Below are 57,671 nucleotides of genomic sequence, written 5' to 3' on the forward strand. Positions count from 1 at the left end.
GGAATTTCTCTCTGAATGATGAAAGGAGGGTTTGCCGGATCAGGAATAGAGTCGATTTTTGGCAAAACAATACTGTTCACTTTTGCATCATACGCTGATTTTCCCTCTGTTAACATGATGGAAGTCATCTCTGCATAATCTTCTCCAGGAGCTGCCTGAGCATATTGACTGATATATCCAGCCGCATTTGCATTGGCTAAAGTCGTGTTATTCCAATCTGCGGTATAACCTGCTGGGGTAATTTTCTCAAACTCTTTCGCATAGCTGATGGTTTGGTTTAAGATGTGTGTAAACTCATGGTGAATAGTTTTCAATACTGGTTTAATGATATTTCTATCGGTTTTCACAAAGTTGTTGATATTGAACAAAGTCACCCTGTTACCACCTTCAGCTTCACCAAGTGTTACCGTACCTCCTGCATTGTATTGCAGACTACCTACCAAAAGGTATTGGCGGGGTGCAAATTGCTTGATAAAAGCCAATCCAGCTTCTGCAGTATACACATCAATCCATCCTGCTTTTACAACTTCCATTACGGGCTGAACTTTCTCTGCTCTTGGTGGCACTAATGTTTTAGATAAATCCAGTTCTGATCCATCCCAACGGTATTTTACATCAATATTGAAAGGCTTGGTAAAGTTATCTGCAAGCCAGTTATCTAATGGGCCATATGCCCAGGTATCTCCACCTAAGCCGACAATTTCCCGGTCCAGGTTCTCTGATTTCTTACAAGAGGCCAGGGCTAGCATCATCCCGGCGGTCAATAATATATTTAATTTTTTCATTACAAGCGGGTTAATAGATTAACGTGGATTCAATTCCACACCGGACAAGGTTACTTCTGGAGGCAACTGGCAAAGTCTTCTAGGATCATTTGCCGGTAATACCCTAACGGTACCATCCAGGTCAATGTGAGTTACCGGAATATTTAAGCGTTTAATATCCAGCCATCTCATTCCTTCATGCACAAATTCAGCTGCTTTAAGGTCCAATACTGCTTTTAAATAAGCTTGCTGCGGATCAGAGATCGTTGCAGCGTAATAGTCTTTAATTTTCTTATCCGTTAAGTCGTGCGTTGCAGGAACATATCCGTTTACTCTTACACTGATCAGCGTATTCATATCAGCTAAGGCAGCGGTATAATTACCTTTCATTACATTGGCTTCTGCTCTGTTCATTAAAACTTCTTCAGTAGTCAATAGTGGCACCATTGCATAGTAAGTCCCTGTAGTTGCATTAATGGTAGTCCTCACAAAATGTGCGTAGAACTTGTTTACAAAGTAAAAAGTACTGCTGGTTGAGTATTTTCTTAGTGCAGAGAAATTAACGCCTAATGGTGCAGTGAGGTTATTTAATTTTACCTGAGGCATTGAATAGCGGGTATTGTAATAATTATTAGCGATTCTTGAAACCGTTTCTCCAAGTAATAAATTCCCTGGATTGGTTGCAGCAGTAAACTGAATTCTCGTTTCTGTCGCATCTAAACTCGCATAAGCAAACCAAGGTCTTACATTAGAAGCAAATTCATTAGATGGGAAAGTTTCAGTTGCTTCAGAAATCACTTTATCATATTCTCTCTTGTTCAAATAGAAGCGTGTTGCAAATGCATGTGCTGCCTTTTTGGTGAAATGGTAAGCAGGAGCGGTATAATTGTCCACGATCAATGGAAGACCTTCAGTTAAGTCCTTCTCGATCTGCTCATACACATAAGCTACAGTTTTACGCTCATAATTCTTCAATACTACAGTTTCTGGCTCGGTTACGTAAGGAATACCAGGATCATTAGCTGAGGTTGCCGGATCATAAGCTTTGGAATAATAAGTCACCAGCATAAAATGCGCATAAGCTCTGGCTACCAAGGCTTCTCCTTTTTGGGCACTGTAGGCTTCAGGATTTGGTGCTTTATTACAAGCATCTAAAGCCTGGTTTGCGGCTGCAATGGCGGTATAACAAGCTCCCCAATAGTAGTTTGGTGAATCCTGAGAGATGTCTTCCGGATCCTTCCAGAAATAACCGCCAATATTGATATTATTTACCGCTCCGGAGATACTATTGTCGATTACATTATCAGACATAGACTCGCTCCAAAGGAACAGATTGGCTCTTGGGTAAGCGGTAACCAATAGTTCTGAAACTTTTCCTGGCGTATTTAACTTGGTACGTTGATCTGGTACTTGCTCCAGGTATTTTTTACATCCGGTGAAAAGGAAGATCACCGCAAGAATAAAGTATATATTATATTTTTTCATTAGAATATAATTTAAATTTTTAGGTTATGAAATGATCCGGTTAAATGCCAACTTTTAGGGAAAGCGTGATCTGTTTAGGAATCGGCATTGCCACCCCACCAGAACTAAAGAACTCAGGATCCTGACCTTTCAATTTCTTATCTGCATAAATCAACCACAGGTTATTTCCTACTAATGACAGCGACAAGTTGTTGCCACCAATCGACTTAATCCACTTTGCAGGAAGGTTGTAGGCTAATGAAACGGTTTTTAAACGTACAAATGAACCATCAGCAACGCGATCTGAAGAGTAATTATAAGCAGTGTATGGATATTTTCCACTTAAAGTATTTTGCAGTAGATAATCAGCAATAGAAGGCACATTTGTGGCATTTTGATCCAATGGCAATGTCCATCTGTTTAGGAATTCTTTTGGCAAGGCATCATCATCAGAATACTTCGACTGGAATACATTGTTCAAACGGATTTTATTTCCAGCCTGATAAGAAATGAATACGTTTAAAGTGAAGTTCTTGTAATTGAAATTGTTCATTAATCCACCGGTAATCGTTGGATCTACAGAGCCTTCATACTTTAGATAATTACTATTTGCACTTTGCAGGTAAACACTATTACTCACTTCTCCTTCTTCATTTACAAACGTTGGCACCCCAACTTTGTCTAAGGCCTGGAAGTCGATAGAATACAAGCCTCTAACTGCTCCACCTAGCTTAGGACCACCTTCAGGAACGATCAGATCATAGATACGTGGTGTACTTTTCAGGTTTACAATTTTGTTGGTGTTGTAACCGAAAGTAAAGTTCGTTTTCCAGCTGAATTCATTTCTTTTCAAAATTGGGCCACCTAAAGTCACCTCAAAACCAGAAGAATTCATGTCTGCATAGTTGGCTAGCTTAGTGGTTTGTCCGCCAATACCAGAAGTTCTGATGGCAGAAATCAGGTCAAATCCTTTACGGTTATAGTAATCTACGCTCAGGTTAATTTTACTGTCAAATAAGCCAATATCAAACCCAATGTTGGCTTCATATTGCTTCTCCCAGGTTAATTCTGAGTTCTCCAGGTCGTCGATCACGATCCTTGGTTCTACTTCAGAGAGCACTGGACGACGGGCAGAGCTGTTTTGGAACACGACAGATGAGTTTGTCGCACTTCCCATACTTGCTGTTAGTCCGTAACCACCTCTAACTTTCAGATAAGAGATCTGACTCACATTTTTCATGAAGTCTTCCTGATCCACATTCCATGCCGCACTGGTAGTCCAGGTTGGCAGCCATCTTGCTACAGCCGATTCTCCCAATCTGTTAGAACCGTCATAACGGCCAGTCGCACTCACTACATATTTTCCCTTGTAAGAATAAGTTCCATTCACAAAGAAGGAAGCATATCTATCATACAACTCATTCATACCGTAGTAGTTGAAGTTTCCTTCCAGGGTTTGTTTGATGATGCGGTAATCAATAAATGGCACACCGCCTTTATCATATTGATAACCGTAACCATTGCTAAAGCTATTTTTACGGTCAGTAAATTTAATCTCTTGTCCGGCTAATGCGGTAAACAAGTGCTTGTGGTTGAATTCTTTTTTCCAATCCAACTGATTTCTAACATAAAAATTTAGCAGATTGTCGTCATTTCTATTGTAAAAACCTCCCTGCGGCAATACGATTTGTTTATCGATATCTTCCGGGTGACTTGGGTCTTTATACAAGAAATCATTTTTATTTCTGATAGTATTTGTAGGCGCATAGCGGTAAGCATTCGCCATGTTTGAATATTCTGTCACGCGGTGTTCTCTGGTTGTTTTCACATAACGAAGGGCACCTAAAGACTTAAAGTTCAGGTCATCTGTGATTTTTATACCCAGTTCAGCCTGCAATTTCATGTCTAACATATCCAGTTTAATCTTGTTATTTTCCTGCTCCTGAATGATGTTAAAGGGCGCATAGTTTTTTGGGAAAAAGTCTAACTCCCCATTTTCATCATAAGCAGTTAAAGCTCTACTCGTGTTTAAAGCATAACTGAAAGGGTTGATGTCAAATGAACGGGTATATTTTCCTTCTACTACATTACTCGTACGACCCAATGTTCCTGGTGCATCTTGCTGTCTTAATGCTCCTGCAGCGATTACGCCAAGGGAAATGCGATCTGAAAGTTTATAATCGTTACGAACATTCAGTGTATAGCGCTTTGCTTTATCAGCAATAGACCATCCATTATCATTGTAAAAACCGGTAGAGAAATAATTTCTTGCTTTTTCTGTACCCGAAGAAATACTTACTGTATGTTCCTGAACCAATGAGTTTTTGAATAATAGGTCAAACCAATCTGTGTTGGTATTGACAAATCTACCCAAGTAGTTGGCACGGTCTTCAGTTGTATTATTTAAGCCAAACTGACCGGATGTTTTGTCATATCCTTTAATCAGTTTCCACATTTTAGTATAAACCCCACCATCTGCATTATTAGCGATACTGATGCCCAGACCTCCCTTACGGGCAATTTCTGAGTATACGGACATCTGATCTGCCGAATTCATGATGTTATAAGTATCGTAAGTAGGCTTCAGGAAAGTAGAGAAGTTTCCAGTATAAGAAACCACTGTTTTTCCAACACGTCCTTTTTTAGTCGTGATGACCACCACACCGTTCATTGCTCTTGCACCGTATAAAGCCGTTGCAGAAGCATCTTTCAGGATGTTAAAGCTTTCAATATCATCCGCATTAATTCCTGCAAGAGAGGATCCGATTAAAGTAGAAGCGTCACCGCTCGACAGCTGGTCGTTGGAGATATTGACTACATCTTCCAATACCACTCCATCCACTACAAATAGTGGTTTATTCTCTCCAGAGATGGATGTTGCTCCACGAACACGGATTTTTGGTGCTGCCCCAAATGTTCCAGAAACGTTCTGAACGGATACACCGGCCACTTTACCTTCCAACATTCTGGTCACATCAATTACCCCGTCTTGTTTCACATCAGTTCCACTGATACTTGTTGCCGAACCTGTAAATAATTTCTTATTAATAGTCTGATATCCAGTAACTACTACCTCATTTAATTTGTTCTGATCTTCTTCCAGAATGATGTTAAACTGAGTTTTTGCAGCAGTTACCTGTGCTTCGATTGATTTATAACCGATATAAGAGAAAACCAGGGTAGCTCCTTCCGGGACACTGATGGTAAATTCGCCGTTTGCATTGGTAGAAACACCGTTTTTCGTCCCTTTTTCCTGCACATTAATTCCTGCAACCGCATCAGCAGCGCCAGAACTTAATTTAAGTTTCACACTTCCTTTTGCTGTAATGTTTTTATTCTTAGTGTTGCTGATTGCTGGTCTGATCAGTTTACTCAGGATCACTTTTTTACCAGTGATCACATAAGCGATACCGCTAGGTTCTAATTGTTTTAAAACCTGGTCAATAGATTTAGATTCAGTATTCACCTCCACACTGGTATTCTTGTTTACTTCTGAGGCATCATAAACAAAGTTCACTTTGTACTGTTTTTCCAGTCTTTTGAGTAGGAATTCCAATGTTTCCATCTTCATCTGCATCTCTCTAAAGGCAAAACCAGCTGAGGAATTGAGTAAAATCAACATGGCTAACAGCCAGGTGATTCCATTCCGTCCCCCTCTTCTTTTGTAGAAGTTTTTAATCATAATTGAAAGTTTAGGTTGGTTAATTTTAGTTACTGTTTTATTATTATCTGATTATCGTGGTGGTCAATCGTAATTTTGTAGGTCATTTTCAAGACATCAAGTACATCGGTTAAGGGATCATTTTTAAAGTTTGCATTTAGCTTCTTGATGTTGGAAATGTTCCCTTCAATGGTAATCTTAACGCCATACTGCTGTTCTATTAAGGCGCATACTTCGGGTAAAGTCGCGTCTACGAAGTTCAGTTCTTTATACAGCCAGTTGGAATTTGTTTGTGTATTGAGTCCCAGGTATTTTTGAATTTTGCCGGTTTTCTGGTTAAATCGGATCGCCATTCCTTTTTCCAGGATATGACCAGGATCACGGTCCGTACTTTCGAACATGACCTTCCCTGATTTAACTTCCAGGGCAATGGTGCTGTCGATATTTTGAATGTTGAAGGTGGTTCCCAGCACCTGAACGGCAGATTTATTGATCAGCACGGTAAAAGGATGCGCCGGATCTTTGGCAATATCAAAGAAAGCTTCTCCTTTTAAAAGGAAGAATTTTCGCTGTGATTTACTGAAAGTAGTCGCGTATTTAATCTGAGTATGCTTGTTTAAGAATACTTTAGAGCCATCTACAAGCAGAATGGAATCCTGCTGATCATTAGTGCTTCTAACTATAAAAGCTTCGGATTTAAGCTCCCTGTAACCCCATAGACCTGCCATACCGAATACCAGTACGGCGGCGGCGGCTCTCCACCATAATTTATAGGTTTTTGCAGGGGATGTATATTGGATTTTTTCTTCTAATCGGGCAGTAAAAGCGGCAACTGCCTGATCCAGATCTCTACCTGTATAGCGCTCTTCTACATTGGCAGATTGCTCCCAAATGCGCTTAATACTGGTATATTCTGATTCATTTGCTGCATTCAAGCCTCTCCAGGCCAATAACTGTGCTTGTAAAGCTTTATCTTCCGGATGGTTTAATGCATTTATAATCAGAGAATAGTGATCTTGGTGTTCCATGCCTTTTTTTAGAGATAGACACGGCCAAAATAAAATACCCTTGCTCGGGCTGATTATTTTTTCAATTATTTAACTATTTGTCCAACAAAAACCAACCCAGGTAACTCAGCAAGAGGAGTATACCCAACAAGTTCGCCCTTAGAATTTTTAAGGCTTTAGTGATATGTCCTTCCACAGTTTTCTCTGAAATTTGCAGTTCTTCAGCTATCTGACGGTATTTTAACCCTTCAAAACGGTTCATTTTAAAGACCGTTTTACATTGAGGAGGCAAGCTTTCTATGGCCCTGCCTATCTTTCTTTTCAGTTCTTCCTCTTCCAGCAAAGTATTCACAAATTCCGGACTGGCAGCTTTGGAAAGCTGATCATAATGTTTGCTTTGTGTTTTCTGATTGCGGAGTTTATTCAGGGATTCATTGCCCACAGAACGATACAGGTATCTTTCAAATTCTGCAATCTGATCAAACCTGTTTTCATTTTCCCAAAGTCTTAAAAAAACATCCTGAATCACTTCTTCCGCCAGGTAATCATCCCTAACAATCTTTAAGGCGGTCATAAACAAGCTTTTAAAGTAATGACGGTATAATCTGGTAAAGACCGCGACGCTATTCTCCCTGTTTTCTCCTAAAAATTCTTCTTCTATCAATAATGAGATAGTTCCCTCGCCGTCCATAATGCAATTATAACAGAATTCTGCATATAATTACATTATTTTTCGCGTCAAATACTTAGTACAAAATTAGATACAGGTACACATAAACCACCGGTGCAGACATTAATAGACCATCGAAACGATCCAAAAGGCCTCCATGACCGGGTAAAATATCTCCAGAATCCTTCACATTCAAGCTTCTTTTCAGCATAGATTCGACCAGATCTCCTAAAGTTCCAAAACTGGATATTAAAACTGCCATTCCGCCAAGGGTTAAGAAAGAAAGTTCTGTGAAATAAATCGAAAGGATATAAGCAACTAGTACACTGGTAAATACGCCGCCAAAGAAGCCTTCCCATGATTTCTTAGGAGAATGACGTTCAAATAACCTTGTTTTACCAAATTTAGAACCGAAAAGGTAAGCACCAGTGTCATTTGCCCATAACATCAACATGAAAGCCAATGGCAGATGAAAACTATAATCAGGGATATGTCCGATGAAACCTAGCGCATAAAAGAAACAAAAAGGAACCGTCACATACATAAAACCTACAAAAGTGTAAGAGATATTGGCAAAAGGTATTTTATCTTTTTTATAGAGCTCTGAGATAAATACAGCGAAGATCAAAGGAACCAGCAGCAGTAAAAACTTGGTTTCAAACTGCAGGAAATGATAGCCGGCAATCATGAAAAAGATCAGCGCTGCGGCAACCATGGCGATATTGCGGTGTGGCCTGATGCCTGTCGTTTTGATCAGTTTAAAAAACTCCCATAAGGCGGCCAGACTTAGCAATAAGTAAAAAGCAGAATAGACATAAGGTCCTAAAAACATGGATCCTAACATCACTATGGTAAAAAAGAAAGCTGTAATCGCTCTTGTTTTCATGCGTAAAAGTGTAATTGAGGTAATTTATGCGATCTCGTTATCTTTGATATAAGCGTTTGCTTTTTCAACATTATCCGGGTGTACCAGGATGTGAATCGTTCCGAAAACTTTATAAGAAGAGTCTTGCTGGTTCATCACCACTGCAGGAATATCATTTTCCAATAGTCCTTGTTTTAAGATTTCTGCGGTAAAGGGATCTTCGGTACTAAATACTTTTGTCCAATTGTTTTCCATCTGCTTTTAATGATTTATTTTTAAAATATTTGAATACCAGAAATGTTAAAATCACACTGATCAGCACACCATACCATTGAAAATTGGTGGTTTTATTTGCTTCCGACAAAGGTATATTGTTTTTTTGCATATACCATGCCCCGGTTACTGCATAAGCATTATTTACAAAATGCGCGAACATGGAGTACCACAAACTTTGGGTCCAGAAGTAAATATAACCAAAGGCTGCGCCCAGGAGTAAACGCGGTAAAAACCCATAAAACTGGATGTGGATCGCACTAAAAATGAAGGCCGTGAACCAGATTACAAAATGCGGATTTTTAAACATTCTCCCTAGAGACCGCTGAATAGCCCCTCTAAATATCATCTCTTCGGCAATGGCAGGCAAAATTGCAATCAACAAAATACTGATTAGATAATCCCCAATATTGTTAATCTTTAGGAGATTTACCATGGTTTCCGTATTCTTATCCTCCTGCGCCCTCATCCATTCTTCCACTGGTTTTAAAAATCCTGGCAGCACCATTTTCATGTTCATCATCGTGACCCATTCTAGTATTGGCATAGAAAATACCATCATCAGGATCACTAGAAACAGTAATTCTACCCTTACTTTCCTGAAACCATAAAACTCAGGAATGCGCTGCTTTTCTCCCCAGGCCAGCACGAGAGCTGGCAATAGAAAAAGTCCGATTTGCTGCATTCCTATAAATATTCTCATAGTCACGATATTTTTAGCATTCCCTGGATTCAGCCAATCAGGGTTAAACAATTCTCCATACCAAAAATATAAGCTCAGAATTGACGCCAAGCTAGCCAGTATGATCCCTGCAATGGCGTATAAACCCAGGGTAAGTAATTGTACATAAGGACTTTTTTCAAGTCTTTCGTGATCAATAAAATTCATTATTTGTAATATTTGTACCTTTGTCCTTTGATTTAAGGTTTGAAGATAGAGAAATGTCTGTAAAGATAGGAAATATAGATCTGGGAGAGTTCCCACTTTTGCTTGCACCGATGGAAGATGTAAGTGACCCTCCGTTCCGTTTTGTGTGTAAACAAAGTGGCGTGGATATGATGTACACGGAGTTTATCTCTTCTGAGGGCCTCATTAGAGATGCCGCAAAGAGCAGGGCAAAACTGGATATTTTCGAATATGAACGTCCGATCGGCATCCAGATTTTTGGCAGCGAAATCGACCATATGCGCGAAGCAACAGAGATTGCAACCCTAGCAGGACCAGACCTGATGGACATTAATTATGGCTGTCCGGTTAAAAATGTGGCCTGTCGCGGAGCCGGATCTGCTTTATTACAAGATATTGACAAAATGGTAAAAATGACGGAGGCAGTAGTTAAAGCCACGCATTTACCGGTTACTGTTAAAACCCGCTTGGGCTGGGATGATACGACCAAAAATGTGGAAGAAGTTGCCGAACGTTTACAAGATATTGGCATTCAAGCTTTAACTATCCATGGTAGAACACGTGCACAATTGTACAAAGGTGCTGCCGACTGGACTTTAATCCGTGAAATCAAGAGAAATCCAAGGATAAAGATTCCAATTTTTGGAAATGGTGATGTAGACAGCATTCAAAAAGCAGCAGATTGGCGATTGGAATATGAAGTAGATGGCATCATGATCGGCAGAGCCGCCATTGGATATCCATGGATTTTCAGGGAAATCAGACATTTTTTCAAAACTGGGGAAATTCTTGCCGGACCAACCGTTGAAGAACGTGTCAATGTATGCAGAACACATTTTGAAAAATCTATCGATTGGAAAGGTCCAAGAGTAGGTGTATTTGAAATGAGACGCCATTATGCCAATTATTTTAAAGGTTTACCAGATTTCAAACCTTACAGAATGTTACTGGTCAAAGAAGAAAACATAGAAATTATTCATAGCATTTTAGACGAAGTGGCAGATAAATACCATAACATTTCCCCGATAGGAGAAATGGCGTGATTTTTGAAACCACACTCTAATTTAATTAATTAAAATGGTTACAGCAATCACTCAGGGCGTTAAAATATCAGTAGAAACCATGTACCAGGATGAATATTCTAATCCTGGAAATGAGCATTTTATGTTTGCTTATCAGATCACTATTGAAAATTTATCTGATTATGCCGTTCAATTGATGAGGAGACAGTGGTTTATTTTTGATTCTAATGGCACCGAGCGTGAAGTGGAAGGCGAAGGTGTGGTTGGTCTTCAACCCGTAATTGAGCCTGGTACGAGCTATACATACGTTTCTGGAAGCCATTTAAATACGGACATGGGCTCAATGAAAGGAAATTACCTCATGCACCGCCTCGTTGATCAAACTGATTTCACCGTAGATATTCCAGAATTTAACCTGATTGTGCCTTATCGTCTGAATTAATCAGAACGATAATTAATATTTGTTGCGTCCGAATAACATGGAAGCATAATAGATTAAATTGGCTAATGCTCCCAATGCTGCTACTACATAGGTCATTGCTGCCCACCAAAGCGCATCTTTGGCCTGTTTATTTTCTTCCGGCGTATTCATGACCCCATTGTTATTTTTCAGCCAGATCAATGCCCTATGACTCGCATCAAATTCTACAGGTAGGGTGATGATACTAAAAATTGTCAATAACGCTAACCCGATCACGCCAATAGTCAATACAAAAGGATTTCCCGTAAAGCCAATTAATAATACACCCAGGATGAGTACCCATTGTAATAAGGTAGAAGATATGCTCACTAAAGGCACCATACTCGTCCTCAGCTGCAACCAATGGTAAGCTTTAGCATGCTGTACCGCATGGCCGCATTCATGAGCTGCAACCGCTGCAGCAGCCACACTTCTACCATGGTATACATCTGTACTCAAGTTCACTGTTTTATCTGCAGGATTGTAATGGTCCGTTAATTGTCCATCCGCATTCATTACCCTCACATCGTATATTCCGTAGTCGTGAAGCATCTTTTCCGCCACCTCTTTTCCCGAAAACCCCGAGCTTAAACGCATCTCCGTGTACTTTGAAAACTTACTTCGAAATTTCCATTGTACATACATGCTAATCAATAAGATCGGGATAATTAAAAATAAATAAGTTCCCATTTTCGTAATGTATGTTTTTCAATTATTTCAAATCAAAAAACGAGCCTAAATCCTGATCATTAATAAATAATCTTAAAAAGTGTAAAATGAATAACTTATTATTTACGATGATCACTTGCAGGAACGTTTTAAATTCTTCATTTTTGATAAAAATATTAGTATGGAAACAGCAATCGTCGTCTTATTGATCATAATATTAGTAGCAATTGTAGTGTTATTCTTAAAAAAACCTGCCAGCGGAAATCAGCACATTGCATTGCTGGCACTAAAAGAAGAGGAACATCAGAAATCATTAAACTGGTTAAAAGAAGAAAAATTGAGACTGGAAGATGAGCTGAACGACCTGCGGAATAATTTCCTTTTAGAGCGCAGTAAAGTGATCAAATCCGAGGAGACCCTGGTGGCTCAAAGGGACAAGCAAGCTGAACAGGAAAAATATATCGCCGAATTACAGCAGCGCTTTAAACTAGAGTTTGAAAACATTGCCAATAAGGTACTGGATGAAAAAACAGCCAAATTTACCGAGCAGAACAGGACCAATCTTGACCTCATTCTGAACCCATTTAAAGAGAATATTAAAGCTTTTGAAGAGAAGGTAGATAAGGTATATAAGTCAGAATCAGACGAAAGAAACATCCTGAAAGGCGTAATTTCACAGCTCATGGACCAGAGTAAACAAATCCAGGAAGATGCCAACAACCTGACGAAAGCCCTCAAAGGAGATGCTAAAAAACAAGGAAACTGGGGAGAAGTGATTCTCGAGAGGGTATTGGAGCGTTCCGGTCTGATCAAAGACAGAGAGTATAGGATACAGGCCAGTTTAAGCGCAGCAGAAGGGAGCAGGATGCAGCCGGATGTGATCATTGACCTTCCAGATGATAAACATGTAGTAGTCGATTCTAAGGTCTCGCTGGTGGCTTACGAACGACTGGTTACCGCAGAGAGCGATTTGGAAAAAGAAACTCATTTGAAACAGCATTTACTCTCTATAAAAAACCACATTCAAGGATTATCAGGCAAAAATTACCAGGAGCTGTACCAGATCAATTCTCCCGATTTTGTACTCCTGTTTATCCCTATAGAATCGTCTTTTGGCATTGCAGTTCAGCAAGATGCAGAATTATTTAACTATGCCTGGGACAGAAAAGTAGTCCTGGTGAGTCCTTCTACTTTACTTGCCACTTTGCGTACCATCGCCAGCATCTGGAAACAAGAAAGACAGAATAGAAATGTACTGGAAATTGCCAGATTGAGTGGTAGTATGTACGATAAATTTGTAGGATTTTTAACAGATATGGAGAGCATTGGAAGAAACATCCGACAAAGTCAGGATGCTTATGATAAAGCCTTAAACAAATTGTCTACCGGAACCGGAAACCTATCCAGTACTTCAGAAAAAATCAAAAAATTAGGTGCCAAAGCAACGAAGCAAATTGACACCAAATTTTTAGATCCTTTAGTTGCTGAGGAAGACAGCTTATAATTTAAATGCGTTCCATCCCTGTGCTTTCAATTCATGAACCACATTGGACTTCGAAATCATTTTGCAGCCAGAGTTTTTATCCGTGATGTGACCGATAATGCTGATGTCTACATCATTTTTTAACTTAGTGTAATCGTCTTGTTTAATGGTAAATAGCAATTCGTAATCTTCCCCGCCGTTTAAGGCACAAACGGTTGGGTCTAAGCCCAATTCGCGTGCAGTTTCATAGGTCATCGGATCAATTGGAATCTTTTCTTCGTATAAAGTACAGCCTTTTTCCGACTGCTGACAAATGTGCATGATCTCCGAAGCCAGGCCATCAGAAACGTCAATCATAGAGGTAGGAATAATTTCCATCTGCGCCAATAAATCAACAATATCTCTTCTTCCTTCCGGCTTCAGCTGGCGTTCAATAATATAGTCTTTTCCTTCCAGATCAGGCTGAATATTAGGGTTTTCTAAAAAGATCTGTTTCTCTCTTTCCAGGATTTGTAAGCCTACATAGGCACCGCCTAAATCTCCGGAAACACATAGAAGATCGCCTTCCTGTGCACCGCTTCTGTACACAATATCTTTCTTTTCTGCATAACCAATACTGGTTACACTGATCACCAATCCTTGCTTGCTCGAAGAAGTATCCCCGCCAATTAGGTCAATGTTGAATTTATTACAGGCCAATTCAATGCCTTTATAAATTTCTTCTACCGCTTCTAAAGGAAATTTACTGGAAATCCCAATCGAAACTGTAATCTGAGTCGCAATACCGTTCATGGCATAGATGTCACTCAAATTCACTTGAACAGCTTTAAAACCTAAGTGCATTAAGGGTACATAAGCCAGGTCAAAATGGATGCCTTCCAACAATAAATCCGTTGAAATCAACATCTCCTTATCAGGAAAACTCAAAACTGCTGCATCGTCCCCAACTCCTTTAATACTGCTTTCATGCCTGATCTTAAAGTTCTCAGTCAGGTGTTTTATCAGACCAAATTCTCCAAGTTCTCCAATGTCGGTGCGCTCTTTATTCTCAAACATATATTTTATATCTATTGAATTTTAACTTTTACTAGTTACTGATTTTCCTTATAATTATTACCAATCTGCAGGAGAATCGCGTATTTTTAAATTATAAACCCAAAGCTGCGGATATCTCCAGCATTCTCTCAATTGGTTTACGTGCCTGCACAATAATATCAGCAGGAACTGTTACTTCAGGGCTTCCATTTTTTAAACATAAATAGAGTTTTTCCAAAGTATTTCTTTTCATATAAGGACAATCATTACAGGCACAGTTATTATTTGGTGGTGCCGGAATAAATGTTTTTGTCGGATTTGCTTTCTCCATCTGATGGATAATTCCGCTTTCCGTTGCTACAATAAATTCCTGAGCATCACTTTTTGTACTGTAATTCAATAATCCTGTAGTCGATCCAATGTAATCTGCCAGTTCCAAAACGGCCTCTTCACATTCCGGATGCGCAATAAACTTCGCATTGGGATGACGAGATTTCAATCTGGTGATTTTTTCTCTCGAAAAAATCTCGTGGACCATACACGCACCATTCCAGAGCACTAAATCCCTGCCTGTTTTCTTAGCCACCCAGGCGCCTAAGTTTTTATCCGGACCAAAAATGATCTTCGTATCCTTCGGAAGACTCTCCACAATTTGTACTGCATTCGTAGAGGTACAAACAATATCGCTCATTGCCTTCAATTCTGCCGTACAATTCACATAGGTAATCACCACATGATCAGGGTGTTTCTCCTTGAATTTTTTAAACAGGTGTGGCGGACAGCTATCTGCCAGCGAGCACCCTGCTTTCAAATCCGGCAGCAAAACCGTTTTCTCAGGCGAAAGAATCTTGGCAGTTTCTGCCATAAAATGAACTCCTGCAAACACAATCACCTCAGCATCAGTTCTTGCCGCTTCTTGTGATAGTCCTAAACTGTCCCCAATATAGTCGGCAATATCCTGAATATCAGGCTCTTGGTAATAGTGCGCCAGCACTATCGCATTCTTCTCTTTTTTTAGTTTTTCGATTTCCACGAAAAGATCAAGTGTAGGATCAATCTTTTCTTCGACAAAACCTTTTCTATTTAATTCCTCAAATGTATCCATTTTCAACAGTTCAATAAATTATAATTATTTAATATAGATAGACTTCTATTGTTTATTAGTGTGTTAATAACGTTTGTAAATTATTTTTTTTTAGGCGATTATTTGAGTTATTCATAAGTTATCCACAAATAAGTTGAATTTTTAAACCAAAATTCCGCTGATTCACAGTATTTTATTTTTCTCCCTCAAAACTTATCCATAGTAATATGTGTATTGTTAGTTTGTGTGTAAAAAGTGGATAACCTCTGCAAAGTTGCTCAAAAATAACTGAAAATATTGTGGCAAATTCCCTTTTTAGCTTAGCTTTAAACATTCAAATTTATTTGTTCTATATGTTTAGACAAGAAATTAACAATTATATCAACGTTGTTAACAAAGTAAGGGAAGTAGCTTAATTTCAATGAGAAAAGTAGATTTTTTAGTAATAGGGTCGGGTATAGCGGGTTTAAGCTTTGCATTAAAAGCAGCTCAGCATGGTAAAGTTTTAATTGTTACAAAATCAAATGAAGATGAGTCGAATACAAAATATGCGCAGGGTGGAGTAGCAGTTGTTGTAGATAAAGATGATTCGTTTGAAAAACATATTGAAGATACATTAATTGCTGGAGATGGGCTGTGTGACAGAGAGATAGTGGAAATTGTAGTCAAAGAAGGGCCTCAAAGAATCCAGGAAATTATAGATTACGGAATCAATTTTGATAAAAATCAGACCGGAGTTTATGATTTGGCCAAAGAGGGAGGACACTCAGAAAATCGTGTTTTACACTATAAAGACGTCACGGGATATGAAATTGAAAGCGTTTTATTAAAACAGATTCATCAGAACAAAAACATAGAGATATTAACACATTACTTCTGTTTGGAGTTAATTACTCAGCATCATTTGGGGCTGCATGTGGATAAGAGTTCAGAAGATATCCACTGTTATGGCATATATGCCTTTAACACAGAGCGTAACGATGTGGAAAAGATATTAGCGAGTGTGACTATCATGGCTTCAGGTGGTGCTGGGCATGTGTATAGCAGTACTACAAATCCCGTAATCGCTACAGGTGACGGTATGGCGATGGTATACCGCGCAAAAGGAAAAGTAAGGAATATGGAATTTATTCAGTTTCATCCAACCGCTTTATATCATCCGGGAGAATATCCTGCTTTTCTGATTTCTGAAGCAGTTCGTGGTTATGGCGGTGTGCTCAGAAGAAAAAATGGCGAGGAGTTCATGTATGAATATGATCCGAGAGGATCTTTGGCTTCCAGAGATATTGTAGCTCGTGCAATAGATTCTGAAATGAAAAAATCTGGGGAGGATTTTGTCTACCTTGACATCACCAATCGCAAAAAGAGCGAGATTTTAGCTCATTTCCCGAACATTTACGCGAAGTGTCTATCTATAGGTATAGACATGACAAAGGATTTAATACCGGTTACGCCAGCAGCTCATTATATGTGCGGCGGAATTATGGTAGATGAATATGGTCGTTCTTCTATAAAAAATTTATATGCCTGCGGAGAATGTTCGTCTACAGGTTTACATGGGGCCAATCGTTTGGCCTCAAATTCCTTGCTGGAAGCTCCTGTGTTTGCACACCGCATTTATCAAGATGCTATAGCTACTTTCAAAAATACGGTGATCCCTGACAATATCCCTGAGTGGAATGACGACGGGGTAAAACAGTCCGACGAAGATATTTTAGTCACCCATAATTTACGGGAAACACAGAAATTAATGAGTGATTACGTCGGAATTGTACGCTCTGATTTTAGATTAGACCGGGCAATGAGGCGCTTATTTTTGCTCCATGAAGAAACAGAAGCTTTCTATAAAGCCAATAAAGTGTCTGTAAAACTTTGCGAATTGCGCAATGTAATCCAGGTTGCCTTCATGATTATTAAGTCTGCAAAAGCAAGAAAAGAGAGCAGGGGACTACACTATACGACTGATTATCCAGTGCATTCAGCACAATTAACCGATACAATTTTTTAGAAAATGGCAGTGATATTACCAGTGAAAGATAAGCACCCGAAATGGGCAGAGAATTGTTTTATTGCGCCAAATGCGACGATTGTTGGCGACGTAACCATGGGCAGTAACTGTTCTGTCTGGTTTAACGCAGTGATCCGTGGCGACGTAAATACCATTACTATTGGGAATGATAGTAACATTCAGGATGGCGCAGTGATCCATGCTACTTATTTGAAAGCAGCAACAGTGATTGGAAATAGGGTTTCTGTTGGACACAATGCAATAGTTCATGGCTGTATTTTAAAAGACCATATCCTGATCGGTATGGGGGCCATTGTGATGGACAATGCCATAGTTGAAGATTACTGTATTATTGCCGCAGGAGCTGTTGTATTAGAAAATACGCATTGCGAATCCGGGTATATCTATGCCGGAACACCTGCAAAAAAAATAAAGCCCATTACTGAAGAGCAACGGGCTTTATTGAATAAATTGCCAGACAACTACATTATGTATGCCGACTGGTTTAAATAATGGACCGATCTGCTAAAACAGATCGATCTTTTCTTATTCTTTTGGAATCGTAATGGTTTCATTTCTTTCCCAAAGGGCTCTGATCGAGAGTTCTTTGGGTTCGTTCCAAATCTTTTCAGGCTGCGTGCCTAAGGTCACATTTCCGGTATCCCATTTCTTGTTTTTATTATTGTCGTAGGTAATTCTGGTATAGTACTTACCTGCTTTATAGTTATTAAAAGTAACGGTGGTATCTTTCGTAATCACCATACTATTAACCGGATGTTTATTCGCATCAACCACCTCTACAATATAACTTTTATCTTTTTCCGGAACGATCAGTTTTAGGACTAAAGTACCGTAATCATCTTTACTTCCTAATTTGAAATCTTTCTTGAACTCTTTATTTTTTGTGTTAAAAATGGCTGTAAAGGCGCCCGCTTCAAACTTGAGCTCATAGGTTTTTTTAACTCGCCATGGATACTTAATATAATAAGATAAAAAGTCGGCGCTGTCTTTTTCCAGGGTAAAGTTGGTACGTTTTACCGAATCTTCAAGCAATTCTATTTTATTGACATCGGTGCTTAAAATTGGAAAATTGAAAGTCAGTTTGAACGGTCTGTTCGGATTTAAGGTACGGTCTTCCAGGTTATCCGTTGCGGTTAAAACTCTGGTATACGTTTCCTTTTTCCCACGGTTCAATATAACCGTTTGTTGTAATTTCCCGTTTTCGTTGATATTTACTTTTGCAGAATCGAAACTTAAATCGGTCAGCCAAATTTTTAGCGAGTCATTATTTTTACTAAACTTGGTATATTTTGAGGCATCCAAAGCAGGAGGATCTGTGACTACGATTTCTGGTTTTAGCAATTTCTGGTTGAAAGCAAAACTGATACTTCCATCCGCATTGATCCGTTTATCCAATACCCGGAATACCGATGCGTCTTCTTTGAAGACTTGAATATTTACAGAGTCCAGGTTCTTTTTTAGAACAATGGGGTCTTTAATAAAACCAATTTCGTCTGTACTCTGCTGGTAGATTTTATCTCCGCCTTTTTCCTTTAAGGCGTAAATTTTATAAGTACCTTCTCTTAAATTGTTCAGACTGTAATTACCCGAGCTATCCGTTAGTGAGTAAATTGCAGGTCGGCCTTTTCCGAAAATGGTGTCTCTTTCCAAAGGAAGAATAAATGCGACCGCCTCAAGTTCCGGTTCGCCGGTGATGGAATTGGTGACCTTGCCCTTGATGCTTAATGAATCGAGCTTCGGACCTGTTGAAAATACATAGGAGAAATTCTTTAGGACGTTGTTTTCGTTGATATCCGCGATCAGCTTCCCGAAGTTCAATGTATAGGTAGTATTTTTTTCCAGCGTGTCTGGGAACGAAATTTCCAAAAACTTTTTCTTCACCTTGAGTAGGGGAGGAACTTTGAGTTCCGGCGAAATTGAAAACTCTTTCGATTCATTCTGAAGTTTGAAATACTCATCAAATTCCAGGGTAATTTTTTTGGACTTAAAATTTGTCGTGAAGTTTTTTGGCTCCATACTCAACACCTTCGGAGGCTCTGTATCCCGAGGCCCTCCCTGTGGCTGCTGGATGCTTGCACAACCATATATTAGAGAAATTAACAATAGGAGGGATGCAAAAAGCCTGAAGTTCGGTACAATGCTAATTTTGGCCATTTATATGCGTTGTGTTAAGTTTATTACTCTTTTTAATAGATAACATTAAAAAATTTTAAAAGGCTCTTAAAACTCATTTAAATGAGTCAGTTAACAAGGTTGTAGTTGTCAAGCTAACTGACTCTTTATCAGATGTTTACAAATTACTTACTCATGTGAACCATCAAAACGGAGATATCTGAAGGAGAAACCCCTGAAATTCTTGAAGCCTGACCCAAAGTGCGGGGTTTGATCTTCAATAACTTCTCTCTGGCCTCCTTAGAAAGTGATCCCAATTGAGAATAATCAAAATCAGGATTGATGTCTTTGTCTTCCATCTTCTGCATTTTGTTCACAATCTCCTGTTCTTTCTCAAAATAGCTTTCGTACTTAATTTTAATTTCCGCCTGCTCTATAGTCTCTTTATCAAATGAACTTAGGTACTCTTTAAATGGAGCACTCATTTCTCTAACGTCTTCAATACCCACTTGCGGTCTACCCAGCAGGCTGATGATTTTAACATTTTGATTCAGTGTGCTAGTCCCTAATTCTTCTAATTTTACATTGGCCTCTACCATGTCGATACTTTGTTTTTTTGCAAAGGCAACGATGGCATCGGAGTTGGCTACTTTTTGTTTTACAAGTTCTAAACGTTCGTCACTGATCAAGCCTAACTGATGGCCGATAGGAGAGAGACGGATATCGGCATTGTCCTGGCGAAGTAACAACCTGTGTTCTGCTCTGGAAGTAAACATACGGTAAGGCTCTTCGGTTCCTTTAGTCACCAGGTCGTCTATCAATACTCCAATATAAGATTCAGAACGCTTCATGATCAGTTCATGTAAATCATTCACTTTTTGGTGTGCATTGATTCCTGCAATAAAGCCCTGACTTGCGGCTTCTTCATAACCTGTAGTTCCATTGATCTGACCAGCGAAATATAAATTGCTGATCATTTTTGTTTCTAAGGTTAAAGACAATTGGGTAGGCGGGAAGAAGTCATATTCTATCGCATATCCAGGGCGGAACATTTTAGCGTTTTCAAATCCTGGGATTTTAGTCAGCGCTCTATATTGCACATCTTCTGGTAGAGAAGTCGAGAAACCATTGACGTAGATTTCGCAGGTATGTAATCCTTCTGGCTCTACAAAAATCTGGTGTCTTTCTCTTTCAGCAAAACGATTGATCTTATCTTCAATAGAAGGACAATACCTCGGACCTAATCCTTTAATTCGACCGGTGAACATCGGAGATTTTTCAAATCCTTCTTTCAGTGTTTCATGAACCTCAGAATTGGTATACGTAATCCAGCAGCAGCGTTGTTCCGTTGGACGTTCTACATTGGTATAAGAAAAGCGTCCAGGATTTTCATCTCCCCATTGCTCTTCCATTACCGAGTAATTTAAAGATCTGCCATCCACTCGGGGTGGGGTACCAGTCTTCATTCTGCCAGCTTCAAAACCCAGTTCTACCAATTGTTCAGTTAAGCCAGTTGCAGCTCTTTCTGCTGTTCTGCCTCCACCAAATTTTTTCTCACCGATATGAATTAATCCATTTAGGAAGGTACCATTAGTCAGTACTACAGACTTCCCTTTGATCTCAATTCCTAAAGAAGTTTTAATACCTACTACAGTATTGTTCTTAATCAAAAGGCTGCTCACCATGTCTTGCCAGAAATCGACATTAGGGGTGCGCTCTAAAGCCAGTCTCCATTCCTCAGCAAATCTCTTCCTGTCATTCTGAGCTCTTGGACTCCACATCGCAGGGCCTTTAGAAAGGTTCAGCATCCTAAACTGAAGTGTGGTCTTATCACTGATGATTCCAGAGTATCCACCCATGGCGTCAATCTCTCTTACGATTTGTCCTTTCGCCACACCACCCATGGCTGGGTTGCAGCTCATCTGTGCAATGGTTTCCATATTCATGGTGATCAGCAAGACTGAAGATCCAAGATTGGCAGCAGCAGCGGCGGCTTCACAACCTGCATGTCCGGCGCCGACTACTATAACATCATATTCTTTAAACATTACCTGTTGTTTTTATATCGCTTATAAATTGTTTCACGTGGAACGCATAAAGATGCCCGCTGTTAAGCGCTAATGTTTCACGTGAAACAATAGGTTAAAATTAATCATTTAATAGTGGAGAGGAGCTAATTCATCTCCCTTTTATTCTTTCTTTTTTTTGTACGTCCTCATTTAAGGAGCAGCCTTTGTATTGTTAATAAAGGCAGTTTTGTCTTTTAAATCGTTAGAAAACACTTGATTTTCAAACGACAGCAAAGGTTGTATTAAAGCAGGACTCGATTTAAAGCATCACTTCAAATGAGGTCTGCTTTTTGTTTTTATACCCATCAAAAATAGCTTGTTCCACGGAACGTTTTTGAGGGTTTTAAGGAGGGAATTAATATGGTAAACCATCCTATTTTTCTTTTTTTATCCCCGGAATGCCGAGGCGATCCTCAAGATATCTAAAGGGTACAGCCTGGATTTCCAACTGCTGCTTCGTTGTTATTAGTGGAGAAAGCAATCCAATTTTTCAATTCCATTTGCCTATCCTTTGTGTTTATCCGGGGTTAAGGAGTTTAGATTTGCTTCTGTATCATTTTCGTTTATTATGGCTTCTCCTCCGGATAAATCCGGGAGGGTAATTCCATTTTTAATTGCTACCCATGCCTCATAATTAACACTGAACGTAATGCTAAACTTCCTATTTTAAGCATTTGCGCAAGCCTGTTTTTCTAAAAGCTCCTTAAAAATTCAGATGATTCTTCCTTAGAGAAACCTAATGAATTTTGCTGAGCGTTCTAAAATTTAAACCAAAAACAAAGCCTTTTCGCTTTTATTTCTGGCTACAATAGCGGGGATAAACCACCATTGTTTTTTGATTATTAAAAATGAGAAAGAACTTTTGTTGTTAAGAATTTCTTTTATATCATTCTAAAACTGGATGAAATCGATCATGAATAAATCCTGCCGATAGGGGGAGCGTGATCAATTGTCCCCACCTGAATACGCTTGATCAGGCGGGGATAATTGTTAGGATTTATTGTTCTGATAATGTTAACCAGCGTTCAGTAACTGTTTCCAATTCCTGATTTAAGCCTTCAATTGTTTTAGAAACTTCCTGTATTTTTGTATAGTCAGCACTGTCGATTGTCAGTAGAGAATTGCTCAATTCCTGAATTTTTCCTTCCAATTCAGCAATCTTAGTTTCTGAATCTTCCAGTTCTTTTTGCTCTTTAAAAGACAGCTTTTTTACTGGACTTGCTGCTGCTTGTGGGGCAGGCTGTTCCTTCGTTTTTGCTGGTGCCTTTTCTTTTGGTGTCTCTAAACTGATTCTATATTCAGAATAGTTACCGTTATAAATTCCTACTTCTCCATTGCCTTCCATGATGAACAATTGCTCACTCATCTTATCCAACAAATACCTATCGTGAGATACTAGGATTAACACACCTGGGAAGTTCTCTAAGAACTCTTCTAATACATTCAGCGTATCAATATCGAGGTCGTTAGTTGGCTCATCCAGGATCAGGAAATTAGGGTTCTGCATCAACACCTTCATCAGGTGTAATCTTTTCTTTTCACCACCACTTAGCTTTTCAACCATCCCGTGTTGTTTCTTAGGAGGGAAGAGGAATAAGGTTAGTAATTGCGAAGCAGAGATCGTCTGACCATCGGCCATTTTGATATATTCTGCATCAGATTTTACGATATCAATTACTCTTTCTTTCTCATTGAAGGCCAGACCACCTTGCTTATAGTAACCATAAACAGTAGTTTCACCAGTACTTACTTTTCCTTTTTCAGGTGTTAAGTAACCGGTAATGATGTTCAATAAAGTAGATTTTCCGGTGCCATTTTTACCTGCAAGACCGATACGGTCTGCACGTTTAAAGGTATAACTGAAATCATTAATGATCGGATTGCCATTAAAAGACTGACCAATATGGTCCAGTTCCAGGATTTTATTCCCTTGACGAGCCATTTTAACGTTAAGTGTAACGCTTTGATTGTCAGATCTTTGTTTAGTTTTGCTTTCCAGATCATAAAAAGCATCAATACGTGATTGAGACTTCGTAGTACGGGCAGCAGGCATTCTTCTCATCCATTCCAGCTCCTTTTTCAAGAGGTTCTTATTTTTCTGAAATGTACTTTCATCGGCCATTTCACGCTCAGATTTCTTCTCCAGGAAGTAGGCGTAATTGCCATTATAATTGTAAATCTTTCCTCTGTCTAACTCTACAATGGTATTACAAACGTTATCCAGAAAGTACCTGTCGTGTGTAACTAATAATATAGTTTTATTGCCGGAAGTCAATAGTTTTTCCAGCCATTCTATGGTATCAATGTCCAGATGATTGGTAGGCTCATCCAATACATAGATCTCAGGATCCTCTATCAATAGCTTTGCAAGCGCCAAACGCTTCTTCTGGCCACCAGATAGGGTAGAGATCTGCTGCTGCAGATGAGTGATTCCCATACGGCTTAAAATCGTTTTAATTTCGTGCTCGTATTCCCAGGCATTGTGCTCGCTCAACTCTTCGTATAAGCGGTTTAAAGTTTTTTCATCCGGGTTTGGATCTTCAATCAGTTCCTCATATTCTTTGATCAGTTGCTGCTGTTTGTTTTCTGTAGAGAAAATGAAATCGCTAATCGAGTAACCGTCTGGAAAAGAAGGCTCCTGATCCAGGAATCCTATTTTAACAGATTTATTCTTCACGATTTTACCTTCCAAAGGATTAAACCTTTCGGCAAGTAATTTCAGTAAGGTGCTTTTTCCAGCACCATTTATACCAACCAACGCTACGCGCTGTCCAGGTTGAATCCCCAGGGTCAAATTTTTAAATAGCCATTCATCATGGTAAGCATGGCCTAAGTTTTCGGCTGCAATTAGTGTACTCAAAGTCTGTGTTTAACGATATTTTATGTATGAAATTACTGCAAAAGTAAGCAATAATTCTTAGGTATATAGTTGAGCCTATTGAACATGAAGGGATTTTCCCCATTAAAAATCAGCCAATTGGGTTAAAAATATTCTTTATGGCAGCTGGATTGCGAAAAGTATTTTGCGCATCGGGAGGACGGAAATCTTTAAAAATGACAGAATTGAACAGGCCAGACCATTAAAAGCACGAGGTTTAACGATAGGAGTAGGCGGGTATTACCGACACACTACTTTAGAAAAGGCTTGTTTTTAGCACTGAAAATGCAAGATTACTTTATGGTATGCGTTAAAGAAACACTCTTTTCAACGGACTTGATGCCAAACTTTGTTCCGGTAAGGATGATGACGGCGGTGGCGCCAATCAGTATTTTTTTTATGGTGGTTTTCATGGTTCCCTGGTTTTAGGTTTGCGAAATATCTTTCATGGATAAGACGCAGTCCCGGGAAAAACGTTTCAAAAAATTGACGTTCATTAGACCATCTGTGCTTTAATTTCGACGAACAGACGGATATAACCTATCAACACGAAGGACTTTAAAGCGCAGATTCCATTGATTTAAACAAAGCTAAAGACTCATCTTCTTTTTGTGTCATCAATGTTTTTGCGGCTTTACCTTTGTCTTTATAGCCCAAAAGATGCAAGGTGCCATGTGCCATCACGCGGTACAATTCATCTGCTACGCTATGCTTAAATGTTTTTGCATTTTCCTGAATGCGCTCCAGGCTGATAAATATATCCCCTACAATCATTTTAAGCTCCTCTGAGTTATCAAAAGTGATCACATCAGTATAAGTGTCATGGTTAAGGTATTCCTGGTTTATACGCAGTAAATACTCGTCTGAGCATAAGATAAAGTTCAATTCCTGTAATGAATAACCTTCTTTTTCAATTATAGCCTTGATCCAGGCCTTAAGCAAGGTTTTCTTTTTAAGGGTATAACTAAGGTCTTCGGTGAAAAAATGAACTGCAGGTTTTGCCATCTGGATATAGAATTATTGCGCCAAATTTAGCAATTTAAAATATTCCGCAATTTTATTTTTATAATAGTGGTTCAGGCTGGGCGGCAATTTTTGGATCCATTCCGTTTCATTTTTTTGGTTTTTCCGGAATTTTTCCAGCATCTGCTGGTAGGATGGAGGAAACTCTTTTCCTGCTTTACTTTCTCTTTTTGAATCCTGATCCTGCGCCCTTTGTGCATCATTTGCCTGCAAAAGTTTAGTCAGCAGCTCCTTCTGACGGTTCAACGTTTCCTGCTCCAGTCGCTTATTTACCAAATCAATTTCTGTCGACTTCATGTCCTTGATCATCTGATTCAGGTTGCCTAAACCAGATTTACCATCTTTATTCTCTTCCCGATTGATCTTTTCCAAAGCTTCCCGGATCATTTGCTGCTGCTGGGCCATTTTAGCAAACTCCTCAGACATTTGTCCTTTTGGCACAGTGCCTTTATTTCCCGATTTTTGCAGTTGATCCTTTGCTTTCTGCATGCTGTTATTGAGCTGCTCCTGCATTTGCTGCAGCTGTTTCATGCTCTGTTTCTGTTTTCCTTTACCGCCGCCACTAGCGTTTTTCTTCATTTTCTGCAGCTGTTCCAGAGCCTCATTGAGCATCAATGAAAGGTTATTGATGGAAGTCATGGTATACTGCTGGTTCTTATTTGCAGCTGCAGTATTTCTTTCGCCTAGATTATCCAGACTCTTATCCATGTTAAAATTGATCTTTTGCAGCTCCTCATTAACCGTACTTTCTATCTGTGGAACTCGCTTACTCAATGAAAATAAGCTATCGGCAATGGTCTTCATATTGTCTTTGATGGCCCTTTGCTGCTGCACATTGGCCGTATAAAGCGGATCATTATTACTCAGTTTTCTCAGGTTAAGCATTACCTTTTCCTGATCAAAAGAAGTTTTAAGCAGGTTTTCCAGCAATTGGCGCAATTCCTGAACATTCAGGTTGTTTTCCATTTCCGCAGATTCCTGCTGCATATCGTCCATCTTTTTGGCCAGCTGTTCAAGTTGATCGGCCGCCTTCTGCTGATTTTCAGCCGCTTGCTTGCGGTTGTTCTTTTCCAGGTTTTCTTTACTCTCTTTTTGCTGCTGCTGAATGTCTTTGGCCTCCTTTTCAGGGTTCTGGAAAGGATTTGGCCGTTCCAGCTGTTCATTTTTCTCCTGCAGGCTTTTCAATTCTTTTCGGATTTCCTCAAAAGAAGCACGCTGTTCTTCCTGCTGCTGTTTCAATTCTGAAGCCGTCTTTTTCTGATCTTTACTCTGCTGAGAAAGGGATTTCTGCTCCTTCGCAAGTGCTTTTATGCGGTCAATATTGTTTTGCAGACCCTGTTCAAATTCCAATTGCTTGTAAAGTTCCAGAATGCGGTCCAGCTCATTTTTTAAGGATTTATTGTCCAGCTGCATTTTGGAAAGCTCCTGTTGCGTCTGGTCCTTATTATTTTGATCCATCATGCTTTGCAACTGCTCCAATAAGGCTTTTGTTTTATCATCCAGCACGTTCTTAAACAGCTCGTCGATTTTCTTTTGCTTTTCGAGCAATTCATCTTTTACCGCTGCATTTTCTTCCTTATCAAAGTTATTCTTCTCATTCAGCTCCTGGAGTGATTTAACGGCCTCTTCCAGCTGTTTCTGCTTGTCCAGCAATTGCTGAATCTGCTTCTTATCATCAAAATTCAATGCTTTTTTGTCCAGAAGGGCAGCACCGAGTTTTTTACTTTCTTTCTCTACTGCTGCAGCGAGTTTAATGGCCTGGTCCATTTTCTGTTTAACCGCTAAGCTGCCCTGATTGATTTTTTCAGCAACCTGCTGTGCGGAAGGGAGTTCATAAGTTTTTAGTGCAGATTTGGTCGTTTTTGGACCGTTAACACCATCATTATCCGCAACTTCAAAGTAATATTCTAACTGCTGACCAGGCTTAATACCTGCTTTATTTAAATCCCAGAAGAAGAAGAACGCATTTTCTAATTGTGTCTTTTTAATGGGAATGGACTGGCTGACTTTATTTTTTGCCTTGCCGTTTTCTGAAATCACATAGCTGAATTTCAAGGTGCTAAAACCGTGGTCATCTGAAACATTTCCAGAGAAGTAAAGGGCTTTACTGCTCAATGAATCCGGGGATTCTGTGACGGTAATGTTTGGATATTCATCTGCGATGATCGCAACCTGATGGACTAAAGAGTCTTTACTGCCCGCAAAAAAGCTGTTTTTAGGACTCAAGCGGTATTCCCCGTTTTTCCGTAAAGTGCTTTTAAACGAAAAATTATTGTCTCTGGAAAGCAGCAACTGCTCCTTGTTGTCCCAAATAAAAGCCAGTTGGTCACTGTTTACCGTTTTTAATTTCCAGGTTACATTGGTGCCATCAGGCAATAGTAAATCACCGGCATTGGCAATGGTTTCGTCCTTTTTTCCCAGGTAAGCAGGGTAATGAAGATCGACGGTCATGGCTAGAATTGCCGGACGAGGCTTCACTTCAATGACGTAAGGAAGGGAACTAAAACCGCCTGCATTAAAGCGGATCTCTTTCTTCTTTTGCAGGTTTTTAAAAGTATATTGAAAAGTAGTCTTGTCCTTTTTTTCAAGCTTATAGGTATTCAAACCATCAGAAATATACACCTCCTGCGGCAGTTCATTGCCGCTGAGTTTAAGGTTCAACGTCAGGTCATCTCCCTGAGCACAAATCAGTTTCTTATTTGTCAATTGAAAAGAAAAAGGGGCTTTCGGTAAGATTTCTCTGTTATATTGAACAAAACTGCTGGTACCTTCTCTTAAAATGGAAGGGGCAATGATGGCAATCAGCAAAATGATGCTCAGTGGAAACAAGGAATACCGCAGGTACTTTTTATTGTCATTTAAGCGAATGGCCGTACTAAAAGGAATTGGTTTTAGGGAATTGATCTTTTGATCAATACCTGCCATAATGAGCATATTGTGTTCCGGGTTCTGATCTGCCAGTGCCTTTAACTGGAGCGTATTTAACAGTTTGTCTTTTACATTGAAAAAATGATCCCCAATCAGCGTTGCAGCCTCCTCAATACTTAAATTTTTACTTAGCTTGAAATAGGCAAGGGCAGGTTTAATGACCCAAATAGCAATCGCAAACACAGAAAGCGTGATGGAGCCGAAAAACAAAAGCGTTTTCATGGGAATTCCCGGCTGGGCATAGTAGACCAGTACGAACAGCAATAGGTATAATGCTAAAAGAAAAGTAGCGGCATAAATGCTGCCCCGCAATAGTTTGTTCAGGTAAAACTTTTGCGTAAATTCATTAACTTTCGAAATTAAAAGCTCGTAATTGCTGTTCATGAATTAGCTATAATGACGCTTAAATATAGGGAATGAATCTTGGTTGTGATAAAATAAACACATCATAACACTAAATTAACGCTGCGATCTCGTCTTTTGTACTATTTATAAACCAATATTAAGATGATCAATTCAATTTATGCCATTGCGATGGCTACGTTATTTACAACGACCGGAATAAAAACTGCTGAGATGGAAAAAATAATAAGTCCTGTGCTGCAAAAAACGGAAACCTGGAATAAGAATCAGGTGATTGCCCATCGTGGTGCCTGGAAGAAGAAAAACCTGCCTGAAAACTCTATTGCTTCCTTAAATGAAGCGATAAAACTAGGCTGTTATGGGGCTGAATTTGATGTACAAATGACTTCCGACAGTATTTTGGTAGTCAATCATGATGATGACTTTCTGGGAATGACGATTGCCAGCCATACTTACAAGGAATTATTGGAAAAGAAACTGAGTAATGGCGAAAGTATCCCAACATTGGAAGCTTATTTGAAAGCAGGAAAGAAACAGAAGGGCACCAAACTGATACTGGAATTGAAACCTTCAAAAATCAGCCAAGAAAGAGAGCTTCAAATGACCAGGAAAGCGGTAGCCATGGTAAAAAAGCTAAATGCTGCAGCTTGGGTGGACTATATCAGTTTTAGTTATCCAATCTGCCTGGAAATACTGTCATTACAGCCAGGAGCGAAGGTAGCCTATCTCAACGGAGATGCGTCTTTAGAAAAGCTAAAAGAAGCTGGCTTTTATGGTGCAGATTACCATTTCTCTGTTTATAAAAACAACGATTGGTTTACGAACTCCAAAACCCTCGGCCTAACTTTAAATGCCTGGACAGTGAACAGTGAAACAGAGATGAACCGCCTCCTGGATCAGCACATCGAATTCATTACCACCAACGAACCAGAACTGCTGTTTGACCTCCTGAAATCCAGGAAATAATCCAATTTATTCAACAAGCAAAGTCCCTTTAAAACAAAAAAGCATCGCGATTGCTCGCGATGCTGTACAATTATGTTTTTAATAATCTAGATTACTTTAACATTAATCGCATTCAACCCTTTTTTACCGCTTTCAACATCGTATTCAACTTTGTCGTTTTCACGAATTTCATCGATAAGGCCTGTTGAATGTACAAAAATTTCGCTATCTCCGTTAGCTGGAATGATGAATCCGAAACCTTTAGTTACATTAAAAAATTTTACTGTTCCTTCTTGCATTGTATTATTTATTAATAAATTAAGTGTGCAAGATACGTAATATTTTCTATAATACACATAGGCGAAATTTTTCTAAAAACGTCGATTTCAGGCTTTTATTTAGCACCCTTTTTTCCGGCCACAATCACGTTTATTTCGCTGGAATGAGGGATTCCAAGGGTACTTCCAGGGGTAATTTTTAATAGGTTTTGGAGGTATACATTGATAATGGCCTCCAATGTTTTTTTCCTTGGCTCATAATTCGCCGGATCCGAAATCCGGAAGGTTCCTAGGTACATTTTTCCCTTCGCATCCACTACTGCTGTAAACTCATAACCGAAGTCTTCATAAGCTCTTGAGATGTCAATCCGATACTTCGGAAACAGGTAGTCGTAAGCCTCGGTTTTGCCATTAATCCGGTCTACAACGTTTAATTTTTCAACCTTGATCATGTCACTCAATGGTTGAAACACGACCGGCTGACGGCCAGCGAAAGCAAGCTTAGGGTCTGAAGGATGTTGGTTCGCAACATCGGCCAGTTTTTGAATATATAACGTATCCGCTTTTGTTGGCTTTTGCAGGTTTTCAGGAGTAGTTTTCAGTACATTTTGAATGTAATTCTCCGAATAATACGTGATGTTTACATCCGACCGGATGTCTTTCGCGATTTCTTTTCTCACCACCTGTAAACGCTGCATCGAAATGCTGTCTTTGCTGATGTTCTTAATTCTAAACCATTCTTTTGCGAAATTATAAACGTCTCCATGATCGTATTGGAGGAAAAATGTCTGCATTCTCTGCTTCTGGGGGCTGTAAGCCATGATCGAGTCATTGGACTTGAATTGAATGATCCAACTCGGCTCTTGCTGGAACCCCATCTCATTAAAAGATAAGCCGGTACTGAAGCGGCGTTTTACTTCATGGTACTTTATATCTTTTATCGTGTCAAAAGACAGTTTTCTTGCGCGATTTCTTCTTTCTTGATTGGTTTCAGCGTTACAGCTCAGCAAAACAGTAATGACGGATAATAAGGTATAAATGAGCTTTTTGGACATGCAAAAATAATATTGGTAATGGATTAAATCTGACCGCAAAGTTATAAGAATCAAAAGATTTTATATTCTTTGTTTCAGTTTTATCAATTTAATGTTGAGCTGGCCCTTCCTCAAAATCGTAACCACAACGGTCCTATCGTTCCCTTCACGGAAAACCTTATTGATTTCTGTTAAAGAATAACTGCTGGCAGGCATGAAATTCAGAAAAATGATCTCGTCATCTGCTTCCAATCCACCTATTTCTGCAGGAGAGTCAGGCTCAATTCTGCCAATATAATAGCGTTTAACCTGAGTATCGTCTGAATAGATCTCCATTCCAGCCATATCGTGCTGAAATGGACGGTTAAAGTTCCCGTTTTTTCGCAGGTACATGGCACTGTCGGCATAATCAAAAGTGACATCAAATCGACTTAATATATCGGCGCCCAGATTTCCATTCCGGTCATGGAGCAATACCTTGCCGGCAACGTCCTCGTATTTTGGATAGGAACTGAGCACCTGATTCAATTGAAAAGATCCGATTCTAACGATGGGTACCCTGCCGATGCTCCCGCTAATGGGGCCACCAAGGCCCATCCCCAGATTGGCAAGGATGGAAACAGGAGGTAAAGGAAAGGGCTTTTTATTTAGGATTTCCAGAGAGATCGCATGACTGGCGCCATTATCGACCAGCATTTTTAAGGTTAAAACACCTAGTTCTGCGGACTCTATTTCTATTTTTGTATATGGCTTGTCGTTGATCATTTCCAAAGCAATCCGTTCTCCCTTGATCTTTTTACCATAAGAAGGCAAGTAAAAAACGACTCTTTTATTTGAATATTTAAGCTCTACAATGAAACTTTTGAAAAAGTGATAGCCCAATAATCCATGAATTGGCATGCCTACATAGCTGGACAAGCGGAACAAATCTTCTTTTAATACCGCAGTTGGGATATGTTTCAGCGTAGCTTTGCCAATTCTTGCTTCCAGTGAAGTGGTTACATAGGCTTCAATTTCACCGCCTTTGCCCAAACCGGAGATTTTGATGGTTCGTAAGTCTTTGATATTTAAGCTGTCGGTTAAACTGGGGTCGGAGATGATCATTGGTCCAACTCCAGTGTCTAAAATGAAGTTAAATGGCCCTTTATCATTGATGTAAACAGGAATAATCACCAGATTTTTAATCAGAGTCATATTGATGGCATCTTTCTTCCGGTCACTTGGAAACTCGAAATTTTGGGCATAGCCGGACTTTAAAGTCATAGCGATGGTCAGGAAGAGCAGCAGGATTTTAAGTCCTGTTAATTTCATCGCGCATACTAGCCGTTTCATTGATCTAATTTAATAAATTAGTTCCTAAGAAAATTATATTTAAGCATAAAAACAAAACTTATTTAAGAGATAACCGCATGGATTTTGTCTGCTTCGCTTATCTTAATCGAGAACAACATTAGCCTCGTTTAGGGCTTTAATTAAAAGAAATTTTAACACTAATCCGATCAAAATGAAACGTTTGTTATTATTACTGCTACTTTTCACAGCCAGTTACAGTTTACAAGCCCAAACTACAAAAGTCTGGATTGTCAGACATGGAGAAAAGAACCTGGAAGACCCTGCAGATAAAGATCCTGCCCTAAGTAAAGCAGGAGAAGAACGGGCAATCACCCTGGCTAAATACCTGAAAGGAAATAAAATGGCCGCTTTATTCAGTACCGACTATAAGAGAACAAGAGGAACATTGGCTCCTTTGGCAGCCGCACAGCAGTTGCCTTTTCAGCTGTATAAATCTACCGATTACCAGGCATTAGCGGATACCATTTTAAACACCTATAAAGGAAAAAATATCGTTATTTGCGGGCATTCTAACCGACTTTTAGGGATTATTGCTGCTTTTAAGGCGACGAGTACATTGAAAGAGATCAGGGAAGATGAATACAGCCATATTTTTCTGATCGAAATCAAGGGTGACCGGGTAAAGCTACAAGAAGGAAATTACGGAAAGTTATAACTTTTCAAAAGGAATATCCAACAGGGCATAATTTTTATAACCCTGAAAATCGAAATGCCACCACTCGTTTGACAATACACGGAAACCATGGTCTTGCATCACCTTTGTGAGCAGGCTTCGGTTTTTCAATACAGCAGCAGGCAGCTGTTGGTAATTTGAAGCAGCCAATGGCGAAAAACTGTCATAAGGAGTAGGCATTTCCAATTCTTTTCCCGTTTTCAAGTGGATTAAAGTCAAGTCAAGGGCACAGCCTCTATTGTGCCTGGACCCAGTTTTTGGATTGGCGACAAAGTTTTTATTACTCGCTTTCTGGTAGAGGATTTTTGTAGCAGTATGAGGGCGGTAGGCATCATAAATTTTCAAAGCATATCCTTTTTTTGCCAAAACAGCTTGCACCTTTTTCAACTGCACTACCACAGGTCTTCTGGCAAAAGCCCTTGCTTGTTTATAAACGGCGAGCTTCATGAAATTATTTGTAGTCGCATATCGAATGTCTAGGACCAAACCTGGAATTTCTTTTTTCAGCTCCAGGAGCTCCTGATTTGGGTCATATCGATAAGTCCGTTCGTAGGCCGTAAAACTATGCACTACTTTTAAGGGTTTTAAAATGACTTTTTTTTCTGCAGCTGGTTCCTGGAAAAAGAAGAAACTCAGCAACAGCAGACAAATGGATTGGATCATTTTCTATTGATTAGAAACCACCAGGAGTTCAATATCCTTAAAGGGAAGGTTAAACATATTGGACAGGTCTTTATTCGTCAGGTGACCCTGATATATATATAGTGCTTCCCGAATTCCAGGTTTACTCCAGATCACGCCGGTCAGGCCACCAAGGTCGCCGATATCTAATAGGATCGGAGCAAAAATATTGGTCAGTGCATAAGAGGCTGTTCTTGGTACTCGTGAAGCAATGTTCGGAACACAATAGTGAATGACCTCATGTTTTCTAAACACTGGGTTGCTGTGGTTGGTCACTTCAGAAGTTTCGAAGCAGCCGCCCTGGTCAATGCTTACATCGATCACCACCGAGTTCGGTTTCATCCGCATCACCATTTCTTCCATCACAATACAAGGGCTTCGGCTATGATTGGCGCGAATTGCTCCGATCACCACGTCGCAGGTGGTAATTGCCTTGCCTAAAACGATGGGTTGCATCACCGAAGTGAAGACCCTGCTCCCTAAGTTGTTTTGGAGCCTTCTAAGGCGGTATAGGGAGCTATCGAACACTTTTACTTCCGCACCTAGAGATAATGCCGTACGCGCGGCGTATTCTCCGACCGTTCCGGCCCCTAAAATGACCACTTCGGTTGGAGGAACTCCGGTAAAGCCGCCAAGCATCAATCCTTTGCCTCCTGTGGCGGAGCTCAGGTATTCTGCTGCTATAAAAATCGAGGTTGCGCCAACAATTTCACTCATGGCCCTCACCACACTTAAAACCCCACCTTCATCGCGAAGGTTTTCAAAACAGAGGGCATTGATCTTTTTATTCAATAAAGCCTTCAGGTAGCTTTCTTTTAATCCACCCATCTGCAATGCTGAGATCAGCGTTTGCCCTTTATGCATCATGCCTATCTCTTCCAGGGTTGGTGGTGCAATCTTAACCAGTATATCGGCCTCGAATACGCTTTTCTTATGAAATGAAATGGTGGCACCCTGCTCGCTGTAATCATTGTCGGAGAAATTAGCGCCAATTCCAGCACCACTTTCAATAATTACCCGGTGACCGTTATTGATCAGCAAAGCAACAGACAATGGGGTTAATGCGATCCTGTTCTCCTGAAATGAAATTTCTTTGGGTATGCCAATATAAAGACTATTGGTTTTTTTGTTGATTTCCGACATGGTCTCTTTGGGCTGTATCAGTCCTTTTTGAGCAATAGAGGCCATTCCTTCCCGTAATCCTGTAGCCATTTTATTTATAGATATTTGTCCTCAAAATAAGCAAAATACCTGAAAATAAGTGTATTTACAATTTAAATTTTGGAAATTGACAGTAATCTTTCCGTTTCTCCCGTTGCGGTGATTTCGATTTTAACGTAATGTTCAGGAAGTAATTCTTCCACTTTTTCCGGCCATTCGATCAGGCAGATATGCTCCGAATAAAAGTATTCCTCATAACCAATGTCATAAGCCTCCTGAAGGTTTTTGAGTCTGTAAAAATCGAAATGATAAATGATGCCGTCTTTTCCTTCATATTCATTAACAATGGAAAAAGTAGGACTGGACACGACATCAGTGACCCCCAATACTTTCGTCAGTGCTTTGATGAAAGTCGTTTTCCCGGCACCCATATCTCCTTCAAAGATGAAAAACCGCTCATTTTGAGCAAATTCTAATACTTTCTGTGCTGCCTCGTCCAGGCCGGCTAAATTTTTAACCTCAATTTCCATTTTATTGTTTTTTATTCATCAGGGACGCTTCCTTCACAGCGAAATCCCTTAAATCCAAAACTAAGAATTTTTAGAAGTTTACGGAAATTGTAAGTTAAATCTATGTGTCGATAACAAGTGGCGCTGAAGGTCGTATGGTAGTCGGGAAGAGAACTGCTAGCCTTTACAGGGAGGTAGGGGTTCGGTTAGGGTTTGGATAGCACAGACTAAGGCAAACCTACGCGAACCTTAACCGAACCCCCTCCGAACCTTATTATAAGGCCCTTCTCTTCCCGAACACTTCCCCGTTTTTATTTTGAACTGTAAGTTGCTACTGGAATGATCATTTCTTCCAGAGAGATTCCACCATGCTGGAAGGTCTCATTGTAGTAATTTACAAACTGATTATAGTTGTTCTGATAGACGAAATAACGATCTTCTTTCGCAAAAATATAGTTAGAGCTGATGTTGATCTTAGGCAACTGTGCTTCATGTGGATTTTTAATTAAAAACACCTCTTTGGCGTTGTAATTCAGGTTTCTACCTTGTTTGTAGCGCAAGTTTGTATTTGTATTTCGATCGCCGATCACCTTGCTGGCATGTTTTACACGAATCGTTCCATGGTCGGTCGTAATCACCAGTTTCACCTTTTTCTGAGCAATCTTTTTCAAGAGTTCCATCAAAGGAGAGTGTTCAAACCAGGAAAGGGTAAGCGAACGGTAGGCGGCGTCGTCATTGGCCAGCTCACGAATCATCTGCATGTCTGTACGGGCATGAGAAAGCATGTCTACAAAATTGTATACGATGGCATTAAAATCGTTTTGAAGCAGGTTATTCACTTGTTCATTCAAAGCCTTCCCGTCGTCATAGGTCAGGATTTTATGATAGCTGTGTTTGTAATCTTTGCGCAGCGTCCTTTTGATGTTTTCCGTTAAGAAAGTACTTTCATGTAAATTTTTCCCACCTTCATCATCGTCATTCTGCCATAATTTAGGGAAGCGTTTCTCCATTTCTAGCGGCATTAGACCCGAAAATATCGAATTTCTCGCATATTGAGTAGCCGTTGGCAGAATACTAGAATAAGTATCTTCTTCTTCCAGGCGGAAATGCTCCGTAATCAATGGATTGATAATTTTCCACTGGTCATAACGTAAATTGTCAATCAGGATGAAAAACACAGGCACGTTGCTATCTGTAATGAGCGGAAAAGCTTTTCTTTTCAAGAGCTCGTTTGATAATAACGGTGCTTTTTCTTTGCCATTAACCCAACCCAGGTAATGGTCTTCAATGAATTTTGAAAACTGTGCATTGGCTTCTGATTTTTGCATCGTCAGGATCTCATGCATCTGTGGGTCATCGAGTTTTTCAAGCTCCAATTCCCAGAAAACCAGTTTCTTATAAACATCTACCCATTCCTCATAACTCAGCCTGTCGTTCAAGGTCATTCCTAGTCGGCGGAAATCTTGCTGATAGGCCATTGATGTCTTTTCACTGACTAAACGCTTATTGTCAATGATCTTTTTAATGGTCAATAATACTTGTTTTGGGTTCACTGGCTTAATCAGATAGTCGTCGATTTTAGAACCAATCGCGTCTTCCATTAAGTTTTCTTCTTCACTTTTGGTGATCAATACCACTGGTACATCATTTCTGATATTCTTGATGGCGGTAAGGGTTTCCAATCCGGTCAATCCCGGCATATTTTCATCTAGAAATACCAGGTCAAAGTGCTCTTTACCAAAGGCTTCCAGTGCATCGTTTCCGTTAGTGAAAGTAGTCACATGGTATCCTTTTTCATTTAGTAATAGTATATGTGGTTTTAATAAGTTGATCTCATCGTCGGCCCATAAAATTTTGGTTTCCTGCATTACTGTACTTATATAAAATAAAATTAAATCTTTCAAAAAAGTATTTCTCTTTCTTAGTATGGATAAAAATAGCAATTTTTGTACCGTATAATTTTATTTGTAAGGATTGAACAAAAAGAAAATCATAAATGACCCGGTCTATGGCTTCATAAATATCCCTTCTGAAATCGTGTTTGACTTGATCTCACACCCATACTTTCAGCGGTTGCGGTATATCAAGCAATTGGGGATGACCCATTTGGTGTACCCAGGAGCCCTGCACACCAGGTTTCATCATGCGCTTGGTGCAATGCATTTAATGAGCCTCGCTTTGGAAATCCTGAAAAGTAAAGGCCAGGCCATCAGTAGAGAAGAGGAAGAAGCGGCTACAATTGCCATTCTACTGCATGACATCGGACATGGGCCTTTTTCCCATGCGCTGGAACATACCCTGGTGAATGGAATTCACCATGAAGCCATTTCTATGCTGATCATGGAAAAGCTGAATGTAGAGTTTGGAGGCCGACTAACTATGGCCATCAACATCTTTAAAGGCGATTATCCAAAAAAATTCTTACCGCAGCTGGTTTCTGGTCAGCTGGATCTGGATCGTATGGACTATCTCAACCGCGACAGTTTTTTTACGGGCGTGAGCGAAGGAGTGATCAGTTTCGACCGCATCATCAAAATGTTCAATGTATTGGATGGGGAATTGGTGATCGAAGAGAAAGGAATTTACTCCATTGAAAACTTCCTGATTGCCCGCAGACTGATGTATTGGCAGGTATACCTCCATAAAACAGTAGTCGCCGGTGAATATTTGCTGGTTAGGATACTGGAACGCGCGAAGGAGCTTTCCGGCAGAAAGGAGACGCTTTTTGCCACACCAGCACTGCAGCATTTCTTAAAAAACGACGTCAATAAACAAGAATTTTTCCGGGATGAAGTTCACCTGCAGGCATTTTCCAAGCTGGACGACCAGGATATTTTCACCTCAGTAAAGGTTTGGAGAGACCATCATGATCCGATTTTATCGCAGTTATGCACCATGTTTATCAGCCGCAATCTCTATAAAGTAGAGATCAGCTCGGAAGCACCGGATTTGGAACGCGTTCAAAAACTGAAAGAAAAAGCTGCTGAAAGCCTACAGCTTAACACTCATGAGATTGGTTACTTTGTCTTTACAGATCAGATAGAAAACCGCGCTTACAACGCAGGAAGTGGGAATATCAATATTTTGATGAAAAATAATACCATTATTGACATTGCAAAAGCATCAGATTTATCTAATTTAGAATCTTTAGATAAAACCGTAACCAAACATATACTGTGCTATCCCAGAATGATTTAGCATTTTTTAACAAAATAATTAATTTTTAATCCCGTTTTTAGATTGTGCAGAGATAACCTAAATAGGTTTATTTGTTCATATCAATTTAACACTTAACTTTGTACGATGCAATTTACTGCCAAGCAGATAAGCGAATTTATAGATGGCACCATTGAAGGCGATGAAAATGCTAAGGTAACAGAACTTTCTAAGATAGAAAATGGTACTGCTGGGTCTTTATGTTTTTTGTCTAATCCTAAATATGAAAACTATTTATACTCCACGAAGGCTTCAGTTGTCATCGTAGGGAATGATTTTTTTCCTTCTCAGCCTATAGAAAGCACTTTAATTAAAGTGGCTGATCCTTACAGTGCGTTTTCAGTTTTACTGGAGAAATACAATGAAGTGATCAACCAGATGAATGCGCAGTCAGGTATTGAGCAGCCATGTTTCATCCATCCTTCTGCAAAAATTGGTAAGAATGTATTCATTGCAGCCTTCAGTTATATCAGTGAAAATGTGGTGATTGGTAATGATACCAAAATCCAGTCGCAGGTATTCGTAGGTGCAGATACCCTAATTGGAAACAACTGTCAGATTTTTCCTGGCGTAAAAATATACAACCGTTCTGTGCTTGGTGATAACATCGTCATTCATGCAAATACCGTAATTGGCAGTGATGGTTTTGGCTTTGCGCCGCAACCAGATGGCACGTATACGAAGATTGCACAGATCGGCAATGTGGTGATTGAAGACGATGTTGAGATTGGTGCAAATACGTCGATAGACCGGGCAACAATGGGCTCTACTTTCATTAGAAAAGGAGTAAAACTGGACAATCTGATTCAAATCGCACATAATGTGGATGTAGGCGCTCACACTGTAGTGGCCGCACAAACCGGAATTTCCGGCAGCACAAAAATCGGTGAAAACTCGGTTATTGGCGGACAAGTTGGTATTGCCGGTCACCTCAGCCTTGCAAAAGGAACTCAGATTGGTGCTCAGGCAGGAATCAACTTCAATACCACCACCGAATTTAAACAATGGCATGGCAGCCCCGCACAGCCTTTAAGAGACTGGATGAGGGCTTCAGTGATCTTTAAACAACTGCCAACGGTCGAAAAACGAATCGGAGCATTAGAAAATACGATCTCAGAACTCAAAGCAATAATTGAACAAAACAGCACAATAGCAAAATAATGAATGTGAAGCAAAAAACCATAAAAGGCGAAGTTTCTGTATCTGGAGTAGGCCTGCATACCGGAGCAAATGTGACGCTTACTTTTTGTCCGGCACCAGAAAATCACGGATTTAAATTTCAAAGAACCGATTTACCGGGTAGTCCGATTGTGGATGCTGATTGTGACAACGTTACGGATACAGCAAGAGGAACTACAATTTCTCAAAATGGCGCTAGCATCAGTACAGTAGAGCATGTAATGGCCTCGTTGGTGGGAATGGACCTGGATAACGTATTGATTAAGTTAGACGGCCCGGAAACGCCAATCATGGATGGCAGCGCGATTATGTTCCTGGAAGCACTGGAAAGTGTAGGTGCCCAGTTACAAAGTGTAGACCGTGAGTATTTCACGATTCCTCATAACATTACTTATACAGAACCAGATAGAAAAGTGGAGATTGTGGCGATGCCATTAGACGATTACAGATTTACCTGTATGATCGACTATAATTCTCCTGTTTTGGGTAGTCAGCATGCTGGAATTTCCAGCATTGCAGAATTTAAAAAAGAAATTGCTTCCTGCAGGACCTTCTGTTTCCTTCACGAATTGGAATACCAACTTCAAAATAACCTGATTAAAGGGGGAGATTTGAACAATGCCATCGTGATTGTTGATAAAGAAGTGACTAAAGAGGAGTTAGACCACCTGGCGAAAATCTTCAACAGAAGCGCGATAGAAGTGGCTCCTCAAGGCATTTTAAATAATATGGAATTGCGTCACCAAAATGAGCCTGCAAGACATAAATTGTTGGATATGATCGGTGACCTTGCTTTGGTAGGGGTGCATTTAAAAGGTCATATCATGGCTGCTCGACCTGGACATGCTGCCAATGTGGCTTTTGCTAAGAAAATCAAAGCAGCCATTAAAAAAGAGAAAAATAAAAAAGTACAGCATATCTATGATCCATCTGTAAAACCATTATATGATGTGGTGCAGATTATGGATATTCTGCCGCACAGACAGCCATTCCTGTTTATCGATAAGATTTTGGAATTGTCTAAAACACACGTAGTTGGTGTTAAGAATGTAACGATGAACGAAGAGTTCTTTAAAGGACACTTCCCAGGAGCACCGGTATTTCCAGGTGTAATCCAAATCGAAGCAATGGCACAAACCGGTGGTATTTTAGTATTAAGTACCGTTGAAGATCCAAGAAATTACCTGACTTTGTTTTTGAAAATTGACAATGTACGTTTTAGAGCCCAGGTTTTACCTGGTGATACGATCGTGTTCAGGTGTGACTTAATGGAGCCCATCAGAAGAGGTATCGCTCAGATGAAAGGTGTCGGCATGGTAGGTGGTAAAGTTGTGGTGGAAGCAGAGATGATGGCCCAAATTGTTAAAGTAAAAGAAAGCGAAACCGTATCATGATACAACCCTTAGCGTATATACATCCGCAGGCAAAAATTGCCGATAATGTAGTAATTGAGCCTTTTGCAGTGATACACAAGGATGTAGAAATTGGGGAAGGTACCTGGATCGGGTCAAATGTGGTCATCATGGATGGCGCTAGAATTGGTAAAAACTGTCGGGTATTTCCAGGATCAGTGATCTCTGGAGTGCCTCAGGATCTGAAATTTGCAGGAGAAGTAACGACTGCAGAAATTGGCGATAATACCACGATCAGAGAGTGCGTAACCATCAATAGAGGTACAAAAGATAAATGGAAAACGGTGATCGGCAGCAACTGTCTGATTCAGGCGTATTCTCACATTGCTCATGATTGTGAGGTAGGTGATCACTGTATTTTCTCTAACAGCACCACACTTGCAGGTCACATCACCATCGGTGATTATGTGGTTCTGGCCGGTTTGGTCGCGATCCATCAGTTTGTAAAAGTGGGTTCTCATGCCTTTGTAACCGGTGGTTCATTGGTGAGAAAAGATGTTCCTCCGTATGTGAAAGCAGCTCGTGAGCCACTTTCTTATGCCGGGATCAACTCTGTTGGTTTGAGAAGAAGAGGGTTTTCTTCGGAACAAATCAATGAAATTCAGGAAATTTACCGCGTATTATTTGTGAAACACAACAATGTAAGTAAAGCATTGGACATGATTGAAGCAGAGTTCGCACCTACAGAAATCAGAGACGAAATCTTAGAATTCATCAGAAACTCGAATAGAGGGGTGATGAAGGGCTTTGGTTCTGGTAGCTAATACATATTGATGAAAATCAGTTTAGATAAGGCCGGAAGACGGTTCAACCAGGAGTGGATTTTTCGTAACCTCAGTTATGAATTCAAGGCCCCTGGTACTTACGCTATCCTCGGACCAAATGGTTCGGGAAAGTCGACCTTATTGAGCATGATTCTCGGTAATTTATCTCCTTCTGAGGGTTTAATCAGCTATCAGAAGGAGAAAGTTGTTCCCGTCGAAAACATTTATCAGCACCTCAGCTTCGCCGCACCTTACCTCGATTTAATCGAAGAGTTTACGCTCGAAGAGACGATAGATTTCCATTTCAAATTTAAAGGGCTGTACAAGGACATGACCAAGGAAGGGGTGTTAGAGTTGCTGGGACTGAAGAAGTCGCAGGATAAGGCTTTAAAATACTTCTCTTCGGGAATGAAACAGCGTACCAAACTCGCTTTAGCCTTTTGCAGCAGTACACCAATTTTGCTTTTAGATGAGCCAACGTCTAACCTGGATCAACAGGGAGTAGACTGGTATTTGCGCTTAATCGCTGATTTTACCGACGAAAGATTAGTCATAGTAGGGTCAAATCAGGAGGTCGAGTATTCATTTTGTGAGCATTTCATCCAGGTAACTGACTATAAATAATGTCATGTTTTTATTTTTTTTCGCCCTTGAAAGGCGTTTAAACGAAGAAAAGCGTATAAATAAATATTTTTTTAAAATACTATTGTGAGATTCAAAAATAGTATTTACCTTTGCAGAACGAAATAAGGACCTGAGGGTCAGTAATATTTCAGATAAAATGACAAAATAAGAACCTGTGAAAACAGGGGAAATATATAAAGATAATAAAATAAGAATTTTCATAGTTTAGTTTTAGGTTTAGGTTGATTGTGGCTTCGGAGTGGTTCCCGAAGCCATCTTTTTTTACAGGTTTTTTTCGCCAATGGCAGCGCCCATGCCATTCATTTTCCCTTTATTTGTATCTTGAGCTTCCTAATACCACTGCTGGGTTTTGGAATCAGCAATAAGAAATATGGACAAAGCAGGCATCAGAAAACAAATTTTACCCATCAGAAAGGCGCTTTCTCCAGAAGAGGTGCAGGAACTTACTGAAAAGCTACTGGAGCAGTTTAAACTGCTCGACCTATCCAAGGTTAAAACCCTTCACATTTTCCTACCCATTAAGTCCCAGAATGAACCGGATACTTTTTTGATCATCAATTGGCTGAAAGTGCATCATCCGGAGATTAAGATTGTGGTGCCAAGGGCGGATTTTGAAACTTCATTAATGACACCTCATTATTTTGAGGGTATGGACGACCTGGAAATGAATGCCTATCAGATTCTGGAGCCTGCAAAGGCAAAAATTCATGAGGGAGAGATACAGATGGTAATCGTGCCTTTGATTGCGTTTGATCGAAATGGGTACCGTGTAGGGTATGGAAAAGGCTTCTACGACCGATTCTTACAAGGAATAAGGACGGAAAAGATCGGCCTGTCGCTATTAGATGAATTGGTTGAAATTGACAATGTCAACGCGCATGATGTGCAGCTTGATCGTTGTATTACGCCAAACCAGACTTACGTTTTCCCGATATCCTGAATGATCTTTTTAGCTGTTTTATGCCTTAACGGAGCTGGGCTTTTATAAAATCAGTCACCAGATAAGCAATGGTTTTTGCGGGAGCAGTGCTTTCTCTCCCGTCGCTCATTTTGGTGGCAGCTTCACATAAGTGCATATAGGCGAATTTTTTCTTCGTTTGAAGGATGATCTTCCGGATGTCGTTAAGATGGAATCCTGAGGGGGTAAAAGCGCTAGAGAGCATATTTTCTACGCAGTCAAGGTCTATTTCCAATCCAGTGGGATTGGTTAAGCCAGAAAGAAGGGGTTGCAGTTCAATCAGGTAACTGTGGTCTATACCTAACAAGTCATCAAAAAATACAGCATTTATATGCTGATTTTTTGAAATTTCAGTTAAAATAGCGCTGTTGTTATAGTTTTGATGCAGGCCGAAAATGGAATAATGCTGTAGAAATCCATGCTTTAAGGCATAACTAAAGCCATTTCCACTGTGTCTGCCTTTTGCAGGACGAAGATCGGCATGGGCATCTATGTTGAGCACATCCATCTGTTTTTCAAAGCCCAGGGAGCATCCTTTAAGAATCGGATAAGCGTTGTTATGGCCTCCGCCTATAATGATGGGCGTTTTTCCTGCTGCTATGATTTTTTGAATAACTGGATAAACTTGTTCATCAATATCGGCAACTGCATTTTCAAGCTCGGTATTCTCGATATTGGTGTTTTTCAGGCCGATGTTTTCCGAATCGATGTGCTCTAAATTGTTTTTTTCTGGATCTGGGAATTCAAAATGTCCGAGCACCATTAGTTCATTTCCTGATAAAAAATGGGTGCTTTGTGTATTTAATAAGGCTTTTAGGGCCGGAATCCAGGCTGTAGCCGCACCGGCAATGCCCTGGTTGGCACGAACGCCAATGTCTTCTGGAATGCCCAGCAGCACAAAGCGAGCAGGGCTATCTTTCAACTGCTCCCATCCAGAAAATAGAAGTACCTGTTCGCCAATTTTGCTTTCGCCTGCTCTTGAATTGACCAGCGCTGAAATTCTCGCTTTATCGTATGTTTTTAAGGCTTCCATTAGTAGATTTTACCGTTAAGAATCAGCGTCTTTATTTGGGATTGTCCGAAACTGTAAGGCAGAAAAGCCAGAGAGGATAGTGGTCTGGTAATGATCAGGTTCGCTTTTTTTCCTTTCGTAATGCTGCCTGTCAGGGCGCTCAGTTCCATTGCTGCCGCTCCGTTTAGGGTACAGGCATTTATAGCCTCTTCTGGCAGCATTTTTAATTTGATACAGCCTAAAGAAAGCACAAAATTCATGTTGCCGGATGGGGTAGATCCTGGGTTATAGTCGCTGGCAAGTGCCACAGGGACATTGGACTGGATTAGCGCAGGTGCATTGGCAAAAGGAATGCCCAGGTAAAAAGAACAGGATGGCAGTAGGGTGGCGATGGTGTTTCCTTCAGTCAGTGATGCGATGGTAGCCTCATCAGTGGCTTCCAGATGGTCTACAGAGACGGCCTGATGTTTTACGCCGATTTGTACGCCTCCTGATATGGAAAGCTGATTCGCATGGATTTTTGGCTTGAGGCCATATTGTGCCGCGGCAGTCAGCAATTGATCTGTCTCCTCAACGGAGAAAAATCCTTGTTCACAAAATACATCCATATAATCTGCCAGACCTTCGTCTGCAATTTTTGGCAGCATTTGGTCTATAATCAGCGAAATATACCCCTGATGGTCATTTTTATAGGCAAGGGGGAAGGCGTGTGCAGCTAGAAAACTGGCTTTTACCGGAATCGGAAAGCTTTCTTTTAGTCGGCGGATTACCCGCAACATTTTCAGTTCACTGGCTAAAGACAGGCCATAACCGCTTTTAATCTCTATAGCGCCGGTACCTTGGCGGATCACATCGTTTAAGCGCAGGGAAGCCGCCTCAAAAAGTGCTTCTTCGTCTGCGACTTGCATTTTTGCTGCGGAATTTAGGATTCCACCTCCCGCAGCAGCAATTTCTTCATAGCTTTTCCCTGCAATTTTCATCACGAATTCTTCCTCCCTTGGGGCGGCGAAAACAATATGAGAATGGGAGTCACACCAGGAAGGCAGTACATAACCACCTTCCGCAGACCATGTTTCGAGCTCATTTGGCAATTGCAGCGGGAGGGCATTCATGGTTCCAAAGTCACTGATCAGCCCATCTTCACAAAGGAGCCAGGCATTTTCCAAAAGCGGAAGTTGTGCCATTTCGGCACCTCTGAGCATCTTCAGCCCTTTAGGATGTAAGCCAACGAGGGTTCCGATGTGGGTGATGAGTAATGAAGCCATGGTTAAAGTGGTTAAGTGGTGAGTTCTAACATCACCGGACAATGGTCAGAATGAACGGCATCTGCTAAAATAGTCACGTTTTTTAGTCTTTCCAACATTGGTTTACTGGCCAAATGGTAATCGATACGCCAACCCAGGTTTTTTCCTCTGGAACCGGCTCTGAAACTCCACCAGGTATAATGGTGCGGATCCTTGTTGAAATGTCTGAAAGTGTCAATAAAGCCATTTGTCAGGAACATTTCCATCCACTCTCTTTCTTCTGGTAAAAATCCTGAGGAATTTGCGTTAGATTTTGGATTATGAATGTCGATTGCCGTATGACAGATGTTGTAATCTCCGGAAATGATCAGATGAGCATACTCTTTCTTTAATTCTCCGATATAGTGGTCAAAAAAACGCATAAATTCATACTTTTTAACCTGTCTGTCGTCTCCACTGGAGCCAGATGGCAGGTAAACACTCATTAAAGAGAAATTGTCGAAGTCTGCACGGAGAATACGTCCTTCTTTGTCGATCCATTCTTCTCCACAGCCATATTCTACATGATTAGGTTTGATTTTTGTTAAAATGGCCACGCCGCTGTATCCTTTTTTTTCTGCTGGAAACCAGTAATGGTGGTAGCCGAGCTGTTCAATTAAGGCCAGGATTTCTGGAATCTGGATCGGCAATGCTTTAACTTCCTGCAGGCAAACCATGTCGGCATCGGTAGTCTGTAACCAGCCAATGAAATTTTTTGTAGTGGCAGAACGTATGCCGTTGACGTTGTAAGAGATGATTTTCATCAGTATTGTTGTGTTATAGTGTCTCTGAAAGGGATTTGTTTCCTTTACAGGTGATGTTTATTGGTGCTAAATATAGCTCAGCATTTTTTGGGGAAGCGCTTAAAGGGGGGCGATTAATAAGCCGAAGCGTCAGTCACTAATTCTTCCTGACGTTTCATTTCTTTCTCCAGTTTTTTTACCTCTCGGCGTTTCAAAACCGTAATTGTCATTCTGACATCTACTACTGGGCGGTCATTTTTATCGGTTTCAACGCCAGCGACCTGATCAATCAGGTCGATCCCTCTCACCACTTCTCCATAAACGGTATAATTGCGGTCTAGGTGTGGTACGCCGCCAATCGTTTTATAAACTTCACGCTGATAGGCCGGGATTTTTGCTTTTAACCTTTTTGTTTCAGTCATGTCCAATTCCTCATCAGTAAACTTGCGGCCCTGAGCCAGGTAAAACTGACTGCCGCTGGATGCCTTTTCTGGATTGTCGTCGCGGGCGGCCGCTAATACGCCTTTTTTATGGAACAAACTATCGCGAAATTCTGCAGGAACAGTATAGCCAACGCTTCCTTCTCCAAGCTGCTGTCCGGGTTTCGCATTTTTAGTGCTCGGATCGCCGCCCTGAATCATAAAATTCTTGATCACCCTGTGGAATAAGGTATTGTTGTAAACGCCTTTCTTCGTCAACTTCAGAAAGTTATCCCGGTGCAGCGGGGTTTCATTGTAGAGCATGATGATACATTCTCCCTGATCGGTTTTTAGCCTTACATATTGGTGTTTTGGTTTTGCAGCAAAGGCGGTGCTGAAGCAAAGACACAAGATAAGTACACAGAATTTCTTCATTATTTAGTCAAATTTAGGGCTAAGTTAAGGTAAATCTGCTTTATTAAAAGGGGCAGTCGTTTTCTCTCATAATTATGACTAGTTTTGTTAAAACATGAAGCTGCGACAAAAACTTACACTGGGCCTATGTGCATTTTACCTGATCACGATGATCGGATTTGCATTGAATATGCACTTTTGTGGGGGCAAGCTTTCCGAGATTCGCTGGATAGAAACTGCCAGTTGCAGTGCCTGTAAAGCATCGGAAAAAAAGCAGCTTTCTGGCGATTGCTGTAAGGACAAATCGGTTGAAGCGAAGATTAAAGACAGCCATCAGGTAGGGTCGAAAGTCAAACTTCCAATGGATTTTAGCCTGGAAATGTTCTTTAGTCCAATGATTGCGGAGGTTTTCAGACAATTGCTGCCTACACTATTCAGTAGCGTAGAAAATAAGGCTCCGCCACTCTCTTCCATTCTCTCTCTTCACGCGTTCAACTGCGTATTCAGAAATTAAACCAGGAATAATTTATTTTCCTTGCGGCAAGCTTGCTGTGAGGGCTTTGACGCGTTCGTATTTCGCTGTCAACGAGTTCATTATTAACACATAAATTATATCCACATGAATACTATTAAAAATCTAATCATACTTTCTATCGTTTTAATCGCAGGTAAAGCATCTGCACAACAAATTACTACTGCTGAGTTACAGGTAACCGGTTTAACCTGCTCTATGTGTTCTCAGGCTACTGAAAAGTCTTTGAGAACTTTAGATTTTGTAGACGCGATTGAGCCGGATTTAAATAAAAACCTATTTGCCATTACTTTTAAGAAGGATAAAGCGGTAAATATCGACCAGATTAGAAAGAAAGTAGAAGCTGCAGGATTTTCTGTAGGGAACCTAACTGCTGTTTTCAATTTTAACAACACTAGGGTAGATGAAAAAGGAATGGCTATTGCCGGAAACCATGTTTACCAGTTTTTAAATCAGAAAAATCAGACCTTAAACGGACCGGTAACGGCAACGGTGGTCGACAAAAACTTTATCTCTGGTTCGGCATTTAAGAAAAAAGCTGCGCAGTTGAAATCTGATACTTATGCTAATGGTGAAGGTTTGGTAAACGGTAAAAAGACACGTATTTATCACTTAAGCATCTAACAGTAAAGCATGAGATTTTTTAAATTTTTACTGGTACCCATCGCGATTGCGATGGGTACCAGTGCTCAGGCGCAGGAATTATATGTGTTTACCGAGCCTGCCAGCAACATGCCGGCAAAATCCGTTGGTATTAGATTGACTAATGAAGGCAGAGTAAACCCTGACTTCTCGATTAGAACCACTCCAGAGCTCATGTTAGGCTTTAATAAGAACCTGATGGTACATGCACAAGGCTTTTTATCCAACATGGATGGGAGCTACAAAGCAGAAGGAGCCAGTTTATATGCGAAATACAGGTTCCTTTCTATAGATGAGATGAAACGCCATTTTCGTATGGCTGCATTTGGAAGAATCAGTACCAGCAGCAGGCCTACTTTTTCTGAAGACATCAATCTGGAAGGTGACAATTCCGGTGTTCAGGGCGGATTGGTTTTCACTCAATTGTTGCATAAGCTGGCTTTATCGACTACTTTAAGTTATACCAAGTCTTTTGAGCCCGATAGTAAACAGCAGCTGGGTATGCCTCAGCCAAATCAGATGCTGGGGTACAGTCTTTCTTCTGGTTATCTGGTACTTCCATTTGTTTATAAGAATTACAATCAACCAAATTTCAACCTTTATTTCGAGGTTTTGGGGAAGACGAATCCTGAAAATGGAAGGTCTTATGTAGATTTTGCACCAGCAGTGCAGATGATTATCAACAGCAGAACACGGATAGATTTGGGCTATAGGTTTGAAGTAGCAGGCAATGTGGCCAACCGGTACAATAAAAACATGTACATGCTGAGGGCAGAATTCAATTTTTATAATGTGCTAAAATAATCTGCCGACGGTATTTCTTATCATACATCAACAATCTGCCTTTTAATTCGTTATACATTTGTAAATCACTAAAATATAGAATTATGAAAAAGGTATTTTTATTACTGGTTGTGCTGTCGATCAGCGTGGCGTCTTTCGCACAAACGAAATGGAAGCTTGACCCTATGCACTCATTTGTGAACTTTTCTGTTGGTCACATGGGAATTTCATTCGTAGATGGTGCATTCAATAAGTTTGATGGTACGATAGAGGCTGCTAAAGCAGATTTTACAGATGCTAAAGTCAATTTTACAGTAGATGTAAATAGCATAGACACACGTGTAGAGCCACGTAATAAACATTTGAAATCTGATGATTTCTTTAATGCCGAAAAATATCCTAACATGACCTTTGTGAGCACGTCTTTCAAAAAAATGAGTGGAAATAATTATGAATTGACAGGAAAGCTGACCATTCGTGACGTCACGAAAGATGTAAAGTTTAATGTGGTTTTCGGTGGAACGCATACGGACGATAAAGGAACAACAAAAGCTGGTTTTGCAGCTAGTACCACCATTAACCGTCTGGATTATAACATCAAATTTGATCCAACAGGAATGGGCGTAGCTAAAGACGTTAAGATCTCTTTGAACCTGGAATTTGTTCAGGCAAAATAAGGATAGGACATTTAGGGGGGAGACCCCCTTTTTTTTACTTCATCATCATGACCAATTTATCTCAATTCCGAACTTTTAGCCAGCATTTACCGCTTCAGGATTACTTAATGCCCGTTTTATTTATGGGACACGGTTCTCCTATGAATGGGATTGAAGACAATGAGTTCAGTGCAGAATGGGCCAATATGGCGCATAATATTCCTGTTCCAACTGCTGTAATCGTAGTTTCCGCACACTGGTTTACGAAAGGGACCCATTTAACAGCGATGGACTTCCCGAGTACGATTCATGATTTCGGAGGTTTCCCGCAGGCTTTATTTGATGTCAATTATCCTGCTCCAGGAAGTCCCGATCTGGCTATTGCTGCAAAAAAACTGATCCATAGTGTGGAGGTCGGTTTAGACCACGATTGGGGCTTAGACCATGGCGCATGGACGGTTTTAAGGCATATGTATCCACAAGCCAATGTCCCTGTGGTACAATTGAGTATCGATTATACAAAAGATGCCAGGTTTCATTACGAATTGGCTAAAGAGCTGTATGAACTCCGTAAGAAGGGGGTGCTCATTATGGGCAGCGGCAATATGGTGCATAACCTGAGGATGATGAGCTGGGAAATGATCAATGGAGGTGGTTACGATTGGGCTTTAGAGATCAATGACCAGTTTAAACAGTTGATTCTGAATAACGAGCATCAGCCTTTACAGGCTTATCAGACTCTAGGGAAAGCAGCAATGCTGGCCATTCCTACGCCTGAGCATTACTTGCCGCTGATGTATACCTTAGGTTTGAAAAATGACCAGGAACCGGTTACACTTTTTAATGATAAGGCTGTTGCCGGATCTTTAACGATGACTTCTGTCAGAATTGGTTAGAGATTTTACATCAATTTCCTTAGCCATTTCAATACCCATCCTTTTTTTTCATAAGGAGGATAAATCAGGTTGCTCATGTCCAATTTGGATTGAAAAACAACGGCTCTTTCATGAGAAAAAGCTTTAAATCCAAATTGACCGTGACAACTGCCTAATCCGCTGCCATTAACCCCGCCAAAAGGTAATTTAGGATTGCTGATGTGGATCAGCACATCGTTTACGCAGGTTCCGCCTGCGCTGGTGCTTCTAATGACCTGCTGAATCTGTTTTTTATCCTGACTAAAGAGGTAAAGTGCCAAAGGTTTGTCCATTTTATTGACGAATGCAATGGCCTCTTCCATCGTTTTATAAGGGATAATAGGCAATACAGGGCCGAAAATCTCTTCCTTCATGATGTTTGCATTTTCTGGTAGACCGGTTAATACGGTCGGTAAAATGGTCTGTGTAGACTCGTTTCCAGGGCCACCATAAAGGAGTTTGGCTCCTTTTGATACAGCATCATCAACGAGTCCCTGGATGCGATTAAAATGCTTTTTATTGATGATTTTAGCATAGCTGGAGAGGTTGAGTTCCCCGTCCTCTCTAAAGAACATCCGCTGAACTGCCGCCTTATATTTTTCTATGAATGCTGCTTGTAACGATTCCTGGATCAGGATATAATCTGGCGCAATACAGGTTTGGCCCGCATTGGTGAGCTTCCCCCAGGCAATTTTGGAGGCGGCGATGTCCAGATTAGCCGTTTCATCAATGAGTGTCGGTGATTTTCCGCCTAGTTCCAGGGTTAAAGAGGTCAGGTTTTTCGCTGCAGCTTCCATCACTATCTTTCCTACAGCAGTACTTCCTGTAAAAAAGATGTGATCAAAGGGCAAACTCAGCAGGTGCGTAGAGAGCGTGGCATCCCCTTCAAAACAGCAAACTTCTGATTCTTCAAAGCATTCTTCAATCACCCGGCAGATGATGGAACTGGTTTCAGAACTTAATTCTGAAGGCTTTAGGATGGCACAATTTCCTGCGGCAATGGCCGAAATTAAAGGGGCCATCATCAGCTGAAAAGGATAATTCCAAGGTGAAATAATTAGGCAAACACCCTTTGGTTCGTAATAGATCCTGTTTTTTGCCATTAGTGCCGTAATCGTTTTCCCTACTTTTAACGGACGCATCCAGCTGCTCAGGTTTTTAATGGCATAATCTATTTCGCTGTAAATAAAAACAACTTCGGTAATTGCCGACTCAAATTCGCTCTTTCTTAAATCGCTCTGCAAGGCCGCATAGATTTCTTTTTCATACAGCTGTATACTGCTCTTTAAAGCACTCAATTTATTAATTCGTTGCGTCGCATTGCTGTTTCTAAGTGTATATTTATACGCTTGCTGTGCTTTAAAAACGGAGTTAATAGTTTGTATCATAAATGCCGGCTAGGTGATGCTAATGAAAAGGACCTCTGCTGAGGTTACTAAATATACAAAATGAAACGATCTTCTGCTCATATTGAAGCGCGGTATCTAAAATTATCGAATGGTATAACGCTACAGCTAGGAGCAGGCCTTCTGTGATGATTAAAAAATATTTGAATCCGTTTAACATAAGTAACAGACCAACCGACCGGGTAATTAGGTATGCCGGTCTAGAACCATCAAAATAGATAAAATGAAAAGATTATTTACCCTCTTACTGCTTTCAGGGGCGAGTGCTCAGGCCCAGCAAAATTCAGCGCTCAGTGTTGAAAAGATCATGCGTGATCAGAAATGGATCGGCGTAGCACCCACAAATTTCCGCTGGGCTGCGGATAGTAAAGTCCTGTTTTTTGACTGGAATCCTGAAAATAAAGATAAATCAGAAGGATTTCAAGTGCAGACGACTTCCTTAAAAAGAGAGCAGTCGGATGAAAAGCTGAAAACCGCAGCTATTGGTGCCGATTATATTTATTCGGGAGACCGGTCGCTTGGTATCGTTGAAAAATCCGGGGATCTGTACCTATATTATCCGAAAACCAAGCAAGAGCAACGATTAACCCGCACCATAGAAAGAGAAAGTAACCCTCGTTTTTTAAAAGATGGGACAGTGGTTTTTCAGCGTGGTGATAATCTTTTTACGCTCAACCTGAAGAACAATGAAATTACGCAGCTGACGAATTTTGTAAAGGGAAAATCCGGAAATACAGCTGATAAAGGCAAGCCTACCATTCAAAGTACCTGGCTCAAAGACGAACAAACTGAGCTTTTTGACATCATTAAAAAAAGAAACAAAGAAGGAAATCCAGTAAGGGGGCGTTTTGCGAACCTGACACCAGAAAAGCCGGAGAAAACGATAAAACCGATCTATCTGGAGGAAAAGTTCCTGAATGGATTAATCGTGAGTCCAGATGGCAGATATGTGAGCTATAAGCTGATGACACCTGCTGCGGGCACTATAAATACGATCGTTCCCAATTTCATCACCGCTTCTGGATATGTAGAGGATATAGCCGGCAGAACTAAGGTAGGAGAGCCATTGCCCAGTTTTCAGAGCTATATTTATGACCAGCAGCGAGACACTGTGTATAGTGTGCATACGGAGCAGATTCCTGGAATTAAAGACCTTCCGGATTACGTAAAAGACTATCCTAAGCAATTGGCAGAACGCCAGAAGAAAAACGAAGATCGCCAGGTGAATCTTAGTGGACCATATTGGAATGAGGCAGGAACAGCTGCCATCATGCTGGCCGATGCACAGGATAATAAAGACCTTTGGATTTTGAAACTGGATGCCGCCACAGGAAACTTAAGCATCGTAGACAGACAAAGAGATGAAGCCTGGATCGGCGGCCCTGGGATTGGCTGGGGAAATGTAGGCTGGGTAGATCAAAACCGCTTTTATTTCCAAAGTGAAGCTTCAGGATACAGCCATTTGTACCTGGCAAATATCGCCAGCGGAGAGAAAAAACAACTGACTTCCGGAAACTGGGAAGTGCAGAAGCTAGAGCTTTCAAAAGACAAGAAAACCTTCTATATCACCGCAAATAAAGACCATCCTGGAATCACTCAGTTCTATAAACTGGATGTAAATGGTGGCCCATTGGTGCAACTAACCAGTATGAAAGGTGGAAATGAAGTGACGCTTTCGCCGGATGAAAAATGGCTGGCCATTAATTATTCTTATATGAATAAACCCTGGGAGCTGTACATTCAGCCTAATAAACCAGGTGCAAAAGCCGTTCAGGTAACCCATTCGACTTCGGAAGAGTTCAAAGCTTATGCATGGAGGGAACCAGATCTGGTTTCTTTTAAAAATCGTTACGGAGCAGATGTTTATGCCAGGGTTTATCCGGCTAAAAATCCGCATCCAAATCGTCCTGCTGTAGTCTTTGTACATGGTGCAGGCTATTTGCAAAATGTGCATTACTGGTGGAGCCAATATTCCAGAGAGTATATGTTCAATAATATGCTGGCCGACAATGGCTATACCGTAATCGACATCGATTATACGGCAAGTTCTGGGTATGGCAGAAATCACCGTACCGGAATTTACAGGCACATGGGCGGAAAAGACCTGACCGATCAGGTGGATGGCGTGAAAATGCTGGTAGAGAAATATAATGTAAATCCGAAGCATGTAGGGCTATATGGAGGCTCTTACGGTGGTTTCATCACGCTGATGGCCTTATTTAACGAACCGGACGTTTTTGCTAGTGGGGCAGCTTTAAGGTCGGTAACCGATTGGGCGCATTACAACCATGGCTATACTTCTAATATTTTAAATGAACCATATAATGATGAACTCGCCTATAAACGCAGTTCTCCGATCTATTTTGCCAATGGTTTAAAGGGCAATTTGCTGATGTGCCATGGTATGGTTGATGTGAATGTGCAGTTCCAGGACATCGTGAGGCTCTCTCAGCGCTTCATTGAGCTGGGTAAAGACAATTGGGAGTTGGCTGTTTATCCCGTTGAAGATCATGGTTTTGTGGAGCCTTCAAGCTGGACAGATGAGTATAAACGCATTTATAAATTGTTCGAAACGACTTTGAAAAAGTAAATAGAGAAAAACTAATTCTTAATACTGATGTATAGTTTTTGTCTATATGTATATCAGTATTAAGTATCTGTTATCTCTTGAATTTGGTTGCATTTGAGGGTATATAGCCTTACCTTTGTAGCACGAAATTAAAAAACAAAAAATTATGATTAATATAGGTCAACAATTCCCATCATTCTCAAAAACTGCTGTAGTTAGTATCGAAAAAGGTAAAGAATTCGAAACAATTACTTCAGATTCTTTAATCAACGAAAACAACCAGTGGACTTGTATGTTCTGGTGGCCAAAAGATTTTACTTTTGTTTGCCCAACAGAAATTGCTGAATTTAACAATAACTTCAATGAATTCCGTGACCGTGATACGACCTTAATTGGTGCATCTACGGATTCTGAATTCGTTCATGCTGCATGGAGAACTCACCACGATGATTTACGTGATTTGAAATTCCCAATGTTAGCAGATACTTCTAAATCTTTAGCTGAAGCTTTAGATATTTTAGAGCCAAATGAAAAAATCGCTTACCGTGCTACTTTCATCATCGATCCTCAAGGTATCGTACGTTGGGCTAGTGTAAATGATTTAAGTGTTGGCCGTAACGTTAAAGAAGTGATCAGAGTACTAGATGCTTTGCAAACTGACGAACTTTGCCCATGTAACTGGGAAAAAGGTCAAGAGACTTTAACTGTATAATTTTACTGTTTAATCCTGAGAATCCCTGTAAAATGCATTTTTGCAGGGATTTCTTTTACCCAAAAATTTATTTATCATGACAGCAGCAACAGAAACAATTCAAGAATTATTAGCCGTAGTAGGTCTTGAACCAGATTATAGAAATGAAAGTCTGACGCTTTTAGAAAAAGGCAATTCAAGATACGTACGTGATTTAAAATTGAACTTAAGCAGCACTTTTACCTCCAGTCATTTGAGCGATAAAGAATGCGCATTGATTGCATTGAGTATTGCTGTAAATAACAACAATAAAGTATTGACTGATTTCTTTGAGAAATTGGCGATCGCAAAAGAAGCAACAGCAGAAGAAATTGCTGAAGCAGTAGGTTGTGCGTCTTTATTGGCCTTAAATAACGTGTTTTACCGTTTCCGTCACTTTACAGGAAAAGAGAAATATACTCAGATTCCTGCACGTGTACGCATGCAGATTATGAGCAGCCCGGTTACTGGTAAAGAATTTTTTGAGTTGATGAGCATCGCTGTTTCTGCCGTTAATGGCTGTGAAATGTGTGTGAATGCACATGAACACTCGATCCTTGCTTTAGGCGCTACAGAAGAAAGAGTATTTGATGCGGTTCGTATCGCTTCCATCGTTACTTCTGCAGGAAAAGTAATTTACTAGTTCGTTCCTGAGCAGCTGAGTGGTTGATCAGGTTGGATTTAAAAAAAGAAGCTTAACTATTCATTGGCTGAAACCTTGTGCGCTAAGCAGTGCAAAATTTCTAGGCCCTTTCATAGCAAAGCTTCTTTTTTTGAAATTAAGGTTCGGAAGTTGTACCAGTTAGTGACTTTAACCGTTCTCTTGCATGAATATTATCAATATTTAGTGTTAGGGACCGTTTATAGTTGTTTATCGATTCATTGATTTGTCCGGCTCCTTCCAACGCCTCCGCATAGCTGTCAAAGGCATTCCAGGACTGCGGGAACTCCGTAGTATTCAGTTGGAAGATGGCTAAAGCTGCTGCTTTTTTGCCTTGTGCTAAAAGATAGTACCCCATGGTGTTTAACTCACCTTCAGCCAGATTGAATTCAAATCTTCTGTTTTTCTCCAGTTTCTCTTTCCTATAAAATAAAATGCCTTCTTCAACAGATCCTTTTAGGATTTTAAGCGCCATTGCCTGCACAATTTCCAGCTTTGGTTCTTCATAATTAAGGCCATTAATTATCGAATAGATCTTGTTACTGATGGGGTTAAGGTCTACATTTGTCCCTCCAGGGGCTGTATTGCCTAAGATAATGATCGCTTGCTGTTCGTGTTTTTCCCTAACAATTATCGATCGGAAGCCATTGATCGCCCCGGTATGTGAGGAAAACTCGGAAGTAAAAGGGAGACCAGGGATTTTCATCTTGTTGAACATTATCCCGTAGGCATATTTCTCCATATTTGGTTTAAACAGCAGCTCCAGGTTCTTTTTTGATAGTAATTGTTCAGTGTACAATGCCCTGTCCCATTTCAGAAGATCCCCAACGGTCGCATACATTCCCCCTGCAGCAAAAATGACCGCATAAAGGTTGATATAATCAGGTTTTGTATATTTTCCATACTGGAGGTTATAGCCTGAAGCCTGCTTATTGAGTACTTCTTTTTTCATCTCCATACCTGAGCTGTTCATCCCAATCACATCCAGTATTCTTTCTTTAAGTACCTCACTGTAGGGTTTAGACCGCAACGATTCTATGATGGCCCCAAGGATATAATAGCCCGAATTGGAATAGCGATAGCGAAGGCCAGGCTCAGTCTCAAGGTTCACGCTGCAATACTTTTCTATAAATTCCCGGGGCGTATATTCCGTCTTGCAGATTTCCCAGAAATCATCTCTACTGCCGAAATCACCAAGTCCGGAAGTGTGGCTCAATAGCTGGTGAATGGTCACTTTTGTGCCAATATCCTTTCGGTAATAGGGTAGATAATCGGAAATATGCCCATTCAGATCGATTTTTCCTTCCTGATATAGCTGGAGTATTAGCATCGC

General features: G+C 40.3%; 50 protein-coding genes (2 of these 50 running past the window's edge). 21 read left to right on the forward strand and 29 right to left on the reverse strand.

Going from position 1 to position 57,671, the window contains the following annotated elements:
* From K7X70_RS00630 to K7X70_RS00665, 8 genes are all read right to left on the reverse strand, one after another.
* Positions 1-785: the 5' portion of a zinc-binding metallopeptidase gene (locus K7X70_RS00630; RefSeq protein ID WP_222535265.1), read on the reverse strand. Its footprint begins 610 nt before the window's first position; 785 of the gene's 1,395 nt are visible here — the first part of the coding sequence; it begins with the start codon at positions 783-785; the stop codon falls past the left edge of the window.
* 18 nt (positions 786-803) lie between these two features.
* On the reverse strand, positions 804-2,249 hold the full coding sequence (locus K7X70_RS00635) for a RagB/SusD family nutrient uptake outer membrane protein (RefSeq protein ID WP_222535266.1): 1,446 nt from the start codon (positions 2,247-2,249) through the stop codon (positions 804-806).
* Positions 2,250-2,289: 40 nt separating this feature from the next.
* Positions 2,290-5,910 (reverse strand): SusC/RagA family TonB-linked outer membrane protein, encoded by a 3,621-nt coding sequence (locus K7X70_RS00640; protein WP_222535267.1) that lies wholly within the window; start codon positions 5,908-5,910, stop codon positions 2,290-2,292.
* Positions 5,911-5,939: 29 nt separating this feature from the next.
* Complete coding sequence (locus K7X70_RS00645) at positions 5,940-6,917, reverse strand: FecR family protein (RefSeq protein WP_222535268.1); 978 nt, start codon at positions 6,915-6,917, stop codon at positions 5,940-5,942.
* Positions 6,918-6,990: 73 nt separating this feature from the next.
* Positions 6,991-7,587 carry an RNA polymerase sigma-70 factor gene (locus tag K7X70_RS00650; RefSeq protein WP_222535269.1) on the reverse strand — a complete coding sequence of 199 codons (597 nt, stop codon included), beginning with the start codon at positions 7,585-7,587 and terminating at the stop codon, positions 6,991-6,993.
* A 55-nt stretch (positions 7,588-7,642) separates the two neighbouring features.
* Positions 7,643-8,452, reverse strand: coding sequence for a phosphatidate cytidylyltransferase (locus K7X70_RS00655; protein WP_222535270.1), 810 nt, complete (start codon positions 8,450-8,452; stop codon positions 7,643-7,645).
* A gap of 24 nt (positions 8,453-8,476) precedes the next feature.
* A complete protein-coding gene (locus K7X70_RS00660; protein WP_222535271.1) occupies positions 8,477-8,686 on the reverse strand; it encodes a putative signal transducing protein in 210 nt (69 codons plus the stop codon).
* Complete coding sequence (locus K7X70_RS00665; protein ID WP_222535272.1) at positions 8,658-9,593, reverse strand: CPBP family intramembrane glutamic endopeptidase; 936 nt, start codon at positions 9,591-9,593, stop codon at positions 8,658-8,660. Before K7X70_RS00665 ends, K7X70_RS00660 begins: the two co-directional genes overlap by 29 nt.
* A 53-nt stretch (positions 9,594-9,646) precedes the next feature.
* Between K7X70_RS00665 and dusB the strand changes: the two genes are divergently transcribed.
* Positions 9,647-10,654, forward strand: coding sequence for a tRNA dihydrouridine synthase DusB (dusB, locus tag K7X70_RS00670; protein WP_222535273.1), 1,008 nt, complete (start codon positions 9,647-9,649; stop codon positions 10,652-10,654).
* A gap of 34 nt (positions 10,655-10,688) precedes the next feature.
* Positions 10,689-11,075 carry a Co2+/Mg2+ efflux facilitator ApaG/CorD gene (gene apaG, locus K7X70_RS00675; protein ID WP_062546354.1) on the forward strand — a complete coding sequence of 129 codons (387 nt, stop codon included), beginning with the start codon at positions 10,689-10,691 and terminating at the stop codon, positions 11,073-11,075.
* 12 nt (positions 11,076-11,087) lie between these two features.
* On the opposite strand, the gene K7X70_RS00680 is transcribed toward apaG, so the two are convergent.
* Complete coding sequence (locus K7X70_RS00680) at positions 11,088-11,783, reverse strand: zinc metallopeptidase (RefSeq protein WP_222535274.1); 696 nt, start codon at positions 11,781-11,783, stop codon at positions 11,088-11,090.
* A 160-nt stretch (positions 11,784-11,943) separates the two neighbouring features.
* On the opposite strand from K7X70_RS00680, the gene K7X70_RS00685 reads away from it, so the two are divergent.
* Positions 11,944-13,266, forward strand: coding sequence for a DNA recombination protein RmuC (locus K7X70_RS00685; protein WP_222535275.1), 1,323 nt, complete (start codon positions 11,944-11,946; stop codon positions 13,264-13,266).
* On the opposite strand, the gene thiL is transcribed toward K7X70_RS00685, so the two are convergent.
* Positions 13,261-14,301, reverse strand: a complete 1,041-nt coding sequence (gene thiL, locus K7X70_RS00690; protein WP_222535276.1) for a thiamine-phosphate kinase — start codon at positions 14,299-14,301, stop codon at positions 13,261-13,263. The two genes, K7X70_RS00685 and thiL, sit on opposite strands and share 6 nt — an antisense overlap.
* Positions 14,302-14,392: 91 nt before the next feature.
* Positions 14,393-15,385 carry a quinolinate synthase NadA gene (gene nadA / locus K7X70_RS00695; RefSeq protein WP_222535277.1) on the reverse strand — a complete coding sequence of 331 codons (993 nt, stop codon included), beginning with the start codon at positions 15,383-15,385 and terminating at the stop codon, positions 14,393-14,395.
* Positions 15,386-15,785: 400 nt separating this feature from the next.
* Between nadA and nadB the strand changes: the two genes are divergently transcribed.
* Both nadB and K7X70_RS00705 read left to right on the forward strand, forming a co-directional pair.
* Positions 15,786-17,372 (forward strand): L-aspartate oxidase, encoded by a 1,587-nt coding sequence (gene nadB / locus K7X70_RS00700; RefSeq protein ID WP_222535278.1) that lies wholly within the window; start codon positions 15,786-15,788, stop codon positions 17,370-17,372.
* A 3-nt stretch (positions 17,373-17,375) separates the two neighbouring features.
* Entirely contained in the window at positions 17,376-17,885 is a 510-nt protein-coding gene (locus K7X70_RS00705) for a gamma carbonic anhydrase family protein (protein WP_222535279.1), read from the forward strand.
* Between the two features lie 33 nt (positions 17,886-17,918).
* Here the strand turns inward: K7X70_RS00705 and K7X70_RS00710 are convergent, their stop codons facing one another.
* The 5 genes from K7X70_RS00710 to K7X70_RS00730 all read right to left on the reverse strand — a co-directional run bounded on the left by K7X70_RS00710 (position 17,919) and on the right by K7X70_RS00730 (position 28,787).
* Complete coding sequence (locus tag K7X70_RS00710) at positions 17,919-19,547, reverse strand: Ig-like domain-containing domain (RefSeq protein ID WP_222535280.1); 1,629 nt, start codon at positions 19,545-19,547, stop codon at positions 17,919-17,921.
* Positions 19,548-19,690: 143 nt separating this feature from the next.
* Entirely contained in the window at positions 19,691-21,553 is a 1,863-nt protein-coding gene (mnmG, locus tag K7X70_RS00715; protein WP_222535281.1) for a tRNA uridine-5-carboxymethylaminomethyl(34) synthesis enzyme MnmG, read from the reverse strand.
* A 1,018-nt stretch (positions 21,554-22,571) separates the two neighbouring features.
* Complete coding sequence (locus K7X70_RS00720; RefSeq protein ID WP_222535282.1) at positions 22,572-24,434, reverse strand: ABC-F family ATP-binding cassette domain-containing protein; 1,863 nt, start codon at positions 24,432-24,434, stop codon at positions 22,572-22,574.
* Between the two features lie 576 nt (positions 24,435-25,010).
* Positions 25,011-25,457, reverse strand: coding sequence for an rRNA maturation RNase YbeY (ybeY, locus tag K7X70_RS00725; protein ID WP_222535283.1), 447 nt, complete (start codon positions 25,455-25,457; stop codon positions 25,011-25,013).
* Positions 25,458-25,469: 12 nt separating this feature from the next.
* Positions 25,470-28,787: a DUF4175 family protein gene (locus K7X70_RS00730; protein ID WP_222535284.1), complete on the reverse strand. Its 3,318-nt coding sequence runs from the start codon at positions 28,785-28,787 to the stop codon at positions 25,470-25,472.
* 123 nt (positions 28,788-28,910) lie between these two features.
* Here K7X70_RS00730 and K7X70_RS00735 point away from each other — a divergent pair, with 123 nt between their 5' ends.
* Positions 28,911-29,732 (forward strand): glycerophosphodiester phosphodiesterase, encoded by an 822-nt coding sequence (locus K7X70_RS00735; RefSeq protein WP_255606849.1) that lies wholly within the window; start codon positions 28,911-28,913, stop codon positions 29,730-29,732.
* A gap of 86 nt (positions 29,733-29,818) precedes the next feature.
* On the opposite strand, the gene K7X70_RS00740 is transcribed toward K7X70_RS00735, so the two are convergent.
* The 3 genes from K7X70_RS00740 to K7X70_RS00750 all read right to left on the reverse strand — a co-directional run bounded on the left by K7X70_RS00740 (position 29,819) and on the right by K7X70_RS00750 (position 32,355).
* Complete coding sequence (locus tag K7X70_RS00740; protein ID WP_008241764.1) at positions 29,819-30,010, reverse strand: cold-shock protein; 192 nt, start codon at positions 30,008-30,010, stop codon at positions 29,819-29,821.
* Between the two features lie 95 nt (positions 30,011-30,105).
* Positions 30,106-31,044 carry a hypothetical protein gene (locus K7X70_RS00745; protein WP_222535285.1) on the reverse strand — a complete coding sequence of 313 codons (939 nt, stop codon included), beginning with the start codon at positions 31,042-31,044 and terminating at the stop codon, positions 30,106-30,108.
* Positions 31,045-31,104: 60 nt separating this feature from the next.
* A complete protein-coding gene (locus K7X70_RS00750; RefSeq protein WP_222535286.1) occupies positions 31,105-32,355 on the reverse strand; it encodes an aspartyl protease family protein in 1,251 nt (416 codons plus the stop codon).
* Between the two features lie 172 nt (positions 32,356-32,527).
* Here K7X70_RS00750 and K7X70_RS00755 point away from each other — a divergent pair, with 172 nt between their 5' ends.
* Positions 32,528-33,031, forward strand: a complete 504-nt coding sequence (locus K7X70_RS00755; protein ID WP_222535287.1) for a SixA phosphatase family protein — start codon at positions 32,528-32,530, stop codon at positions 33,029-33,031.
* On the opposite strand, the gene K7X70_RS00760 is transcribed toward K7X70_RS00755, so the two are convergent.
* The 4 genes from K7X70_RS00760 to porX form a co-directional block, all read right to left on the reverse strand.
* A complete protein-coding gene (locus tag K7X70_RS00760) occupies positions 33,026-33,712 on the reverse strand; it encodes a M15 family metallopeptidase (protein ID WP_222535288.1) in 687 nt (228 codons plus the stop codon). The two genes, K7X70_RS00755 and K7X70_RS00760, sit on opposite strands and share 6 nt — an antisense overlap.
* 3 nt (positions 33,713-33,715) lie before the next feature.
* Positions 33,716-34,942: an alanine dehydrogenase gene (locus tag K7X70_RS00765; protein WP_222535289.1), complete on the reverse strand. Its 1,227-nt coding sequence runs from the start codon at positions 34,940-34,942 to the stop codon at positions 33,716-33,718.
* Between the two features lie 62 nt (positions 34,943-35,004).
* Entirely contained in the window at positions 35,005-35,421 is a 417-nt protein-coding gene (tsaE, locus tag K7X70_RS00770) for a tRNA (adenosine(37)-N6)-threonylcarbamoyltransferase complex ATPase subunit type 1 TsaE (RefSeq protein ID WP_222535290.1), read from the reverse strand.
* Between the two features lie 290 nt (positions 35,422-35,711).
* Positions 35,712-37,268 (reverse strand): T9SS response regulator signal transducer PorX, encoded by a 1,557-nt coding sequence (gene porX / locus K7X70_RS00775; protein WP_062546370.1) that lies wholly within the window; start codon positions 37,266-37,268, stop codon positions 35,712-35,714.
* Between the two features lie 106 nt (positions 37,269-37,374).
* On the opposite strand from porX, the gene K7X70_RS00780 reads away from it, so the two are divergent.
* The 6 genes from K7X70_RS00780 to K7X70_RS00805 all read left to right on the forward strand — a co-directional run bounded on the left by K7X70_RS00780 (position 37,375) and on the right by K7X70_RS00805 (position 43,556).
* The gene (locus tag K7X70_RS00780) at positions 37,375-38,598 is read left to right on the forward strand and encodes an HD domain-containing protein (protein ID WP_222535291.1); all 1,224 of its coding nucleotides are present in this window, start codon (positions 37,375-37,377) and stop codon (positions 38,596-38,598) included.
* Positions 38,599-38,703: 105 nt separating this feature from the next.
* Entirely contained in the window at positions 38,704-39,777 is a 1,074-nt protein-coding gene (gene lpxD, locus K7X70_RS00785; RefSeq protein WP_222535292.1) for a UDP-3-O-(3-hydroxymyristoyl)glucosamine N-acyltransferase, read from the forward strand.
* Positions 39,777-41,189 (forward strand): bifunctional UDP-3-O-[3-hydroxymyristoyl] N-acetylglucosamine deacetylase/3-hydroxyacyl-ACP dehydratase, encoded by a 1,413-nt coding sequence (locus K7X70_RS00790; RefSeq protein ID WP_222535293.1) that lies wholly within the window; start codon positions 39,777-39,779, stop codon positions 41,187-41,189. The genes lpxD and K7X70_RS00790 overlap by 1 nt, the downstream gene beginning before the upstream one ends.
* Entirely contained in the window at positions 41,186-41,971 is a 786-nt protein-coding gene (gene lpxA / locus K7X70_RS00795) for an acyl-ACP--UDP-N-acetylglucosamine O-acyltransferase (RefSeq protein ID WP_062546374.1), read from the forward strand. The genes K7X70_RS00790 and lpxA overlap by 4 nt, the downstream gene beginning before the upstream one ends.
* Before the next feature lie 9 nt (positions 41,972-41,980).
* Positions 41,981-42,595: an ABC transporter ATP-binding protein gene (locus K7X70_RS00800; protein WP_222535294.1), complete on the forward strand. Its 615-nt coding sequence runs from the start codon at positions 41,981-41,983 to the stop codon at positions 42,593-42,595.
* A 370-nt stretch (positions 42,596-42,965) separates the two neighbouring features.
* Entirely contained in the window at positions 42,966-43,556 is a 591-nt protein-coding gene (locus tag K7X70_RS00805; protein ID WP_255606850.1) for a 5-formyltetrahydrofolate cyclo-ligase, read from the forward strand.
* A gap of 25 nt (positions 43,557-43,581) precedes the next feature.
* Here the strand turns inward: K7X70_RS00805 and K7X70_RS00810 are convergent, their stop codons facing one another.
* From K7X70_RS00810 to K7X70_RS00825, 4 genes are all read right to left on the reverse strand, one after another.
* A complete protein-coding gene (locus K7X70_RS00810; protein ID WP_222535295.1) occupies positions 43,582-44,607 on the reverse strand; it encodes a formimidoylglutamase in 1,026 nt (341 codons plus the stop codon).
* The gene (gene hutI / locus K7X70_RS00815; RefSeq protein ID WP_222535296.1) at positions 44,607-45,851 is read right to left on the reverse strand and encodes an imidazolonepropionase; all 1,245 of its coding nucleotides are present in this window, start codon (positions 45,849-45,851) and stop codon (positions 44,607-44,609) included. The genes K7X70_RS00810 and hutI overlap by 1 nt, the downstream gene beginning before the upstream one ends.
* A gap of 11 nt (positions 45,852-45,862) precedes the next feature.
* A complete protein-coding gene (locus K7X70_RS00820; protein WP_222535297.1) occupies positions 45,863-46,633 on the reverse strand; it encodes an exodeoxyribonuclease III in 771 nt (256 codons plus the stop codon).
* 113 nt (positions 46,634-46,746) lie between these two features.
* Entirely contained in the window at positions 46,747-47,466 is a 720-nt protein-coding gene (locus tag K7X70_RS00825; protein WP_222535298.1) for a peptidylprolyl isomerase, read from the reverse strand.
* Positions 47,467-47,560: 94 nt separating this feature from the next.
* Here K7X70_RS00825 and K7X70_RS00830 point away from each other — a divergent pair, with 94 nt between their 5' ends.
* The 5 genes from K7X70_RS00830 (at position 47,561) to ygiD (ending at position 50,954) form a co-directional block, all read left to right on the forward strand.
* Positions 47,561-47,959, forward strand: coding sequence for an HYC_CC_PP family protein (locus K7X70_RS00830; protein ID WP_222535299.1), 399 nt, complete (start codon positions 47,561-47,563; stop codon positions 47,957-47,959).
* Between the two features lie 105 nt (positions 47,960-48,064).
* Positions 48,065-48,601, forward strand: coding sequence for a heavy-metal-associated domain-containing protein (locus K7X70_RS00835; protein WP_222535300.1), 537 nt, complete (start codon positions 48,065-48,067; stop codon positions 48,599-48,601).
* Between the two features lie 9 nt (positions 48,602-48,610).
* Positions 48,611-49,423, forward strand: a complete 813-nt coding sequence (locus tag K7X70_RS00840; RefSeq protein WP_222535301.1) for a hypothetical protein — start codon at positions 48,611-48,613, stop codon at positions 49,421-49,423.
* An 83-nt stretch (positions 49,424-49,506) separates the two neighbouring features.
* Complete coding sequence (locus K7X70_RS00845) at positions 49,507-50,079, forward strand: YceI family protein (RefSeq protein ID WP_222535302.1); 573 nt, start codon at positions 49,507-49,509, stop codon at positions 50,077-50,079.
* Between the two features lie 47 nt (positions 50,080-50,126).
* Positions 50,127-50,954, forward strand: coding sequence for a 4,5-DOPA-extradiol-dioxygenase (gene ygiD / locus K7X70_RS00850; RefSeq protein ID WP_222535303.1), 828 nt, complete (start codon positions 50,127-50,129; stop codon positions 50,952-50,954).
* A 5-nt stretch (positions 50,955-50,959) separates the two neighbouring features.
* Here the strand turns inward: ygiD and K7X70_RS00855 are convergent, their stop codons facing one another.
* Positions 50,960-52,360 (reverse strand): aldehyde dehydrogenase family protein, encoded by a 1,401-nt coding sequence (locus K7X70_RS00855; protein WP_222535304.1) that lies wholly within the window; start codon positions 52,358-52,360, stop codon positions 50,960-50,962.
* A 241-nt stretch (positions 52,361-52,601) separates the two neighbouring features.
* Here K7X70_RS00855 and K7X70_RS00860 point away from each other — a divergent pair, with 241 nt between their 5' ends.
* The 3 genes from K7X70_RS00860 to K7X70_RS00870 all read left to right on the forward strand — a co-directional run bounded on the left by K7X70_RS00860 (position 52,602) and on the right by K7X70_RS00870 (position 56,320).
* Positions 52,602-54,968, forward strand: coding sequence for a S9 family peptidase (locus tag K7X70_RS00860; protein WP_222535305.1), 2,367 nt, complete (start codon positions 52,602-52,604; stop codon positions 54,966-54,968).
* Positions 54,969-55,113: 145 nt separating this feature from the next.
* Positions 55,114-55,659 (forward strand): peroxiredoxin, encoded by a 546-nt coding sequence (locus K7X70_RS00865; RefSeq protein WP_062546387.1) that lies wholly within the window; start codon positions 55,114-55,116, stop codon positions 55,657-55,659.
* A gap of 76 nt (positions 55,660-55,735) precedes the next feature.
* Entirely contained in the window at positions 55,736-56,320 is a 585-nt protein-coding gene (locus K7X70_RS00870; protein ID WP_222535306.1) for a carboxymuconolactone decarboxylase family protein, read from the forward strand.
* Between the two features lie 136 nt (positions 56,321-56,456).
* Here K7X70_RS00870 and K7X70_RS00875 read toward each other — a convergent pair whose 3' ends face one another.
* Positions 56,457-57,671: the 3' portion of a serine hydrolase gene (locus tag K7X70_RS00875; RefSeq protein WP_222535307.1), read on the reverse strand. Its footprint extends 270 nt past the window's final position; the window shows 1,215 of its 1,485 coding nt (coding positions 271-1,485); its start codon lies off the right edge, out of view; the stop codon is at positions 56,457-56,459.

It is taken from the genome of Pedobacter polysacchareus (genome assembly GCF_019802255.1).
In the GTDB taxonomy this organism is placed as follows: domain Bacteria; phylum Bacteroidota; class Bacteroidia; order Sphingobacteriales; family Sphingobacteriaceae; genus Pedobacter; species Pedobacter polysacchareus.

What these genes read in the sequence shown, in the direction of transcription:
- K7X70_RS00810 (WP_222535295.1), bottom strand. Translation starts at nt 44,607, where the DNA reads ATGGAAGCCTTAAAAACATACGATAAAGCGAGAATTTCAGCGCTGGTC.
- apaG (WP_062546354.1), top strand. Translation starts at nt 10,689, where the DNA reads ATGGTTACAGCAATCACTCAGGGCGTTAAAATATCAGTAGAAACCATG.
- dusB (WP_222535273.1), top strand. Translation starts at nt 9,647, where the DNA reads ATGTCTGTAAAGATAGGAAATATAGATCTGGGAGAGTTCCCACTTTTG.
- ygiD (WP_222535303.1), top strand. Translation starts at nt 50,127, where the DNA reads ATGACCAATTTATCTCAATTCCGAACTTTTAGCCAGCATTTACCGCTT.
- K7X70_RS00865 (WP_062546387.1), top strand. Translation starts at nt 55,114, where the DNA reads ATGATTAATATAGGTCAACAATTCCCATCATTCTCAAAAACTGCTGTA.
- nadA (WP_222535277.1), bottom strand. Translation starts at nt 15,385, where the DNA reads ATGGATACATTTGAGGAATTAAATAGAAAAGGTTTTGTCGAAGAAAAG.
- K7X70_RS00835 (WP_222535300.1), top strand. Translation starts at nt 48,065, where the DNA reads ATGAATACTATTAAAAATCTAATCATACTTTCTATCGTTTTAATCGCA.
- mnmG (WP_222535281.1), bottom strand. Translation starts at nt 21,553, where the DNA reads ATGTTTAAAGAATATGATGTTATAGTAGTCGGCGCCGGACATGCAGGT.
- K7X70_RS00660 (WP_222535271.1), bottom strand. Translation starts at nt 8,686, where the DNA reads ATGGAAAACAATTGGACAAAAGTATTTAGTACCGAAGATCCCTTTACC.
- K7X70_RS00650 (WP_222535269.1), bottom strand. Translation starts at nt 7,587, where the DNA reads ATGGACGGCGAGGGAACTATCTCATTATTGATAGAAGAAGAATTTTTA.
- K7X70_RS00800 (WP_222535294.1), top strand. Translation starts at nt 41,981, where the DNA reads ATGAAAATCAGTTTAGATAAGGCCGGAAGACGGTTCAACCAGGAGTGG.
- K7X70_RS00845 (WP_222535302.1), top strand. Translation starts at nt 49,507, where the DNA reads ATGAAAAAGGTATTTTTATTACTGGTTGTGCTGTCGATCAGCGTGGCG.
- K7X70_RS00750 (WP_222535286.1), bottom strand. Translation starts at nt 32,355, where the DNA reads ATGAAACGGCTAGTATGCGCGATGAAATTAACAGGACTTAAAATCCTG.
- lpxA (WP_062546374.1), top strand. Translation starts at nt 41,186, where the DNA reads ATGATACAACCCTTAGCGTATATACATCCGCAGGCAAAAATTGCCGAT.
- tsaE (WP_222535290.1), bottom strand. Translation starts at nt 35,421, where the DNA reads ATGGAAATTGAGGTTAAAAATTTAGCCGGCCTGGACGAGGCAGCACAG.
- K7X70_RS00860 (WP_222535305.1), top strand. Translation starts at nt 52,602, where the DNA reads ATGAAAAGATTATTTACCCTCTTACTGCTTTCAGGGGCGAGTGCTCAG.
- K7X70_RS00640 (WP_222535267.1), bottom strand. Translation starts at nt 5,910, where the DNA reads ATGATTAAAAACTTCTACAAAAGAAGAGGGGGACGGAATGGAATCACC.
- hutI (WP_222535296.1), bottom strand. Translation starts at nt 45,851, where the DNA reads ATGGCTTCATTACTCATCACCCACATCGGAACCCTCGTTGGCTTACAT.
- K7X70_RS00635 (WP_222535266.1), bottom strand. Translation starts at nt 2,249, where the DNA reads ATGAAAAAATATAATATATACTTTATTCTTGCGGTGATCTTCCTTTTC.
- K7X70_RS00825 (WP_222535298.1), bottom strand. Translation starts at nt 47,466, where the DNA reads ATGAAGAAATTCTGTGTACTTATCTTGTGTCTTTGCTTCAGCACCGCC.
- K7X70_RS00755 (WP_222535287.1), top strand. Translation starts at nt 32,528, where the DNA reads ATGAAACGTTTGTTATTATTACTGCTACTTTTCACAGCCAGTTACAGT.
- K7X70_RS00765 (WP_222535289.1), bottom strand. Translation starts at nt 34,942, where the DNA reads ATGGCTACAGGATTACGGGAAGGAATGGCCTCTATTGCTCAAAAAGGA.
- K7X70_RS00760 (WP_222535288.1), bottom strand. Translation starts at nt 33,712, where the DNA reads ATGATCCAATCCATTTGTCTGCTGTTGCTGAGTTTCTTCTTTTTCCAG.
- K7X70_RS00710 (WP_222535280.1), bottom strand. Translation starts at nt 19,547, where the DNA reads ATGGCCAAAATTAGCATTGTACCGAACTTCAGGCTTTTTGCATCCCTC.
- K7X70_RS00855 (WP_222535304.1), bottom strand. Translation starts at nt 52,360, where the DNA reads ATGATACAAACTATTAACTCCGTTTTTAAAGCACAGCAAGCGTATAAA.
- lpxD (WP_222535292.1), top strand. Translation starts at nt 38,704, where the DNA reads ATGCAATTTACTGCCAAGCAGATAAGCGAATTTATAGATGGCACCATT.
- K7X70_RS00705 (WP_222535279.1), top strand. Translation starts at nt 17,376, where the DNA reads ATGGCAGTGATATTACCAGTGAAAGATAAGCACCCGAAATGGGCAGAG.
- K7X70_RS00820 (WP_222535297.1), bottom strand. Translation starts at nt 46,633, where the DNA reads ATGAAAATCATCTCTTACAACGTCAACGGCATACGTTCTGCCACTACA.
- nadB (WP_222535278.1), top strand. Translation starts at nt 15,786, where the DNA reads ATGAGAAAAGTAGATTTTTTAGTAATAGGGTCGGGTATAGCGGGTTTA.
- ybeY (WP_222535283.1), bottom strand. Translation starts at nt 25,457, where the DNA reads ATGGCAAAACCTGCAGTTCATTTTTTCACCGAAGACCTTAGTTATACC.
- K7X70_RS00840 (WP_222535301.1), top strand. Translation starts at nt 48,611, where the DNA reads ATGAGATTTTTTAAATTTTTACTGGTACCCATCGCGATTGCGATGGGT.
- K7X70_RS00730 (WP_222535284.1), bottom strand. Translation starts at nt 28,787, where the DNA reads ATGAACAGCAATTACGAGCTTTTAATTTCGAAAGTTAATGAATTTACG.
- K7X70_RS00685 (WP_222535275.1), top strand. Translation starts at nt 11,944, where the DNA reads ATGGAAACAGCAATCGTCGTCTTATTGATCATAATATTAGTAGCAATT.
- K7X70_RS00735 (WP_255606849.1), top strand. Translation starts at nt 28,911, where the DNA reads ATGATCAATTCAATTTATGCCATTGCGATGGCTACGTTATTTACAACG.
- K7X70_RS00645 (WP_222535268.1), bottom strand. Translation starts at nt 6,917, where the DNA reads ATGGAACACCAAGATCACTATTCTCTGATTATAAATGCATTAAACCAT.
- K7X70_RS00680 (WP_222535274.1), bottom strand. Translation starts at nt 11,783, where the DNA reads ATGGGAACTTATTTATTTTTAATTATCCCGATCTTATTGATTAGCATG.
- K7X70_RS00655 (WP_222535270.1), bottom strand. Translation starts at nt 8,452, where the DNA reads ATGAAAACAAGAGCGATTACAGCTTTCTTTTTTACCATAGTGATGTTA.
- K7X70_RS00740 (WP_008241764.1), bottom strand. Translation starts at nt 30,010, where the DNA reads ATGCAAGAAGGAACAGTAAAATTTTTTAATGTAACTAAAGGTTTCGGA.
- porX (WP_062546370.1), bottom strand. Translation starts at nt 37,268, where the DNA reads ATGCAGGAAACCAAAATTTTATGGGCCGACGATGAGATCAACTTATTA.
- K7X70_RS00830 (WP_222535299.1), top strand. Translation starts at nt 47,561, where the DNA reads ATGAAGCTGCGACAAAAACTTACACTGGGCCTATGTGCATTTTACCTG.
- K7X70_RS00790 (WP_222535293.1), top strand. Translation starts at nt 39,777, where the DNA reads ATGAATGTGAAGCAAAAAACCATAAAAGGCGAAGTTTCTGTATCTGGA.
- K7X70_RS00665 (WP_222535272.1), bottom strand. Translation starts at nt 9,593, where the DNA reads ATGAATTTTATTGATCACGAAAGACTTGAAAAAAGTCCTTATGTACAA.
- K7X70_RS00870 (WP_222535306.1), top strand. Translation starts at nt 55,736, where the DNA reads ATGACAGCAGCAACAGAAACAATTCAAGAATTATTAGCCGTAGTAGGT.
- K7X70_RS00745 (WP_222535285.1), bottom strand. Translation starts at nt 31,044, where the DNA reads ATGTCCAAAAAGCTCATTTATACCTTATTATCCGTCATTACTGTTTTG.
- thiL (WP_222535276.1), bottom strand. Translation starts at nt 14,301, where the DNA reads ATGTTTGAGAATAAAGAGCGCACCGACATTGGAGAACTTGGAGAATTT.